Origin of the sequence: Flavobacterium muglaense, from assembly GCF_014305155.1 — a bacterium.
Lineage (GTDB): Bacteria > Bacteroidota > Bacteroidia > Flavobacteriales > Flavobacteriaceae > Flavobacterium > Flavobacterium muglaense.
Genome location: NZ_JACRUK010000014.1, coordinates 1 through 57,671 on the forward strand (window position 1 = coordinate 1; position 57,671 = coordinate 57,671).

The 57,671-nt window shown below is 33.0% G+C and carries 38 protein-coding genes, 3 tRNA genes and 2 pseudogenes (1 of these 43 running past the window's edge); 20 read left to right on the plus strand and 23 right to left on the minus strand.

The window, feature by feature from the left end; translation table 11 throughout:
- Positions 1–95: 95 nt before the first annotated feature.
- Positions 96–857, minus strand: coding sequence for a C40 family peptidase (locus tag H8R24_RS07730; protein ID WP_187018117.1), 762 nt, complete (start codon positions 855–857; stop codon positions 96–98).
- Between the two features lie 75 nt (positions 858–932).
- The gene (locus H8R24_RS07735; RefSeq protein ID WP_187018116.1) at positions 933–2,111 is read right to left on the minus strand and encodes an acetyl-CoA C-acyltransferase; all 1,179 of its coding nucleotides are present in this window, start codon (positions 2,109–2,111) and stop codon (positions 933–935) included.
- 242 nt (positions 2,112–2,353) lie between these two features.
- Here H8R24_RS07735 and H8R24_RS07740 point away from each other — a divergent pair.
- The 11 genes from H8R24_RS07740 (at position 2,354) to H8R24_RS07790 (ending at position 9,981) form a co-directional block, all read left to right on the plus strand.
- Positions 2,354–2,437, plus strand: a tRNA-Ser gene (locus tag H8R24_RS07740).
- A gap of 50 nt (positions 2,438–2,487) precedes the next feature.
- A tRNA-Pro gene (locus H8R24_RS07745) sits at positions 2,488–2,562 on the plus strand.
- Positions 2,563–2,599: 37 nt separating this feature from the next.
- Positions 2,600–2,673 (plus strand) — tRNA-Arg (locus H8R24_RS07750).
- A gap of 139 nt (positions 2,674–2,812) precedes the next feature.
- Positions 2,813–3,961: a hypothetical protein gene (locus H8R24_RS07755; protein ID WP_187018115.1), complete on the plus strand. Its 1,149-nt coding sequence runs from the start codon at positions 2,813–2,815 to the stop codon at positions 3,959–3,961.
- A 116-nt stretch (positions 3,962–4,077) separates the two neighbouring features.
- Positions 4,078–4,362 (plus strand): helix-turn-helix domain-containing protein, encoded by a 285-nt coding sequence (locus tag H8R24_RS07760; RefSeq protein WP_187018114.1) that lies wholly within the window; start codon positions 4,078–4,080, stop codon positions 4,360–4,362.
- A 97-nt stretch (positions 4,363–4,459) separates the two neighbouring features.
- The gene (locus H8R24_RS07765) at positions 4,460–6,328 is read left to right on the plus strand and encodes a hypothetical protein (protein WP_187018113.1); all 1,869 of its coding nucleotides are present in this window, start codon (positions 4,460–4,462) and stop codon (positions 6,326–6,328) included.
- Between the two features lie 297 nt (positions 6,329–6,625).
- Positions 6,626–7,489, plus strand: a complete 864-nt coding sequence (locus H8R24_RS07770; protein WP_187018112.1) for a toprim domain-containing protein — start codon at positions 6,626–6,628, stop codon at positions 7,487–7,489.
- A 199-nt stretch (positions 7,490–7,688) separates the two neighbouring features.
- A complete protein-coding gene (locus H8R24_RS07775) occupies positions 7,689–8,207 on the plus strand; it encodes a BfmA/BtgA family mobilization protein (RefSeq protein WP_187018111.1) in 519 nt (172 codons plus the stop codon).
- A complete protein-coding gene (locus H8R24_RS07780; protein WP_187018110.1) occupies positions 8,207–9,112 on the plus strand; it encodes a DUF5712 family protein in 906 nt (301 codons plus the stop codon). Before H8R24_RS07775 ends, H8R24_RS07780 begins: the two co-directional genes overlap by 1 nt.
- Before the next feature lie 3 nt (positions 9,113–9,115).
- Positions 9,116–9,706, plus strand: a complete 591-nt coding sequence (locus tag H8R24_RS07785; RefSeq protein ID WP_187018109.1) for a ParA family protein — start codon at positions 9,116–9,118, stop codon at positions 9,704–9,706.
- Positions 9,707–9,756: 50 nt separating this feature from the next.
- Positions 9,757–9,981: a hypothetical protein gene (locus H8R24_RS07790; RefSeq protein ID WP_187018108.1), complete on the plus strand. Its 225-nt coding sequence runs from the start codon at positions 9,757–9,759 to the stop codon at positions 9,979–9,981.
- 156 nt (positions 9,982–10,137) lie between these two features.
- Here H8R24_RS07790 and H8R24_RS07795 read toward each other — a convergent pair whose 3' ends face one another.
- Positions 10,138–10,650: a hypothetical protein gene (locus H8R24_RS07795; RefSeq protein WP_187018107.1), complete on the minus strand. Its 513-nt coding sequence runs from the start codon at positions 10,648–10,650 to the stop codon at positions 10,138–10,140.
- Between the two features lie 531 nt (positions 10,651–11,181).
- On the opposite strand from H8R24_RS07795, the pseudogene hsdR reads away from it, so the two are divergent.
- From hsdR to H8R24_RS07830, 7 genes and pseudogenes are all read left to right on the plus strand, one after another.
- Positions 11,182–13,633 (plus strand): annotated as a pseudogene (gene hsdR, locus H8R24_RS18425) (EcoAI/FtnUII family type I restriction enzme subunit R).
- Position 13,634: 1 nt separating this feature from the next.
- Positions 13,635–14,048 carry a hypothetical protein gene (locus tag H8R24_RS07805; RefSeq protein WP_187018106.1) on the plus strand — a complete coding sequence of 138 codons (414 nt, stop codon included), beginning with the start codon at positions 13,635–13,637 and terminating at the stop codon, positions 14,046–14,048.
- A 70-nt stretch (positions 14,049–14,118) separates the two neighbouring features.
- Positions 14,119–15,903 (plus strand): DUF262 domain-containing protein, encoded by a 1,785-nt coding sequence (locus H8R24_RS07810; protein ID WP_187018105.1) that lies wholly within the window; start codon positions 14,119–14,121, stop codon positions 15,901–15,903.
- Positions 15,904–15,907: 4 nt separating this feature from the next.
- Positions 15,908–17,344: a class I SAM-dependent DNA methyltransferase gene (locus H8R24_RS07815; RefSeq protein WP_187018104.1), complete on the plus strand. Its 1,437-nt coding sequence runs from the start codon at positions 15,908–15,910 to the stop codon at positions 17,342–17,344.
- Positions 17,344–19,440: a restriction endonuclease subunit S gene (locus H8R24_RS07820; protein ID WP_187018103.1), complete on the plus strand. Its 2,097-nt coding sequence runs from the start codon at positions 17,344–17,346 to the stop codon at positions 19,438–19,440. The genes H8R24_RS07815 and H8R24_RS07820 overlap by 1 nt, the downstream gene beginning before the upstream one ends.
- A 26-nt stretch (positions 19,441–19,466) precedes the next feature.
- A complete protein-coding gene (locus H8R24_RS07825; RefSeq protein WP_187018102.1) occupies positions 19,467–21,173 on the plus strand; it encodes a hypothetical protein in 1,707 nt (568 codons plus the stop codon).
- A gap of 370 nt (positions 21,174–21,543) precedes the next feature.
- On the plus strand, positions 21,544–23,097 hold the full coding sequence (locus H8R24_RS07830) for a Fic family protein (RefSeq protein ID WP_187018101.1): 1,554 nt from the start codon (positions 21,544–21,546) through the stop codon (positions 23,095–23,097).
- A gap of 83 nt (positions 23,098–23,180) precedes the next feature.
- Here H8R24_RS07830 and H8R24_RS07835 read toward each other — a convergent pair whose 3' ends face one another.
- The 20 genes and pseudogenes from H8R24_RS07835 to H8R24_RS07925 form a co-directional block, all read right to left on the minus strand.
- Positions 23,181–24,425, minus strand: coding sequence for a site-specific integrase (locus H8R24_RS07835; RefSeq protein ID WP_187018100.1), 1,245 nt, complete (start codon positions 24,423–24,425; stop codon positions 23,181–23,183).
- 345 nt (positions 24,426–24,770) lie between these two features.
- On the minus strand, positions 24,771–25,754 hold the full coding sequence (locus H8R24_RS07840) for an ISAon1 family transposase (RefSeq protein WP_187018118.1): 984 nt from the start codon (positions 25,752–25,754) through the stop codon (positions 24,771–24,773).
- The gene (locus H8R24_RS07845) at positions 25,738–26,100 is read right to left on the minus strand and encodes an ISAon1 family transposase N-terminal region protein (protein ID WP_187018099.1); all 363 of its coding nucleotides are present in this window, start codon (positions 26,098–26,100) and stop codon (positions 25,738–25,740) included. Before H8R24_RS07845 ends, H8R24_RS07840 begins: the two co-directional genes overlap by 17 nt.
- Before the next feature lie 733 nt (positions 26,101–26,833).
- Positions 26,834–27,052 (minus strand): annotated as a pseudogene (locus H8R24_RS18155) (hypothetical protein); the annotation flags it as partial.
- Between the two features lie 51 nt (positions 27,053–27,103).
- A complete protein-coding gene (locus H8R24_RS07850; RefSeq protein ID WP_187018098.1) occupies positions 27,104–28,405 on the minus strand; it encodes an APC family permease in 1,302 nt (433 codons plus the stop codon).
- A 35-nt stretch (positions 28,406–28,440) separates the two neighbouring features.
- Complete coding sequence (locus tag H8R24_RS07855) at positions 28,441–31,392, minus strand: FAD-binding and (Fe-S)-binding domain-containing protein (RefSeq protein WP_187018097.1); 2,952 nt, start codon at positions 31,390–31,392, stop codon at positions 28,441–28,443.
- Between the two features lie 31 nt (positions 31,393–31,423).
- Complete coding sequence (locus tag H8R24_RS07860) at positions 31,424–33,721, minus strand: aminotransferase class III-fold pyridoxal phosphate-dependent enzyme (RefSeq protein ID WP_187018096.1); 2,298 nt, start codon at positions 33,719–33,721, stop codon at positions 31,424–31,426.
- Between the two features lie 129 nt (positions 33,722–33,850).
- Complete coding sequence (locus H8R24_RS07865; protein ID WP_187018095.1) at positions 33,851–35,986, minus strand: beta-galactosidase; 2,136 nt, start codon at positions 35,984–35,986, stop codon at positions 33,851–33,853.
- 3 nt (positions 35,987–35,989) lie between these two features.
- Positions 35,990–37,993: an MGH1-like glycoside hydrolase domain-containing protein gene (locus tag H8R24_RS07870; RefSeq protein WP_187018094.1), complete on the minus strand. Its 2,004-nt coding sequence runs from the start codon at positions 37,991–37,993 to the stop codon at positions 35,990–35,992.
- Positions 37,994–38,280: 287 nt separating this feature from the next.
- The gene (locus H8R24_RS07875) at positions 38,281–39,783 is read right to left on the minus strand and encodes a RagB/SusD family nutrient uptake outer membrane protein (protein WP_187018093.1); all 1,503 of its coding nucleotides are present in this window, start codon (positions 39,781–39,783) and stop codon (positions 38,281–38,283) included.
- 21 nt (positions 39,784–39,804) lie between these two features.
- Positions 39,805–42,942: a SusC/RagA family TonB-linked outer membrane protein gene (locus H8R24_RS07880; protein WP_187018092.1), complete on the minus strand. Its 3,138-nt coding sequence runs from the start codon at positions 42,940–42,942 to the stop codon at positions 39,805–39,807.
- A gap of 57 nt (positions 42,943–42,999) precedes the next feature.
- The gene (gene amaB / locus H8R24_RS07885; protein WP_187018091.1) at positions 43,000–44,556 is read right to left on the minus strand and encodes an L-piperidine-6-carboxylate dehydrogenase; all 1,557 of its coding nucleotides are present in this window, start codon (positions 44,554–44,556) and stop codon (positions 43,000–43,002) included.
- Between the two features lie 198 nt (positions 44,557–44,754).
- Positions 44,755–45,570 carry a DUF1338 domain-containing protein gene (locus H8R24_RS07890; RefSeq protein ID WP_187018090.1) on the minus strand — a complete coding sequence of 272 codons (816 nt, stop codon included), beginning with the start codon at positions 45,568–45,570 and terminating at the stop codon, positions 44,755–44,757.
- Between the two features lie 49 nt (positions 45,571–45,619).
- Positions 45,620–45,955: a hypothetical protein gene (locus H8R24_RS07895; RefSeq protein WP_187018089.1), complete on the minus strand. Its 336-nt coding sequence runs from the start codon at positions 45,953–45,955 to the stop codon at positions 45,620–45,622.
- A 561-nt stretch (positions 45,956–46,516) separates the two neighbouring features.
- Positions 46,517–48,211, minus strand: coding sequence for a tetratricopeptide repeat protein (locus H8R24_RS07900; protein ID WP_187018088.1), 1,695 nt, complete (start codon positions 48,209–48,211; stop codon positions 46,517–46,519).
- Positions 48,212–48,666: 455 nt separating this feature from the next.
- A complete protein-coding gene (locus H8R24_RS07905; RefSeq protein ID WP_187018087.1) occupies positions 48,667–50,355 on the minus strand; it encodes a sodium/sugar symporter in 1,689 nt (562 codons plus the stop codon).
- Between the two features lie 63 nt (positions 50,356–50,418).
- Positions 50,419–51,444 (minus strand): UDP-glucose 4-epimerase GalE, encoded by a 1,026-nt coding sequence (gene galE / locus H8R24_RS07910; RefSeq protein WP_187018086.1) that lies wholly within the window; start codon positions 51,442–51,444, stop codon positions 50,419–50,421.
- A complete protein-coding gene (locus tag H8R24_RS07915) occupies positions 51,441–52,493 on the minus strand; it encodes a UDP-glucose--hexose-1-phosphate uridylyltransferase (RefSeq protein ID WP_187018085.1) in 1,053 nt (350 codons plus the stop codon). Before H8R24_RS07915 ends, galE begins: the two co-directional genes overlap by 4 nt.
- A 1-nt stretch (position 52,494) precedes the next feature.
- On the minus strand, positions 52,495–53,664 hold the full coding sequence (gene galK, locus H8R24_RS07920; RefSeq protein WP_187018084.1) for a galactokinase: 1,170 nt from the start codon (positions 53,662–53,664) through the stop codon (positions 52,495–52,497).
- 72 nt (positions 53,665–53,736) lie between these two features.
- Positions 53,737–54,789, minus strand: a complete 1,053-nt coding sequence (locus H8R24_RS07925) for an aldose epimerase family protein (RefSeq protein WP_187018083.1) — start codon at positions 54,787–54,789, stop codon at positions 53,737–53,739.
- A gap of 100 nt (positions 54,790–54,889) precedes the next feature.
- On the opposite strand from H8R24_RS07925, the gene H8R24_RS07930 reads away from it, so the two are divergent.
- Both H8R24_RS07930 and H8R24_RS07935 read left to right on the plus strand, forming a co-directional pair.
- Entirely contained in the window at positions 54,890–55,888 is a 999-nt protein-coding gene (locus H8R24_RS07930) for a GntR family transcriptional regulator (protein ID WP_187018082.1), read from the plus strand.
- Between the two features lie 1,447 nt (positions 55,889–57,335).
- On the plus strand, positions 57,336–57,671 hold the 5' portion of the coding sequence (locus tag H8R24_RS07935) for an RteC domain-containing protein (RefSeq protein ID WP_187018081.1). The gene runs 510 nt beyond the window's last position; only the first 336 of its 846 coding nucleotides appear in the window; its start codon is at positions 57,336–57,338; the stop codon falls past the right edge of the window.

Below are 57,671 nucleotides of genomic sequence, written 5' to 3' on the forward strand. Positions count from 1 at the left end.
TCCTATTATAAGCGCTTTTTTAATCTCTAGAAAACGACGTTAATCAAAATATGCGTAGTTTTTCAGTGCCCTCCTGAGAAGATAGGTTTTTTTTGTTATATGATCTTTTTGATTACTCTTAACTTGTGTGTATGCTTGTTAATTTCGGGATTGTAAATTCCTAAATGGTCAATTCGGTCAATACGTATTTTACCACTTGCGTGAATGATATAGTTGTTTTCCATGATGATGCCTACATGGGTTATATTTCCTTCATCATTGTCAAAAAAGGCTAAATCACCAGGCTCGCTTTCTTCTATAAAACTCAAGGCTTCTCCTTGTGTAGCTTGTTGTGAAGCGTCTCTTAAAAGCTTGTAGCCATTCAATTTGTAAACCATTTGAGTAAAACCTGAACAATCAATACCAAATGGTGTTTTGCCACCCCAAAGATAAGGGGCATTCAAATAAAGATAAGCCGAATTGATTAGTTCCTTTTTTTCTTTAATTCCGGTTATTTTTGCTCCTTCAAAGTAGAAGTTGCTAGTGTTTATGTCGGTATTACTTAAAAATGAAAGTGAAGCCCCTAAGGGAATAGGGATTAATAAATTAGATTTATCTGTTATGTACTCAATCAAATCCGCATTTAAAATGATTTTGTCATTCGAAAGTTGGTTGTAGTTTGCTTCAGATATTAGTTGGTATTGTTTAGAGTCAACCCAGCCTTCATAGTTGTCAAACTGCATTTTGATGCGAGACCATTGTTTGAGCTGTTCTACTATTTCAAAATGTTCGCCAAACAGAACTTGAGAAACAATTTCGCTTCTATCGCTGGGTTCAAATCGCAAGGGGATTATGGCTAGATTACAAATTCCGAACATTTAGGTCAATTTATACGTTAAAAATTATGGGTTATTTGCTCTAGTCAGCGCTTAACCCATAAATTGTTTTATTAGTTAAGCTCTTTCAATTACAATCGCCGAAGCACCACCACCACCATTACAAATAGCAGCTGCGCCTATTTTGGCATTGTTTTGTTCTAATACGTTAATTAGGGTAACTATGATTCTAGCTCCAGAACAACCAAGAGGGTGTCCTAGTGAGACAGCGCCACCATTTACGTTTACTTTATCATTGTCTAGATCTAGTATTTTTGCATTGGCAAGACCTACAACAGCAAAAGCTTCATTAAATTCAAAAAAGTCAACATCGGTAGTTTTAATTCCAGCTTTATCTAGTGCTTTTGGTAAGGCTTTGGCTGGGCTTGTCGTGAACCATTTTGGTTCTTGAGCAGCATCAGCATAACCGTTGATGTAAGCAAGCGGTTTCAGGCCTAAAGCGATCGCTTTCTCTTCGCTCATTAAGATCATTGCTGCGGCTCCGTCATTAATTGTGGAAGCATTGGCTGCGGTTACGGTACCATCTTTGCTAAAAACGGCATTTAAGGTAGGAATACGGTCAATTTTTACATTTGTGTACTCTTCGTCTTTAGAGATGATAATCGGGTCTCCTTTTCTTTGTGGAACAGCTACAGGAACTATTTCGTTATCAAATTTACCAGCTTCCCAAGCTTTTGCAGATCGAGTGTACGATTGAATAGCGTAATTATCTTGATCTTCTCTAGAGAATTTATATTCAGAAGCGCACAAATCAGCGCAAACTCCCATTGCGTTGTTGTCGTAGGCATCAGTTAAACCGTCTTTTTGCATGCCGTCAACCATAGTTGATGGTCCAAATTTTGTTCCGGTTCTTAAATTCATATAATGTGGGATCAAGCTCATGTTTTCCATACCTCCAGCTATGACGATCTCTGCATCGCCACATTGAATAGCTTGAGCGGCTAACATTACAGACTTCATACCCGAAGCGCAAACTTTATTTATTGTTGTACAAGCGACACTATCAGGTAAGCCGGCGTATACTGCAGCTTGGCGTGCCGGAGCTTGGCCTACGCCAGCTTGAACAACGTTACCCATGTAAACTTCATCAACTAACTTTGGATCTAAATTTATTCTATCCATTGCGCCTTTTATTGCAATAGCTCCTAATTTAGGTGCTGAAACGGTAGATAATCCCCCCATAAAACTTCCGATAGGTGTCCTAACGGCAGAAACGATAACAACTCTTTTGTTCATAACTTATAAAATGTTGGTTTATGTAGCAAATTTAATGTTTTTTAAACAAATTCCGATTTTGATTTGATGATATATATGGTAAATGAAAAAAATGATTTTTTTATGGGAGTCTATATGTTTGATTGTGAACAGTTTTTGAAATAATATAAAAAAACATTAAAAAAAACCTTCAAAAAAGTTGTGAGAAACGTAAAGATGTCTTAAATTTGCAACCGCAAAACGAGACATGTTTCTCTGAGCTTGGAGGGGTGCCAGAGTGGTAATGGAGCAGTTTGCTAAACTGTCATCGGGTAACCGGTGCCAGGGTTCGAGTCCCTGTCCCTCCGCAGAATTTTAAAGTGAGAGCTTTACATTTTGTTTATTGAAAATTATGTTACGGGGTGTAGCGTAGCTCGGTTATCGCGCCTGCTTTGGGAGCAGGAGGCCGCAGGTTCGAATCCTGCCACCCCGACAAGAAACTTTTTCCATTTAAGTTTTAAAAGACAAATGGAGGCATAGCTCAGCTGGATAGAGCACCTGCCTTCTAAGCAGGCGGTCGAAGGTTCGAATCCTTCTGCCTTCACTTTGAAAATCAAGCCTTTACAGAAATGTAAGGGCTTTTTTTATGCCTTGTAACGAACATTTGACGAACATTATAAGCAAATGAAGTAAATCATACTCTGCTTATTTTTTCCTATTTTTGACAAATTAAATACTTGATCATGGGAAATCTCCAATTAGTAAATATATTTTACGTCATTACACTTATTTTCTTTTTAGTACATGTATCGATGTACACAGCTAACTTATTAGTGTTTTTTAAAGACAGATCATTTAAAGTTAAGACTGAAAGTAAAACTATAATTCTTAATTCTTGGTTTTTAGTACTTTTTACTGTTGCTTTCTTTTATACAATGTATAATTTGAAAACTTCAGATAACTTTATTCTAACAGTTATTTTTTTTCTACTTGGTTTTACTCTTATGGTTCTGTTATTTATTCTTCCAAAGAGAATTGTCAAAAACAAAATTTTTATTACTGATACTACGAAAGAGGAAATGGAACCAGAGATACATAATGATAATATTGAAATTTTGAAAACAGATCATCAGGAAAAATTAATACATCTTGCAAATAGTGGTACTGATTCGAAAGTCAAAATTAATATTGTTAGCAGTGAGCAGATTAATATGGATTATAATGATTCTGAAATTAGTTCTCAAGAAAAAGCAATGTTTCCTAATGAGGAAAATGATAGTTCTTGTAGAGGTCAATCAACTATTAATACTGATAAATCATCTAAAATCACTAAAGATCCAAATAGTGTTATTAAAGAAATTGGAATTGATTCAAGTTCTGTAATTAATGAAAATGATACAGTTGGAGAACTGGGAGATGTTTCATCAACAGATAGTGAACAGAACAATATTTTTGATGATGTTCAATTACAAGATTTGAAAAAAAAATCTACGGTACGAGTAACTAAGCAAATTTATTATAGGGGAGCTGATGTAATGCCTAACCCATTTCCTGATGAAATCATCAAACAAAAAATAGAGTCAATTAAAGAAAGTTATCTATTTCACTGCGAAGCCAATGATTTTATGAAATTACTAAAAAAAGAGGAAATGAATAAGAAAGTATTATTTAAAAAATTAGATGGTACTGCAGTAGTATTAGCGAAAGTAGACTACCTGAATTTTTTGTATTTTATATTTGGCGATTATTTACTTGAGCATTTAAGTAATACAAAAATAATTGAGTGGATCAATAAAAACTTTGACAGTAACAATTTTGTGGGTAAGAAACTCATTATCAAAGAGATTTCTGACTTAAGAAACCGTGTTAAGAATCAAAGTCGTGAAAGTTAATGGAATTTTTGGTAATCTTTTGTAACGTTATGTAATCAAACTGTCATATTTTATCTTTTTTCTTCTTTTGTGCTACGGTTTCCACAATGAGAAACTTAACGAAAATAAAAGAAAATATGAGCAATTTACAAATCGAAGAAAAACTATTCAGTATAGAGAATAGTATTCAAAAATTAAGTCTATCAGTTAAGTCTATTTTATCTCACGAAGAAGCGGCAGTATTCTTAAATATGAAACCTTCATATCTATACAAGCTTACAGCACGCAAAGAGATCAGATTCTTTTCTCCATTAGGTAAGTTAAATTACTTCCAAAAATCTGATTTAGAGGAGTTTTTATTACGTAATGAAATTCCAGCAATTAACAAGGAAAATACAATTGAGAACCCTTGGAAAAAATAAACACAATAATCATAGCTAACGACTATGAAGATTGTGCTTTATTTTATTTCTAACTCATTTGTATCTCACAAAGATACAATAAAACTTTTATTGTATAATGAAAATTGCAATCGACAAAGACGAACCTACGAGCTTTCATGCTCACTCGTCAAGTAAAAAACAAAAAGTAGAAGAGGATGAATTCTTTTATGATGATTTACCAAAAAATATAACTGCACATTTTAAAGATATTGAAAGTGATATTCGAAAGTATAAGATCTTCATGTCTGACAACAAAATCTTTATTAGGCGAAAGAAAGAAAAAGGAGATGATGAATCTCATTACTTTCAAGAAATATCAAATTTTGAGATCAAAATTTTGCAGCACATTCAGGATGAAAAATTCCCCATCAAATTATTGAGAATTAAGAATGTTTTCAATCTTGAAAAGATTTTTGATATACCATCAGATTTATTTAATACTCTGGCTGGTTTTGAAAACTGCATCGCTCGACAAGGTAACTACTTGTTTATGGGTAGTGCCTTAGATTTTAAGATGTTAAAGGCTTACTTGTTTGATAAAATGGGTCATGGTCATAAGATTGACAGCTTGGGATATCAAATTGGGTTTCAATTTTGGTTGTGGAATAATAAAGTCAACCTTTTAAATGGCGGCAGCTTGGCAATAGATGAAAACGGCATATTTACACATGGTGGTAAATCTTTTTATGTGCCGTCTGCCAATAAGATTTACCTAAACAATATGTCTGCTTATTTATCTCAAAAGAAGATGATATCTATTGAGTCTGATGTGACTATGGATGTTTATTTTCAGATGATGATGGAGGTGCATAAAGACTATGCAATCTCTGCTATTTTATTTACGATAAGCAGTATGTTTCAGGACATTATCGTCAATGAAATAGGAAACTTTCCAATTCTGTTTTTATACGGTCCAGGATCTAGTGGAAAAGACCAGTTGGCTGAGTGTTGCCAAAGCTTTTTTGGTTTGCCACAATCAGCTATAAATCTTGAGGGTGGTGCTTCTACTTTAAAGGGTCAAATCAGGAAATTTGCTCAATTTACTAATATTATCTGCCATCTTTCAGAATATAAAAGAGGTGATAGCAAGTTAGACGGAACCATCAAGGGGTTTTGGGATCGTAGAGGTTATGAGTTTGGAACTATTGAAAGCAAAGTAAGTACAGATACCGTTCCCATTTTATCTTCAACATTATTGACAGGAAATGAATACCCTGAATCTGAAGCATTAATCTCAAGGTTACTGTGGTTGGAGTTCCAATCAAAGACTTTTACGCTTGAAGAGACGAAAAAGTATGATATACTGAAAGATTACACTAAGCAGGGAGTTAGTCATTTTACAGATTCTCTATTAATTAATCGTTCACTAGTTGAGCTAAATTTTAAAAGTAAGTTCAGGCATACTAAAGAAAAGTTTATTGATCAGTTTGAAGTAAAGCATACTCGAGTGATTAGTAATCTAGCTGTTCTAGGAGCTACGTATGAAATATTCAAAGATGTAGTGTCATTCCCTTTTACCTATAGCGAAATGCTCAAGCATTTTGAAAAATGTACCGACCATCAAACAAGAAAATTAAATTCATCCAGTATAGGTACTAAATTTTGGGATTGCTTTCTGGCTTCAATGCGTGGTAACAAAGACGACCGGATTGTTGTTTTTAGAGATTTGCGCTTAGACGGTAATAGGCTTTCATTTCAATTTACATCATGCTATAACAAGATTCAGAGACAGTGGATGTTGCAATACAGAGAAACGGCTCCAAGCAAAGTTGTGCTACAAGATTTCATAAAAAAAGACACTTGCTTTCAAAAAGAAGTAAGTAGTATCAAGTATGAGAAAGGTAAAAATGCAAGAACAACCTCTGGTTATCAGGTAGATGTGTCTAAGTTGCTAATCCAAGACGAAATAATCAGTGCCATCGAATGGCAAATTTGTGAACAATAATCCCTCCTTTAATGCAGTAATCGTTTCCTACACCTCCTACACTTAGTTAATATATTGACTATTAATATTTTAATAGTTAAAAGTAGTAGGAAACATGGTAGGAAGTAGTAGGAAGGTGTAGGAAGTCAATTTTTGGTTTCCTACACCTTCCTACACAAACCTACACTTTTTTAGCCTTTTTTATTTTTAAATATCTAATAATCAGTAAAGTAGGAAGTGTAGGAAGGGTAGGAAGTGTTTTCGCTTTAATAAGAGGGTTTTTTAGATAGTAAACTTCATTAAATAAACATAAATGCAATGAATATTAAACAAGCAAAACAAATTCCAATTGAAGTTATATTAAAATCTATGGGTTTAAATATCAAAAAAGAGTCAGGAAATGATATATGGTTTAAAAGTCCATTTTCACCAACAGAAAAGAATGCATCTTTCCATCTAAACAAGCAAAAAGGCTACTGGTATTGCTTTTCCAATGCAATTGGAGGGTGCAATGGGATTGATCTAGTAGTCAAAGTGAAAAGTTGTACAGTGAGTGAAGCATTACAGTATCTGAGAACTCTCGATCCTTTTTCTTTTCAAAAGCAAATAGTAAGTGCTTACGAAAGAAAAAAGGAGGAGAATCACAATTATGTGTCAGAGGTAAAACCAATTGAGCATATCGCCTTAAAACAGTTTTTAGCAAGCAGAGGGATTATGAACTCAAATGCTTTAGTACAAATTAATGAGGTTCACTACTCAATCAATAAAAAAAAGTATTTCGCCATAGGATTTAAAAACGACAGTGACGGTTGGGAGCTTCGTTCCAAGTATGCTAAAATTTGTATTGGGAAAAAAGATGTTACCATGATTACTAATCAAAGTACAACTGTAAAGATTTTTGAGGGGTTCTTTGACTACTTGAGTTTCCTTCAGGTTAGTGATGAAAAGAGTATAAATCAAGCCGACTACTTGGTTCTAAATTCAGCAGTATTACTACTAAAAAATATAAATCTACTGGATAAATATGAAACGATTGAGCTGTATTTGGATAATGACAGCACAGGAGATAAGTATACCAAAGTGATTACGGATCGATACCATAACGCACGGGATGAACGATCTACTTACTCTAAATACAAAGACTTAAATGAATGTTTATGTGCTTGTAAATTGACTCAATAAATGCTATACGCAAAGAATCTCATTGTCTCTAAAAGAGTAGCAAGTAGGACAGGGGCGGAAAAACCCCTATCCTACTTGCTCTGCGAGGCAAAAGCCTTGAAAATAAGGCTTTAAGAAGAGATGTGTAGTTATAATGATTTATAAATATAATATAGGATAATGGCTAATTAATTGATTTTCAATTATAAAAAATATAAATATGGCAAAGAAAAGTATAATAATTGATGAAAAAGCGCATTCAGAACTTGGAAAGTTATCTGAGAGTTTACGCATGAATCTAGGCGCACTGATTCAAGAAATGATTTATTATTTTAAGAAGACAGGTATCGACCCTAAAGATGCTGTAAACAAAAATCCAGCTCTAATGGTTTCGGCATTAGATAAACGAATTGTTTCATTTTTAAAAGTCCAAGAGCGGGATATCTTAAAACCATTAAGACAAGATGTTTTTAATTACCAAAATGATCAGAAAGAAGCAACAACAAAACTAATTAGCTCAATAAATAAAATATTGAGTCAACATGCAGAACGAACTGCTGAATTAAAAAAAAATCATTTAGAGAATTTGAATATAATAAATCAGTCTGATGCAGAAAAGACTAAAATGATAGTTACTGAATTACAAAAGAACAGGCAAGCGATTATACATATTTGTCAATTATTAGATGATAAAAACAAATCGGGTACAGTGGATAAAATTAAATCTCTTTTTTCGTAATGCCTATTTCTAAACCACATAGTTCACTTGGAGCAGACAACAAAGGGAGTTGTTCCAATTTGGCCATTTACTTAGAAAAAGAAAATGAAGAATTAGATAAAATCATTAGTAGGGCTTCTTCAAGGAATGAGATCTTTGAGCTAGAAAGCAGAAAACAAAGTTTTTTCACTGCTTCAGAAGTAAATATAACTACAGTAGAAGTGATTAGCATGATCGATAATAATAAGCGCAAATTAGGTGCTAATGACGCTAAATATTTTGCGCCAACTATAAGCTTTAGTCCTAATGAATTAAGTCATATTGCTTATTTAGCAACCGGTAAAAGTGATATTATAAATGTTTGGGATTTAAACTTACTCGAATTAGAGCAATTTAATACTCTGATAAGAGAGTATGGACGTAAAGTAATGGATAATTATGCTTTGAACTTTAATCGTCAACAAAAGGGGATTAATACTGGAAGTGATTTAGTTTATTTTGCAAAAATAGAACACTTCCGAAAATTCAAAGGAACCGATCACGATGTTATTAATGGTACAGAAGTGGCGGGTCAATATAAGAAAGGATTGAATTCACATTTGCATTTCATTGTATCTAGAAAAGATAAAAGCCAACGACTTAAACTTAGCCCTACCTGTAATGAAAAAAATACCAACAGAACTATTGCAGACAATGATTATCAAGTAGGTTTTGATAGGGTGAAATGGATTAATCTAAATGAAAATACTTTTGATGCTCATTTTCAATATAAAAGAAAAGAGCTCGAAAAATTCCAAATTCAAAATATTCTAAAAAATGGCAGTCTTCAAGAAAAATTTGAACTAAATAAACGACTCGAGAGTACTCAAGCTACTATTGAATCAGCAAATAAAAATCAACGACACTCTACGAAACTAAAAATGTAAACTATGCCTAAAATAATTTTAATTACCCATCAAAAAGGAGGAGTTGGAAAAAGCACTCTTGCTTTCAACCTTGCCCAGAACATTTCCAATGGATCGAAAGTAGCTGTTTTAGACTTTGATTTACAAGGTAGTTTGAGCCAACTAAAAGAATTGGTTAGTGATTTTGAAATTATTCCATACGAAGGAGAAATAGAGAAAATTTCAGAGTTAGAATATGATTTTATTTTTATTGATACTCCTCCCTATTTATCAAACCAATTGCCCAAATTGATTTCAATAGCAGATTTAATCATTGTACCTACCAAGGCTGGAATTCTTGATTTACTTGCAATAAAAAATACGCTAGAAATGATTGAATTAACAAAAAGAACAACCGATACATTGATCGTTTTTAACATGATCAAAGCCAATACTACATTAACCCTAGATATTTTAATTGGTTTAGAGGAGTATAATGTAAAAATTGCCAATACACACATTAGTGATTTAGTATCTTATACCAGATCTGTTTTATTAAAAGGGGTGACTAAAGATCAAAATGCACAAAGACAAATAGACCAACTCACAAAAGAAATTTTACTGAAATTAATATAATTCTATAAAAATACAAATCTATAAATCTATAAAAATACAAATCTATAATTATGGAAAATCAAAACATCAATGAGCTCATTAATAAGGCTAAATCGAGTAATCAAAAAAAAGTAATTCAAAAGATTGTGCCCATTCTAAACAAAGAAGTCGATGAAGTACAATTCTCTTTTTATATAGAAAAAGAGTTGCTTAAAAAATTAAAAATGAAGGCTTTGCAAAATGAAACAAGTATGAAGTTCCTTGTCAACGATGCAATAAAGCAATTTCTCGCATAGTTGCAAAATAAAAATTCTATAAAATAATTTCAATTGATTTTAAAGTTAGTGAAGACCTTGTTGAATACTATTTTAAAGTAAAGTAAAAATAAACTAAGATTTAAACCATAAATAGCCACCAAATAATTGGCTTTTTATGGTTTCTTATAACAGGTTTTAAAAATTAAGAAGGTCATTTAAATCCCTTTTCATAGAGTGAAATTTTATAGTTTGCTCATAATCACTTCTTGATACCTCGCCATTTACAATAGTAAGTTTGGAAACTCTTTCTATATAAAAATATAATGACAAACTAAGTATGTCATCTACTTCTCCATTGGCAACAAATTTAGCTAGCATAGAATTTATGGTATCTGAAAAATCATTTTGTTTTATCGATTTTGAGTTTGTAACTAGTGTATTAATTAATAAAACTCCGGTTACTAGATCATCATTTTCATAAAATACTTTAACTAAATTAACTCGTTCTTCATTGTTACAGTTGTTTAAAAAAACTTCTATGCAATTTAAATAATATAAGTTGTAATCGTCGCTGTTATTGAAACTTGCTGAGTCTAAAAATTCCTGACATACCGTAATTAAAGTTTTATTATTATTTATTTTCTTTCCACCAGTTAAAATTAAATTTAGTAATGATTTAATTGGACTGTAAAATTCTTTGTTTCCCATAATGCCTTATTTGAAGTTTAAAAAAAAGGCGCGAGTCTAATATCAAACTGTTACAGAGGAACTCGGAATCCCAAAACCCAGAAAGACCTAGCCCACGCCCATATAAGGCACGGGCGTAAGTCTGACGAAGTTTGGGTTTTTTAGAAGATTCCGAGTTTTCTGTAACCAATTTCGACAGCTTACGCTTGTTTGTTTGGCAAATCTACAAAATGTAACTGGTTGAGCGATCTTCTTTAACTCTTTTAATTCTCAATTAATTTTACAATTAAAATCATCCCTTAAAAGTTATTTCCAAAAAATTCTTTTGAGCTTTTAAAAAGAGCTCGAGAATTTTATGGAATAACTTTTCTGAAGACATTGATTATTTCAAAGCAAATCCAACAACATCCTAAAACACGAGTAAAATACAATAAAAGAAATCAACAGAAAATATAAGTATGATTTTTTTTATTGTTTTACGGTTTTACGTACTACTTAACTTTCCTTTTTTATTTATCTTAGCAAAAATAACAATCAGTTTTTTTTAATATGATTAATAAAAAATCCTTCTCCGAAAGAGACATTTGTTCTAAATTTATATCCCCTGCTTTAAAAAATGCAGGTTGGGATTTGAATAAGCAAGTACTTGAAGAAGTTGCTTTTACAGACGGTAAAATATATGTAAGAGGTAAACTTACCGCTAGAGGCGATCGCAAAAGAGCAGATTACATTCTTTATTATCAAGACAATCCCGTGGCAGTTATTGAAGCCAAAGACAACAAACATTCCATTCGCTCAGGAATTCAACAAGCCTTGGGATATGCTCAAATATTAGATATACCGTGCGTGTTTAGCAGCAATGGTGATGGATTTTTATTCCATGATCGAACAGCCACTGATGCATCGATTGAAATAGAACTTCAACTTGACGAATTTCCTTCACCCGAAGCTTTATGGAAGAAATATAAAAAGTATAAAAATATTGCCACGCCTACTGGCGAAAAAATAGCTTTACAAAAATACTTTTCTGATGGTACAGGACGAAAACCAAGATATTATCAACAAATTGCAGTAAACAGGACGGTTGAAGCTATTGCTAACGGGCAAAACCGAATCATTCTAGTTATGGCTACCGGTACAGGTAAAACCTATACGGCCTTCCAAATTATTTATCGTTTATGGAAATCGAGAACTAAAAAGAGAATTCTATTTTTGGCGGATCGTACGGCTCTTGTTGACCAAACGCGAAAAGGCGATTTTAAGCATTTCAAAGATAAAATGACCATTATAAAAAAGAAGGTCATCACAAATGGACAAGGAAAAGACGAACTCGTTAGTAATAAAAAAAGAGGTATTGATACTGCTGATAAAGCGTATGAAGTGTTTTTAGGGTTATACCAGGGCCTTACCAACAATGAACCAGGGATTGAAGATGCCTACAAAGATTTTTCTCCAGACTTTTTTGACTTAATAATCATAGACGAGTGCCATCGTGGAAGTGCGAATGAGGATAGTGCTTGGAGAGAAATATTAACGTATTTTCAATCAAGCAACTCATATTGGTTTGACCGCTACTCCTAGAGAAACCAAAGAAACCAGTAATACCGAATATTTTGGAGAACCCGTTTACACCTACTCTTTAAAACAGGGTATTGACGACGGATTTTTGGCACCCTACAAAGTTATTCGTGTGGCTCTAAATGTAGATACAGAAGGCTACAGACCACAACTAGGCAAAACTGATAAAGAAGGTAATGAAATTGAAGATCGCATCTATAACCGTAAGGATTTCGATAGAAAACTAGTTATTGACGAACGCACAGATATAATTGCCCAAAAAGTAACCGAATACCTCAAAGGATTAGATCGTTTTGCTAAAACAATCATTTTCTGTGTAGACATTGATCATGCCGAACGTATGCGAAATGCGATTGCAAAACACAATGCGGATTTGGTTGCTGAAAATTACAAATACGTGATGCAAATTACTGGGGATAACGAAGAAGGCAAACGAGAACTAGACAACTTTATCAATCCCGAAGAAAAATATCCTGTTATTGCAACTACTTCTGAACTGATGACAACAGGTGTTGATGCGCAAACTTGCAAAGTAATTGTTTTGGATGCCAATATCAATTCGATGACGAAGTTCAAACAAATTGTGGGACGAGGAACGAGAATTAACGAAGAATTTGACAAACTTTATTTTACCATTTTAGATTTTAGAAATGCTACTGATAATTTTGCCGACCCCGCTTTTGATGGTGATCCTTTGCGCGTAAAACCCATTACTGAAGAAACAGATTTAACAACTATAATTGATGAAGAGTTTGAAGATGAAACTCCAATAATAGATGATGAAACTGGAGAAGAAATTGTAATTGCAAAACCTGAAATTAGAGTTCCTTTAAACGAACCAAATCCTGAATACAAAGCCAGACCAAAACAATATATTAATGGTGTAGATGTTTCAGTTTTAGTGAGTAGGGAATTGTTTTTTGATTCTAATGGAAAGCCAATCACAATTAGTCTACAAGACCACACTAAAGGAATTATAAATGGTAAATATGCTTCGCTAGATGATTTCTTAATCACTTGGAATAAAGCCGATAAAAAAGAAGCTATTATCAAAGAACTACAAGAACAAGGCGTTATGGTCGAAGCACTTTATGCAGCCGTAGACAAGCCTGTAGATTTGTTTGATTTGATTTGTCACGTTGCTTATGATCAACCGCCTTTATCACGAAAAGACAGAGCCGAAAATGTAAAGAAGCGTAATTACTTTACCAAATATGGCGATCAAGCCAGAAAAGTTTTGGAAACCTTATTGGATAAATATGCCGATGAAGGTATAGAAAATATTGAAAGCATGGACGTATTGAGAGTTAAACCTTTTGATACTTTTGGTTCTATTTCTGAAATTATAAACGGTATCTTCGGTGATAAAACGAAATACCTAGAAGCTATAAAAGAATTAGAAAACGAACTGTATAAACAAGCTTAGTATGTGTCTCATTTCAGATAAAATACAATTTTGTTCTTGTGCTGCCACTTCTGTAAATCAATTGAAGCACTATTGGGTTTGGTATCGTTTTAATAAAGAAAAAAACCTAATGGTTATGGGAGAAGTAATGTTGCCAAACTTTATTTTAAATCCTGATTTTGCTAAAAACAAGGAGATACTTAAAATCCGTCTGAACCAAAAAGATGCTTTTGATACCGTACTCGACTTCAAGTCCAAAGACCTCTTGAAAATTGTAATCGATCATGCGATCCCGCACACAGATAAAACAACTTACCTTTTTGAATATAAAAAAGACAATTGGCATAGTAAAAAATACGATACTTTTTATATTGCTAGTCATTACGACGAAAAAGAATTTGGAAAAATAAAGAATACTTTACGCAAGGAAAAATAAATCCTAATAGAAAAACATATTTTAATTAGTATAAAAAATACTAGTAACTAAATTACATAGAAAAATAAAAATGATTTCACCATTAAAACAAATTGAAAGCGGAAAAATGTTCATCCAGAATGTTTTTGGCAATTACAACAATCACGAAATGTGGTACAAAATTCCTGAATATCAAAGACCTTATGTTTGGGAAGATGATCAAGTTATTGCATTACTTGAAGATATTGCTAGTGCGCAACAATTTACTCAAGATTCAGAGTATTTCCTTGGATCAATAGTGTTTCACAGCAAATTATCCGAAAATAAACAATATCGAGATAATGAATTATTAGATGGTCAACAAAGACTTACCACTCTTTATATGTTAATGGCTATAATTAGAGATTTATCCGAGGATGAAGATTTGAAAAAAACATGTAGAGACGCCATATTTCAAAAAGAAAATAAATTTAAAGGTATTCCTGAACGAATGCGTTTAACTTTTGACATCCGTGATGAAGTAAAAGATTTTGCAGAAGAATACATCAAGATTGATGGTAGCACATTGAGAAAAGAGCAACTATTATCTTTAATTGCAAATGGACTTGACATCAATATAAAAAATATGGCTAAGGCCATAATAACCATGCGAGAATGGTTTCTAAAAAATCAAGCCGTAAATGTTGAGGATTTCTTTATTCATTTAATGAATAATGTATTGTTGATTTTTGTCTCAAGTCAAGAATTAGACGATGCATTCAGGTTATTTACTGTACTTAATGACAGAGGTGTTAAACTAAGAAATAGTGATATATTAAAAGCGGAAAATCTTAAATTTGTAGATGATGACGCTAAAAGAAAAAATTACGCCGTTTTTTGGGAAGAATTAGAAGGTGAATTACAAGAAGATTTTGATCAATTTTTATCTTACATAAGAACTATATTAGTCAAAGACAAGGCTCGATTAAGTTTATTAAAAGAGTTTGAGCAAAACATTTATTTCCCTAAAGAATACATTCGAGAAACAAAACAGTCAATTCCAAAAAAGCCTCTTTTAACAAAGGGAGTAGACACATTTGAATATATAAAAAAATACAAGAGGCACTACGATTTTCTGTTCAATAACGCTAATTCTTCAATTGGTTCTACTTTTGAATTTGAAAACTTGATTGCGCTACTTCAGGATAATAGCATTGCCGATATATGGATACCACCAGTATTATGCTTTAGAGAAAGTTTCGGTGATAGTGAAATATTTAAATTTCTAAAAAAACTTGATAATAAATTCTCTGCGGATCTTATAGCTGGTGAATCTCCTACGTATAGAATTGAATCAATGAACAATATTATAAAGGAAATTGAAGCTGTTAAAAACAACTCTAACATCTTACCTGAGGATAAGATAAGTGCTTTGTTAAGTTCTGATATTTTTAATTTTAATCAAATAGCTTTTTTAAATGAAATTCAGACTGGACAAATTTACAAAAGAAAATTTGCAAGATATATTCTTCTTAAATTAGACTATTTAAATAGTGGAAATACACAGAAGTGGAATACTCCGTCAAAGATCAGTATAGAACACGTTTTACCTCAAAATCCAGCACTAAATAGCCAATGGAATAAGGACTTTACTGTTGACCAGAAAAATGAATGGTTAAATCGTCTTGGGAACTTAGTTTTGATAAGCCGAGTTAAAAACTCTTCTTTAAGCAATTTAGATTATGAAGCTAAGAAGAAAAAATATTTTGATACAAAAATGGATGTATTCCCTAATTCATTGAAAATGATTCAAAGTAAAGAATGGACTTTAGAAACTTTAAAAACGAATCATAAAAGGGTTATAGATCAATTAAAATTACACTACGATATAAAATAAAACAATGTCAAACATTTCATCAATACTCAAAAGCATACAAAACATCATGCGACAAGACAATGGTCTAAACGGTGATGCACAACGAATAGAACAACTCGGTTGGATGCTTTTCCTTAAAATTTTCTCAGATAAAGACAAAGAACTCGAGTTACTCGATGACAATTATGTTTCTCCTATTCCTGATTTGTTTCATTGGGTAAACGAAAAAGACAATTGGGCGGGTGATGATGAAGGAATGACGGGCGATGAATTACTAGAATTTGTAGACCGACAATTGTTTCCTGCCTTGCGTAACATTGATGTGAGCACAGGCAACCGTCGCGCGCTTATCGTACGTGAGGTTTTTGAAGGAAACAATAACTATATGAAAAGCGGTATCAACATTCGTAAGGTGTTGAACAAGCTGAACGAAATGGACTTTAACGTAGCCAAAGACCGTCAGGCTTTTGGTGAATTGTACGAAAGCATCCTGAAAGGCTTGCAAAGTGCAGGAAACAGTGGAGAGTTCTATACCCCTCGTGCCATTACATCGTTTATTACCGAAATGATCAACCCACAACTGGGCGAAAAAATATTAGATCCTTCTTGTGGAACGGGTGGTTATTTGACTACTGCCATCGAACATTTAAAACAACAAGCCAACAGCATTGAAGAACGCCAAAGCATTGCCAAAAACATCATTGGTTGGGAATACAAACCTTTGCCTTATTTATTGGCTACTACCAATTTGATTCTACATGACATTGAAGTGCCTAATATTACCTATCGCGATTCATTAGACCAACCCTTAAGCAGTTATACCGAAAAAGATCGTGTACATGCTATTTTGGCCAACCCTCCTTTTGGCGGTATTGTTGCCAATGGTAATGAAACTAATTTCCCTCAAAACTTTAGAACCAAAGAAAGTGCCGACTTGTTCCTTATTTTAATGATCCACTTATTAAAAGATAAAGGGCGTGCCGGTATTGTATTGCCTGATGGTTCACTCACGGGCGATGGTGTAAAACAACGCGTGCGCCAAAAACTCTTAGAAGATTGCAACCTACACACCATTATACGCTTGCCTAATTCCGTGTTCCAACCGTATGCAACCGTAGCGACCAATTTGTTGTTTTTTACCAAAGGCACGCCTACTAAGGAGGTTTGGTATTACGAACACAAACTACCCGAAGGACAAAAAGCCTACAACAAAACCAGACCCATACAAGCCAAAGAATTTGACCCAATAAAAACCTGGTGGACAAACCGCAAGGAGTCTGACATTGCTTGGAAAGTAGATATAAAAACCATCATAGACCGCAATTTCGACCTTGACATAAAAAACCCAACCAAAGCTGAAGAAGCCCATGAATACAACAGCAGTGAACTGATGGAAATGCTACATACTTCTTTTGAAAAGAGTAATTTATTATTAGAACAACTTAAAGAAGCAGTGAAGTAATGAGTGTCGAAATAAAATACATGCCATTATCATTTATAAACACTGATAAAGAAATTTTAAAACAGATCAAAAACACTGTGTTATTTTCTTATCTATTTCAAGAATTTGAAGAAACTTCTTTGATTCATTATTTAGAGAGCACTCAATATGGTTATACAGCATCAGCTTCTGAGATTGGTACGCATCAACTAGTTAGAATTACTGATATTAATAGTGGTAAAGTTGATTGGAAAACTGTTCCCTTTTGTGATTGTGATGCGGAAGCTAAATATCTATTGAAAGATAATGATATTTTAATCGCACGAACAGGAGGAACAACAGGAAAAAGTTTTATTGTTAATTCCGCTCCTGATAATGCCATTTTTGCAAGCTACTTAATTCGTTTACGACTTAAAAAAGACGTGAATTTAGAATTCATCAATTTATATTTAAACTCTTATGCGTTTTGGAGTCAAATAGTTGAAATGAAATCTGGTTCAGCAATGCCAAATGTAAATGCTGAAAAACTTAAAACACTTAAAATACCAAAAATAAGTTTTGAAGAACAAAACACATTTGTTAGCTCATTTAAAAATATTGAAAAATCTAAAAACTTAAATTCTTTATTCGAAAAGATTAATGAGGTAGAAAGTTTATTTATTAACTCTAAAAAAACAGTAACCGAGCTAACCCACCAACTCGACCTAATCAAACAATTGCGTCAGGCTTTTTTGCGTGAAGCGATGCAAGGAAAATTAGTTACGGCTGTCAGGTCAAGCGGAGTCGAAACGCAACAAACAGGACAACAACTACTAGCTAAAATAAAAGCCGAGAAAGCACAACTCATTGCCGAGAAAAAACTTAAAAAAGAAAAACCTTTACCAGTTATTTCAGCAGAAGAAATTCCTTTTGAAATTCCTGAACATTGGGTTTGGTGTAGGTTGGGGGAAATTTGTAATTATGGAAGCAGTCCTAAATCTGAGCCAAAAGATTTAAATGAAAATACTTGGGTTTTAGATTTAGAAGATATTGAAAAAGAAACTTCTACTTTGTTAAATAAAATAAGGTTTAATGAAAGAAATTCTCTGAGTACAAAAAGTATTTTTAAAAAAGGTCAAGTTCTATACTCAAAACTTCGTCCATATTTGGATAAAGTAATTGTAGCAGATGAAGATGGAGTATGTACAACAGAGATATTGCCGTTAAAATTATATGGAAATCTAAATCCATACTTTACAAAATTTGCTCTAAAACGAAGTGATTTCCTGATTTATGTTAATAGTGTTACCAAAGGAATGAAAATGCCCAGATTAGGAACAAATGATGGACAGATGGCTTTATTCCCACTCCCACCACTCCACGAGCAAGAACAAATCGTAACCAAGTTAGAAGAGTTAATGGCGTTTTGTGATGGTTTAGAGCAAAGCATCAAGGAAAGTCAAGGGTATAACGAAATGTTGTTGCAACAGGTTTTGAGAGAGGCGTTGCAGCCAAAAGAGGAAACTAAGATTATTACAATAGCTACAAGAAAACTACCAAATCCTCTAAAAACAATCTTAGCAGCTCATATTGTAAACATTTGTAACACTCGAGATTTTGGTCGTGTAAAATTCCAAAAATTATTATTCTTAGTAGAATATTTTTGTAAAATTGATTTTGAATCTAAGTATGTTAAAAAAGCAGCAGGACCTTATGATTATCAATTAATAAAGCAAATAGAACAAGATTTTAATAGAATGAATTTCTTTAAAGTAGAACAAGATAAATCAGACAATCATCGAGTTACCTATACTCCTCGTTCAGCTTCATCTGAAATTAACGGATTCTTTTTAGAAAACTTCTCAGATGAATCACTTAAAATTAATGCTTTTTTAATGAAGATGAGACCTTTGAGCTGGAGTGAATGTGAAATTGTAGCAACAATATTTGCCGTTTGGAATAATCGATTAATCAAAAAAGAATTGGTGACAGATGAGTTGCTTTTCAATGACTTTATGGCTTGGAGTTCTCGCAAAAGCGATTTAGCCAAAGATTTCTATAAGAAATTATTTTGGATGAAAGAAGAAAAAATTATTCCTGAAGGATGGGGTAATTATGTTGAGGAGCCAAGTTTGTAGTATAAATCAATTAAATAAAAATTAATATGTCAATACTCTACCCTATACAAGAATTTTACAAACAGTTAAGAGATAATGACGTATTAGATAAAGATATTATTACTGATTATGAAGTTATTCTAGATCAATCCGTTATAAATTGGCAACATCGAATAATAAAAAAAATAATATTTAAAGAAAAGGTTGTCGTTAGAGATGTTGAAATAAATTCCGGTTTCGTATTCGAAAACTGTAAATTTGAAAAAGGTATTGTCTTTCATAATGTAAAATCTATCAATTATAATAGCTCATATAATAAAGATAGTCAGAGCTTATCATTTATTAATTGTGAAGCAGAATTTATCGCATTTGAAAATAAATGTGTGTTTGCTAGAAGTGTTGTAATAAAAGACAATTCTATTATTAATAAAATTAATATTCGTAAAACTATAATTACGAATGGAGGATTTAACATTCGTAATTCTACAATTAATTACTTAGATGTTACTAAATCAAGCATTGATTTACATTTAAATCATTCTATATTTAATCAGCTTTCTAAGGTTGAATCATTGGATGGTGATATTTCTTTAGTATCAAATGTATTTCATAATTCAATATTATTTTGGAACATAGAATGTAAATTCAGTATTGTATTTAATTATAATACATTTAAAGATACATGTAAGTTTGAGGCGTGTAGAATTAAAAAATTAGCAATTATAGGTGATACTTTTGAAAAGAAAGCGGAGTTAGAAAATAGAGATTTATCAGGGAACAGTTTAGAAACCTATTTGAATAAATTATATATTTCTGAAGCAAAATTCATAGGAGGCTTTGATTTTAATGGATTAGGGGGAAAACTAGAAAATTTAGATATTATAATTAATCCCGAATTAAATGGTGTTTTAAAATTTGAAGGCTGGGAAATAGATAATACATATATAACGGGAGTCAATCAAAATTTAAAACTATTATTTAAAAGAATGTCATTTCGATTTATTGTAATAAATGCTTTTACAAATTATTCTGACATTAGCTTTGATAAATGTAAAGGGTACGGTGATTCTACCTTAAACTTACACGATTGTGATTTAGGAGCTACAAAATTCAATGAGTTTTCTTTTGATACTTTTATTAAGTTACGATTTGACAATGTTACTTTAGATAAAATTAAGCTCACTACTAATAAATGGTTTGAAGATAAATCTCTTGAAATTGAAATTGCTGAACAAACTGAGGAAGAGAGATTTAGGAGAAAAAGAGAAATCTATAGACAATTAAAACAAGCTTTAAAAAACAGTGGAAATCAAATTGATAGTCTTTTTTTTCAAGCAAGAGAAATGGAATGTTATAGAAATGAATTAAAGCAATCTAAAAACTATAGAGTTGGTGATAAAACAATTATGTCATTTAGTAGCTTTAATGATTTTGGTCTTAACTGGGTTAAGCCTGTATTAATAGTGTTTTTTAGTACACTGTTTATTTACATACTAATTTTAGCAGGAATATCAGATGAAATTTTATTTTCATTTTCATGTAATCAAAGTGATATATCTAACACATTTAATGTCATTAACTCTAAATGGGCAACTTTTTGGAATTTGTTTAATCCTGCAAGAAGAACAGATTTAACTTATGGTGAAATTATTCAAACAGATTGGATATATGCCATCGATTTATTTCACCGTATATTTCTTGCGATTATGATTTTTCAAATTATAAAAGCATTTAGGAAGCATGTTTCTAATTAGAAATTAATCACAAAAAAATGTTTTGACCCCTATAAAACAAGAGGGTTCACGAAATTATAAATAAAGTATTGGTGAAAATATTTCGAATTTAAATTCTATAATTATTTCTATCAAAATTAAACTTTAAAAAATGCGGTGAATAAACAATTTAATCACCGCATTTTTTGCGGAGAATAATTAGCTTTTTTTATTTATACTTTTTAGAATATTATTTATACATAAGCAGCTTTAATTTTTTTACAACCAAAAACAGCGTTCGTTTTTGGTTGTAAAATTGTTTTTGCGTGTATTTTTATTCTCTTGCGTGTGTTTTTATTTAAATTAATTGTACTTTTAAAACTTCAAACCCGTTCAATTTTATTACAATTAAATGAATAGCGTCAATATTTCGATAACATCGTCTGTTTTTCAAGAAAAAACAATGCCAATAACAGGTAAAATTGTAGGATATACAGCTCTTATATCTTATTATGAATTAGATATGCCTTATCCTGACATTTTTGTACTTGTTTCAAACAATAATAAAAAAAAGAATAGTGAAGGTTGGAAAGTTTTTCCCGCAATCTATCAGCCAGAAGAAACTCCCTATAAACAAATACTATTTGCGTTAAAACATGAAGGAGTCAGTTTACTGTTCTTTAAAAGATTATTTCAAAAAATAGAACAAAAAACAATAATTGACTGGATAATAAATGAACCTACAAGTATCTATGTTAGGAAAATTTGGTTCTTGTATGAGTTTTTAATGCAATCAAACTTACCATTAAATGATGCTAACACTAAAATAAAATACACTCCATTACTAGACGAAAAAATACAGTTTGGAATTACTACGTCTATAAAATCAGGTCGCCATCGAATCATAAACAATCTTCCTGGAACAGTTGATTTTTGTCCGTTAATTTTCAAAACAGAAAAATTAGAAGCAAAAATTAAGGCTACTATTTCAGCTAAAACTAAGGGATATTTAAGTAATATTCATAAGGATGTATTACAAAGAGCTTCCTCTTTTTTGTTATTAAAAGATTCTAAAGCTTCGTTTACCATAGAAAATGAGAATCCTGGAAATACAAGAGCTATGCGTTGGGGAAAAGCCATAGGACAAGCGGGAGGAAAACAATTGAGTATTGAGGAATTAATACGATTACAACAAATAGTAATAGAAAACAGTAGATTCATGGAAATGGGACTGCGAAAAGAAGGAGGTTTTATTGGAGAACACGATAGAATTACTGGAGAACCTATTCCTGATCATATTTCAGCTAATGCCAAAGATTTGGAAAAGCTTGTTTCTGGATTACTTGCAGGGAATATACTTATGCAAGATCCTGCATACGATGCTGTTTTAGCAGCAGCTACTATAGCATTCGGATTTGTATTTATTCATCCATTTGTAGATGGGAATGGTCGTTTACACCGCTACATTATCCATCATATTTTAGCAACAAAAGAATTTACAAAACAAGGTGTAATATTCCCTATATCGGCTTCAATCTTAGACCATATTGAAGATTATAGAAAAACATTGGAGTTGTATTCACATCCCCTACTAAATCATATACAGTGGAAGGAAACGCAAGATCATAATGTACAAGTACTCAATGATACGATCGATTTTTACCGCTATTTTGATGCTACTAAGCAAGCAGAATTCTTATATGATTGCGTTGAAGACACAATAGAACGTATCATTCCGCAAGAAGTCATTTATCTGCAAAAATATGATGTATTTAAAAAGCACCTTGATAATATCTACGAGATGCCTGATAATATAGTAGCTCTATTGGTTCGTTTTTTAGAACAAAATGAAGGAAAGTTATCAAAACGTGCCTTAAAAAAGGAATTCTCAGTATTAACAGCAACTGAAATTAAAGATATCGAAGACAACTATAATGAAATCTTTAATTCAAATACTGTTGAGTAAAAGAACAGATTTATCTTAAAAACACAGACTTTAAGATAATGTTTGAGCAAATAATTTTCGTACTAAAGACATGAATGTTTTTATTAGAAATATTTTGAATTTTCGAATACATCATCAATGATTTGGTCTAGTTTTTTATTTGGTAGCTTGTTTAAATAAGCTTGAGTGGTTCTAATATCAGTATGTCCTAACATTTCGCTAATCACATCGATAGGAATGTTTTCAAATTTTAAAAACGTAGCAAATGTATGTCGAGCAGTATAAAATGTGATATGCTTACTAATTTTTAAAACTTCCATCATTTCTTTTAGAGCAGGATTAATTTGTCCAAGTAATTTATGACTACGGTATTTAATCTGTTTTATGGTCATATTTTTACTTAATAAAATAGGAAATAGATAAGAATTCATGGATTTTTGGTTGTACACTTTTAATATCTCGAGCGAGTGATCACGCAGCTTAAAATCCAGATGTACTCCCGTTTTAGTTCTTATATAGGATAGTCTTTCATTGTATAAATTTGAATTGGCTAATTTCAATAAGTCAATAAAATTCATTCCTCTACAGTAAAAACTGAATAGGTACATGTCTTTTGCAAATTGATGATTTTTATTGGCGCTAAAATCTTCAGTAATCAGTTTTTGTAACTCTTCATCAGTCAAATATTCTCGTTTAGCTTCTTTCTTTAAAGCTGATATTTTATAGTGCGTGAAAGGGTAGGTTTTGGGAGAGATTATTTCTCTTTTTTTAGCATTATTAAATACTGCTCTAATCGTTCGCATTTTGATGCTTATTCCGCTATCAGTACCATTGTTATTTCTTAAAAAAGAATCATATTTCTCTAAGAACTCAAAATTTAAATCTTGAAATTTCAATTCCGGCTTTATATAGAATTTTTTGAGGGAACTCAGAGTTTCTTTATAGATTTTTGCAGTTCCAATTTTATTAGAATTCAGAAACTCATCTGTAATTTCTTGATGAAATTTATAATAATCTAATGCCGGTGCTTTGGTAACATCATCTGCTTTTATTTCATTCGCGATGTCTTTAATTGTAAAATCATCATTCAAACGGCGTTTCTCTCTTATAAAGTCTTCAATTTTCAGATTTGTCTTATTTATGAAATTATTTATTTCAACAATCCTTTTCAGCTCTTGACCTTTTTTATTGGTCTTAAGCGTATTGGTATCAAAACTCCATGCTTCGTACTCACATGAATAACTAGTTGCCATAGAGGTATTTTGCCTGTTTTTAATTAAAACTAAAACGATAGAATGTTTACCATCTTTGTTAGGGGTTTTCTTTATTGTAAATTTTACTGAAATCATATTTTAAATATTTTGACGAACATTTGACGAACATTTGAATCACAAAAGTATAAAATAATCAACAAAAAGAAATTTTATTCACACATAATTAGTTAAAAATCAGCAAAGTAAATAAAAGGAAAACAAAAGAATAAAAAAGACACCTGCCTTCTAAGCAGGCGGTCGAAGGTTCGAATCCTTCTGCCTTCACTTAAAAACCGATACTAATTTAGTATCGGTTTTTTTTATGGAAAATAATTAGGTTTTATTTTTTTGTGATGAGAAAGGTATAATATGAACTGTTTTTTTTTTTTAATAGTGTTAGCTTTTTAAGGATCAATCCCAAAACCTGTGGAGCGACAAGAATTAGGCATAAATATTAGTTAGCCTAAAAAGGAAAAACTCAATGTTTCTAACACCTCTAAACTGAGATCTAAAAGCTTTTATTTTGGCGTTAAAGGATTCTGCTGATGCATTAGTACTTCTATTATCAAAATAGTTCAATATGTTGTGATAATGATTGATTATGGTTCGAGATATTGTATTGAAAGACTTAAATCCTGATTGATTTACTTTTTCATGCCATTTAGCTAGTCTGGCAAAACCAATGATTTTGTCAGTTGTGTTTTCAAAAATGTTCTGTAATCCTTGAGATAGATTGTAAGCTTCTTTTATGTCGGGATATAATTCAAACAACAATAATGCTCGTTGTAATTGATTCGCCGTCCATTTTGATTTATTCTTGTATAAGAAATACCTACTTCTAGCAAGTAACTGCTTAATAGTATCTGCATTAGTCAATACTTCAGGCTCAAACCTTTTCTTGTTTTTCTTCGCTTTTTCTATTGCCTGATTTTCTTGGTCTATAGCTTGCCAACGGTATTTAATTCTTATTTCCTGTAAAGCTTCTGTAGCCAATTTTTGAACGTGAAACCGGTCGATGACGCGAGTTGCATTAGGAAAGGATTTCTTGGCAATGAGCCCCATATTTCCCGCCATATCAAGGGTTATCTCGGTGACTAGATTTCGTTGTTTAAGAGGGATTTTTTCAATGATAGCGATTACCGTTTCAGCTTTAGTTCCAGCAACCATTGCAACGATGGTTCCTTTTCTACCTTTTGCTGCTTTGTTCGTCAAAACAGTATAGAGTTCGTCATTAGATAAGGAGGTTTCGTCTATTGATAATCGTTTTCCAATGTTTTTAGGAAAAATAAGCCATTCTTTTGCGTGTGGTTTTTGATTCCAGATTTTAAAATCACTTAAGAAATCTTTGTATTGATGTTGTAGATTTTTACCGCTAACACCATAGAAAGAGGCTATAGCTTTGCAATCATTAGGCTTGGAATCTATTGATTTCTTTTAAAAAAGACGCGAACTCCTGTGTTACCCGAGTTTCGTCAGTTACTAAATTCCAATCCCTAAATACAACTTGTCCACTATCTTCGTTAAGCCATCTTCTGCGGGTGATATATAGATAAACTTGATGTCCACGAATAGGAAAATCTTGAATAGTTATCTCATCAAAGAATCCCTTGGAGCTTAATTTATATTGACGATATTCTTTTGGAATTGAATTAATCTCTTTTAAATAAAGATGAAGAATATCTTCTCCTTTTTTATAAGAAGTAAGTTCAAAGTATTCAACTATAATTTCTGGTAACAATAACTTGAGAAGTTCAACAAAAGAATCTTGCATTTGTATTAAATTTTAAAATGCAAATATCTAAATTTAATATTTCCCCACAACATTTAGACTTGATCCCTTTTTAGACTAACAAATTTTTATGCCTAATTCTTGTCGCTCCACAGGTTTTGGGATTGATCCGAATTGATCCTGTTTTTGTGTTTTGCAATTTCAGGACGTGGTAAAATTAGTATAAAAAAAAAGCTGCAATTAATTGCAGCTTTATATTGTGGGGAGAGTAGGATTCGAACCTATTCGGCTGAAACCTTATCTGTGCTGCATTTCTCTAAATTTATAACCTAATGTGCCACGATGTTGCCATGAGAACTGAATGAATTTGTTTTATAGCTAAATTATCATGTTATCAGCTAATTGACTTGATTATAATGAACGTAATAATTCATGTTTAGTAAAGTCAAATATAGCTAAATTTAGAATGGAATTGTATCAATTTTAAAAAATTATTATAGAATTATTGTTGCTTTTTTGATTTTTGGCAAGAATACTACTCAATGATGTGAGGGTATAATTGAACGTTTTAGTAGAGATAATTTTCAAATTTTCAAAATTTTAGGCATGCTTGGAAATCTAATGTGGCGATATAATTAAGGAAATATTATTCAAAAAATAAGATTTGATTGTAAATCATCCCATCGACTGGAGTGATTGGGGCTTCAATCGAACACCTTATTCCAATTTTAACTTTTTTAGGCAACTGTTTTTAAAGCTATTATTCATTATATATTGTAAGACTACTAGCGACTCTACCATCTGACGAATTTAATAGCAACGTTCTTAAAGCAGTTCTTAAAGTTATTCCTGCTCGACCAAATTCAGAACCATTTTTACGTTTTCTTTGAAACGTAAGATCGTTTTTAATTATATTGGCATCAATTCCATCTTTTTCACGTGCTAAATGCCCGTCTTTAGTTTTGTAAAAAGTAATATTGTTTATACGCTTGATGAAGCAGGGCGTAGAAAGGAAAAATAATTTGAATGATATAGTTGGCTAATTTTATTTAAGTGTTTTTTTGAATTTCTTTCTAAGGAAATATAATAAGCTCAACACTGTAATAAATATTGCAATAGCAATTACTTCAAATTGATTTAGATTAGTAAGTAGCCAAACTATAATTAGCGAAGATAAAATGGGGACTGTATAACCTCCTGGTATCCTGAAGCCGTCTTCTTTTAGAATGTTTTTTTTTCTTAATTTAATTACTGAAAGAGAAACGCCTAAATAAACTAATAGTATTGTTGCACTAGAAAAAACGGCTAATTGTTTAAACCCGCCCAAAGAAGAAAACAAGAATCCCAAGCTAGCATACACTATCACAGAAACATAAGGGGTAGCATACTTTTTATGTACTTTAGAAAGAGGTTTAAAAGGTAGAACTTTGTCTTTTGAAGCACGAAATAATACTCTTGGCATTCCTAGCAGTTCACTACTTAAGGTACCAAACATTGAAATTGCAGCACCAACTGTTAATATAGTAAAACCAATTGGTCCAAATACTTGATTAGCTACAATACTAAGCGGGTTCTCTTTGTAAGATGCCAAAGAATCTCCAAGTACACCTTGCGCTACTGTTTGGATAAGTATATATAGTGTCAAAACTCCGGCAATACTAAAAAAGATAGCTCTGGGTATATTTTTCTGTGGGTTATCAACTTCACCACTTACTGATAGTCCGGATTCAGCACCTTGAAAGGCAAAGAATAAAATAAGTGAAATAGTTCCAATATCATTTATACTCGGAATCGAATCAAAAGCTATATTGGCCATCGAAAATTCTCCCCAAGAAAAAAAGATAAGCAAAAAGAGAGGTATTAATTTACTAATGGTTAATATTTTTACTAATCTCATTCCTTCTCGTACACCAATTACATTGATATATCCTAAGCCAGAAAATATGACTAAAAAGAATATTACCCTGATTATTTCTGATTTAAAGAAAGGAAATATAGATCCGATTATATCTGCTACAGCATTGGCTACTGCCGCATCGGCAGATATAGTTGATAAGCCAAAAAGGACAACGGTAAGAAAACCAAAATAAGGGCCAAACGAAGATTGAATATAGGTGTATGCTCCTCCAGAAGTTGTTATTTTGCTCCCAACTTCAGCAAAACAAAGCATAACAAATGCAATTAATAGCCCGCAAAATAAATAAGCAAAAATACTTGCAGAGCCAAGACCAGCTGCAACTATTGCTGGTAGAGCAAAGATTCCGGCTCCCACCATTGTGTTTATCAAGTTAGCACTAAGGCCTAAAACGCCTATTTCTCTTTTTAAATGCTCTGTGGTTTCTGCCATTTTTATGGATTAATTAATTACATTATGTTTTTACACTATTTTAAAGCATTAAATAATATCTTAACAGGATGTTCTGCTTTTCGTCCCGTCCCGTCTGCAATTTGATGTCTACAACTGGTTCCAGAGGCAGAGATTAAAGTTGCTTCAGCTTCTGATCGAATTGTTGGAAATAATACCAATTCTCCTATTTTCATTGAAATGTCATAATGTTCTTTTTCGTACCCAAATGAACCTGCCATTCCACAACATCCACTTGGGATATTTAAAACTGTATAATTTTTAGGCATACTCAAAATTTTCTTCAAAGGCACCAATGATGATAAAGCTTTCTGGAAGCAATGTCCATGCATGCGTACACGCTCTTCTGAATCAGTAAAACTATCTGGTGAAATGCGTCCTTCTTCTAATTCTGTAGCAAGGAATTCCTCGATTAAAAAAGATTTTTTGGCAAACGCTTGGGCTTTTGTTTTAAAATCACCGCGGCACAAATCAGGATATTCGTCACGGAACGATAAAATAGCCGATGGTTCGATTCCTATTAAAACTGCATTTTCAGGAATAGATTTGGCGAAATCCTGAGTGTTTTTCTCCGCAATTTCACGTGCTTCTTTAAGCATTCCTTTAGAGAGATAGGTTCTTCCGCTGATCCCAATTTCAGGAATTTCGACTTGATACCCTAAACGATTCAAGAGTTTGACGGCAGTCTGACCAATTTCGACATCATAATAATTTAGAAATTCATCGTTGTACAGATATACTTTTCCGTTTTTAAAATTTCCTTTTTGCTCGTATTTTTTCATCCATTTTGCAAAAGTAATCTTGTGCATTAATGGTAAGTTTCTCTCGGTTGCAAACCCAGTAGATTTCTTGATGATGTTTCCTAATAGTCCTTTGGTTGATAAATTGTATGCCCAAGGTATAGAAGCAAAAAGCTTGTTTATCAATGGTGTATTTCCAATCAGTTTTGAACGGAATTTCACGCCATTTTTATCATGATATTGTTGTAATGTTTCCGCTTTCAGCTTGGCCATATCTACATTTGAAGGACATTCTGATTTACATCCTTTACAACTTAAACAAAGATCTAAAACCTCAAGTAGTGCTTCATCATCAAACTTATTCTCTTTTGGGGAATTGGTAATGGTTTCGCGCAGGATATTCGCTCTGGCTCGAGTAGTATGTTTCTCGTCACGGGTTGCCATATAACTGGGACACATAGTACCTCCACTTTTTTCTGTTTTTCGACAGTCTCCAGATCCGTTGCACATCTCAGCGGCGCGTAAAATTCCGTTTTGTTCAGAGAAATCAAAATAAGTATCCGGCATAGGAGTGTCCTGACCTGGTGTGTATCTCAGGCTGGTATCCATTGGTGGAGTATTTACAATTTTACCCGGATTGAAGACATTCCAAGGATCCCATGTTTGTTTTACCTGGATGAATAATTGGTTAATTTCTTCACCTAACATCAATGAAATAAACTCGCCGCGTAATCTCCCGTCTCCGTGTTCGCCACTAAGGGAACCTTTATATTTTTTTACTAAATGTGCAATATCTGTAGCGATGGTTCTAAAAAGGGCTGTTCCTTCTTGTGTTTTCAAATCAAGAATAGGGCGTAGGTGTAATTCTCCTGTCGCGGCATGCGCATAATGCACACAGTTTAAGTTTCTTTCTTTTAGAATCGCATTAAAATTTTCGATGAAATCCGGCAAGTCGTTTACATCAACGGCTGTGTCTTCAATAACAGCAACGGCCTTAGCATCTCCGGGGATATTAGATAATAATCCAAGTCCTGCTTTTCTTAGGGTCCAAACTTTGTTGGTATCCTCACCGTAAACAATAGGGAAGTGGTATCCTAAATTTTTAGAACGCATTACCGCTTCCATTTCTTTAGCGATTAGGTCGATTTCTTCTTTAGAATCTCTCAAAAATTCTACTGCCAAAATTGCCTGAGGATCGCCCTGTACAAAGAAACGGTTTTTGCTTTGTTCAATATTTTCTTTGGTACATTCCAAGATATAGTGGTCAATTAACTCCACACTATCAGGATTGAATTTTAGTGCTTCTAAATTGGCTTTCAAAGATTCATTGATACTGTTAAAATGAACGCAAACCAAAGCTGCAAAAGGTTTTAACGCATCTACAAGATTTAGTTTTATTTCCGTAGAAAAGAATAATGTTCCTTCAGATCCTGCAATTAATTTACAGAAATTAAATTTTTCATTAGAATTACCAAAGGGCATACTATCCGCCAATAAATCTAAAGCATAACCTGTATTTCTCCTTGGGATTGACTTTTTAGGGTAATTATCGTCGAATAAAGTTCTGTTCTCCGCCGAAGATAAAATTTCTTTCGCCTGAACATAGATCGCTTGTTCCAAAGGACTCACTACATTAATTCCGTTGCATTTGTCTTCAAATTCAGCATTCGTCAATGCACCAAAGCTTGCTTCGTTGCCATCAGCTAAGAATCCCTTGATTTCAAGAACATGCTCACGTGTTGATCCGTAAATTACAGATCGCGCTCCGCAGGCATTGTTTCCTAGCATTCCACCAATCATACAACGATTAGAGGTAGATGTTTCAGGACCGAAAAACAGATTATGCGGTTTCAAGTGAATGTTCAATTCATCACGAATAACTCCGGGTTCAACCCAAGCCGTTTTGTTAGCTTGATCTACCGAAAGTATTTTGGTGAATTCTTGCGAAATATCAACCACAATTCCGTTTCCTACGACTTGACCAGCAAGCGAAGTTCCAGCTGCTCTAGGAATTACACTACTATTATTTTCTCTTGCAAAAGCAATAATTTTTCGAATATCTTCCTTAGTTTTAGGGATGGCCACCGCCAAAGGCATTTCTCTATACGCACTAGCGTCTGTAGCATAAAGCGTACGCATAGTTTGGTCATAAAATAGTTTGCCTTCTAACTGTTTTTGTAAACTAGTAAGACTACCATTGCTGTCAGAAGCGGTATTGTTATTTTTCATTTAAAACAAAATCATTTTTTAATATAAAACGCTACAATTCACTTAAAGCAATATCTAAATACTGTATCATTTCATCAGCATTTTGCTTATTGAAAGGCATAGGCGGTTTTATTTTTAAAACATTGTGCAAAGGTCCATCTGTACTCAATAGATATCCTTTCTCTTTCATTTTTTCTACTACGATGTCAATTTCAGGAACAGCGGGTTCCATTGTTTGTCGGTCTTTTACCATCTCAGCACCAATGAACAATCCATGTCCTCTTACGTCGCTAATAATTGGGTATTTAGCCATTAAACTTCTTAATCCATCCATCAAGTGATTTCCCACTTCTAATGCATGTTGCTGCATTTCTTCTTCTTGAATCACATCTAAGACAGCTAACCCAGCGGTCATAGAAACAGGATTTCCTCCATAGGTGTTGAAATATTCCATTCCGTTATTGAAAGCATCGGCAATTTTATTAGTGACAATTACAGCGGCTAGTGGATGGCCATTTCCTATTGGTTTTCCTAATACAACAATATCTGGAACTACATTTTGCAATTCGAATCCCCAAAAATGATCGCCTATTCTACCAAAACCAACCTGAACTTCATCAGCAATACACACACCGCCTGCGGCTCGTACATATTCGTATGTTGTTTTTAAGTAATTCTCAGGAAGCGGAATTTGTCCACCAACACCCAATAGGGTTTCGCAGATAAAAACAGCTGGTGCTTTTCCTTCTTTTTTCAATACTTCAATGATGCGTTGTACATCGGCAGCATATTTTTCGCCTGCATTTGCGTCTCCATATTTATAAGGGCCTCGGTATAAATCTGGATTAATGGCTTTGTGAATCCACGGCATTTTACCAAAACCGCCTTTGCTATCAAATTTATACGGACTCATTTCCATAGCAACTGTTGAGGTGCCGTGATAAGCATGATCGAGTACGATTAGGTCTTTCTGTTTAGTGTAATGGCGGCTCATTCGAACCGCTAAATCATTGGCCTCACTTCCCGAATTTACGAAGTAGCAAACACTTAAAGCATCTGGTAATGTTGCCGTAAGTTTCTCTGCATATTCTATTATAGTGTCATTTAAATACCTAGTATTAGTATTTAAAGTGGCAATTTGTTTTTGCATTCTTCGAACCACAATAGGATGACAATGGCCTACATGCGAAGGATTATTTACACAATCAACAAAGGTTCTTCCTTTATCATCATAAATATATTGCAAGGCTCCTTTGACAATTTTTAATTTGTCTTTGTAACCAATACTCAAATTACGGCCTACGTTTTTTTGTCGACTTTCCAACAATTCAGTATAATCTTCATTATTGATTGTTCCTTCAAAACCACAGGCATTACGGAATGCATCTTGTGCTTTGATAGGGTTAATTTTAATAAGTTGGAACAATAAATCCCAGGCAGGTTTTTCAGTAATAAAGTGATGCTCATTGTTACTGTCTAATGAGGCATTATAAGCCGATTGTGTTACGCTGATACATAGTCTTCCTGCAATCAAATAATATAAAAGGTCTAATTCTTTTTCGGTAAGCGCGTATGATTTATGGTATCCCTCGACAATGCTAGCAGCAACTGCTAATGGGTCTTTTTCCCCAAGCATTGCGTAAGTACAAGTTATCGCTAAGTTGTTTATTAGCGCTGTGTAAACCATGTCACCAAAATCAATCAAACCACTCACTTGATTGTCTTGTACTAATACGTTGTAATCATTGGCATCATTATGAATGTAAGCGTGTCGTAAGTGATGTATTTGTGGCAGTACTTCGGTGTCAAACTGTAGCAGAAAATAACCGGCAATGCGTCTTTTTTCGTGATTAAGTATATGTTTTAAATTGTCATTGGCATCACTAGCTCTATTGATGTCCCAAGTATAATTGCGATGCATTGCTGGATGGGAAAAATCCTGAAGAACATGATCCATATTTCCCATAAAACAGCCTAAATTGTAATATAATTCATTTGATTTTGTTTCTTTTTCAACCCAAAAAGTACCATCCAAGAAGTTAAGAATCCTTAGATAATAGGTTTTTGAATCAACTACTATTTTGGTTAATTCTTCGCCTTGTTTATTGATGGAAAAGTGTTGGAAACGATCTGAAATCGTGCTGTTTGTTAGATGCTGAATGATTTTAACCTGTGCCTCTAAAAAAGGAAAAGGATGACTCTCATTTGATATTTTTAGAATATATTTTTCGTTTTTCTCATTCGATAAAAGAAAATTTAATTCATCATACCCATTTAATGTTTTCACAGTTACGTTTAAGCCGTAATGTTCTTTAACTAAGTGTTGAATAGTTGCTTCTGAAAAAGTCATTGGTATTGTATTAAATTGTTTTTGTCTGTTTTCTTGTAATCCTATAAGGTCTTTTTTTGACCTTGTAGGTATCTATAATTAAATCTACAAGGTTTCGAAAACCTTGTAGGATGAAATCCGAGGCTTTTTTTATTTCCAAATGACAGCTTGTGCAGGCAGTAAAGGGTTTTGACCAATTAGGATTTTGCTTCCCTTTGGAATAGATAAATTTATTGGTTCGTTAGAGTAATTCACGCCCACATAAAAACCATCTCTCCATTCTATAAAAACACCTTTTGGTAAGTCTTCAATTGCTAAATTGGCTCGTGAGTAAACACTACGTACAATTTGTCTTTCTAAGTTTCCATCATTACTTTCCACCCCGATATAGGTAATGGTTCCTTTGCCCAATTTTCGTGTTACAGCTGCCGCTTTTCCTCTGTAAAACTGGTCTTCATAGGTCGCTAATACCTCCGTTCCTTTTTTGGGTGTTAATACATCTGCCCAAGAATTCCATTGGTAACTAGTTTCTCCGGCTTTCACAATTCCATTTACATCAGTAACTAACATATCAAAAAAATCAACATCAGCGCCAATTAAAGGAACAATAGGCGCACTCCAATTGGCTTCAAAAAAGTGTCCGTTTTTATCTTTTTGTCCTGTACGACAAGTTAAGATTAAGTTCCCTCCATTTTCTACATATTTTTGCCATTTAGCCACTATTTTTTGATCGATAAGTTGGTAAGCGGGTGCCACAATAAACGGATAGTCCGCAAAATTATCTTCTTCGGTGATAAAATCCATTGGTGCCCCAGCAGATTTGATGGCGGCAGTATAGGTATTTCTGTGTTTCCAAGTATTCCAAAATTTAGTTTGTTTTTGGTTTTCCAAATCCCAAAGATTTTCATGACTCCATAAAAAGCCCGTTTTTATTTTGGCAATATTTTGAGGAAGAACCGCTTTAGGATCGTATTCTTTGCGAAGCATTTTCATATCTTGAATCGACTCTACAAATTCTTTTCCACCTGTTGTAAGGGTAACTCCATCAGTTCCCACAATTCCGTCATGATACATCTCACTACTTCCTAGGGGATGTCTGTATCTATAGGTACAAGTAAAAGAACAACCACCTCCAAAAGCTTGTGAAATCCACATATGAACTGTTCCGGGTAACAATTGCGGATTGATACCTGCCCAGTTTACCTGTCCTGGCTGTAATTCCATCACTCCAGTAACGCCATTTATAGACCTATAATAATCGTTGGCTTCATAGATTTTATTTGGAGAACCCATTCTAAAACTATCGCCTCCTAATGGATTCTGACCACTTACAGGATACATCGTATAAGTGATAAAATCCAATTTGTTGGCACTTCGTGGGTCAGCATCATAAATTACATTAGTAAAATTGGTGGTTATCCATTGTTTTGGATCGATGTATTTTCGAAGTATTTCCGCCTGTCTGTTTAGATAATCTGCTTGGGCATCAGAAGTGAATCTTTTGAAATCTAAAACAGCATGCGGACTTAGTTTATCTTCAAAATAAATTTCAGTATTGGGCAGAATTATTTGATCAAAGTTATTGTAACGAGTACTCCAAAAATTCCCAACCCATTCTGTATTTAACTTTTCTATAGTTCCGTATTTGGCTTTAAGCCAAATTTGAAATGCTTTGTGTGAAGAAGGACTGAAATCAGGAGTAGCCAAAGGCTCGTTGTCGATTTGCCAACCCATGATATTTTTGTTTTTCCCGTATCGTTTCCCTAATTCAGATACGATCTGATCGGTAAATTCGCGGTATTTCTCATTGGTTACAGATACATTAGCTCTATTGCCGTGTTCTCTGCGACGACCATTAGCATCGACCAAATAGATTTCGGGATATTTATCACCCATCCATGCTGGAGGAGTAGGTGTAGGAGTACAAAGAATCACTTTTAAACCTTCTTTTTCGGCTATTGCTAAGGCATCATCTAACCATTTAAAGTCATACTTCCCTTCCACGGGCTCCATATAAGTCCACGCAAATTCAGCAAAATGTGTGAACTCAAAACCTAACTTTTTTATATTTTTTAAATCACGATCCCATTGTTCTCTTGGCCATTGCTCAGGATAATAGTAAACCCCTATTTGCATTAAATCAGGTTTAGAGAAAAAGGATTTTGGATCTTTTTTGGTTATTGTAGCTTTCTTTTTTTCTTGTGCAAATAGTGAAGCCGAATTCAAACCTGCTATAAATAGGAGGGAGAGTATAAATTTGGCTAATACCGTATTTTGATTATTCATTTTCTAGTTTTTTAAAAGTAACATTAAGTAATGGGCTGCTGACCAACTAAAATTTTCGGCTTCTAATCCTTTTCCAGTAGTAGGATGGTAGTTTTCCCGAATGGATTTTCCTTTTTCCAAAGCTCCTTCGGCATTGTGAATGAGTTTGTGAGCCAGTTGATTTGCTTCGTTTTGATACCCGTATTTTTCCAGTCCATTGATCCCAAAATAACTTTGGTCCAACCAAATTGGTCCTCTCCAATAACCGTTAGCAGGATTGAATTTTGCTTGGTTAGCTGCCAAGGTTGGCAAAGGAACATAAGTATTAAAGGTATCTGGATTCAGTAAATTGTCTTTTATGGATTTTGCCTGTTCTACAGAAGCAACTTCAGCCCAAAGAGGTAAAAAACCTTCACAACCCATATCGGTTATGATGTTTTTCCCATCGATCGAAGTGTCATAAAACCAGCCTGTTTTGGTATCCCAAAATTGGATTTGAATCTGTTTTTTTAACTTCGTACCTTCTTCATTCCAGTTTTTTTCTTCGCTTACTAATTTCAAGACCTTAGCCATCTTGGCTAAATAGTTTTTTTCGGCATATAAAAAGGAATTTAAATCAACACTTTCTTGGTCTATTGAATAGGCGTGTTCTCCATTTTTCAATATTTTACTGTTGTCGAATCGTACAGCATTATCCATTCCGCTTTCCCATTTTCCAGCAATTAAAGTACCATCGGTGGAACCAAATTCGCACAGTCCATCTTGATCGTGGTCCCTTTCTTTGTACCACCAAGCATGGTATTTTTTTAGTTTTGGATAAAATTCTTTTATGAAACTAATGTCTTTGTTTTGTTTGTAGATTTCCCAAACAGCCCAAGCCGCTAGTGGTGATTTTGTGTTTCTGTAATTATTAGGTTCAATTAAAGTGTCTCTATAAATGCAATCTGGAATAAAACCATTTGGCTCTTGATAATCAAACAAAGCACGCATTTGATTTTTAGCCAGTTCTGGATTGAAATTTGCTACTGCTGCGGCGTGTTTCCAACTGTCCCAAGCCCAGAAACCATGAAACCATTCATAATGATAACTAGGGAAAAGGCCTTCGTGCTTCAATCCTTCGGCAGCAATTCTAGTGTTGTTTTGTAACGTAAGAATTAATTTTGCTAAGAAAACGGAGTATTCAGCTCCTTTATATATTGATTTCTTTTTGGCTATTAATTGCGCTAGCTGATTTTCTTTTTCTTTTTTTGTATTCTTTAAAAGAGTGTCGAATTTTATTTTTGCCAAATTTTCCTTTTCTTTTTTCCAATCGTATTGAGGGAAAATATAAGTTTGAGAAACCACTATTTCTTTGGTCTCATTTGGTTTTAATACTAGCTCGTTGGCATTTGCTGTAAAGCCCTCTTTTCCAATTTCAATTTGAATCTTTTCACTTAAAAACTGAATATAACCAACCGCATTACTTTTTGAGGAAACTAATTTTAGAATTTGCCCTTCAGTAGACAGATGCATATTATCCAAGTATATTTTTGAATCAAAAGCGGGGTTTATTGCTATTGTTTTTGAAGTTCGATTTGTAATACTCGTTTTTTGAATTGCTGAATGACCCGATGAAAAAACAAGTTCTTGTTTTACATCTATCTTTTCATTTTTAAATTCTTGCTCTAAATGACTATTATAACTACTTTGATTTACTAAACTTGATTTCCAATTGATCAGTTCTTGTTGATTGTTATCTAGTAGATGTAATGAAATAAGGGAAGAACTTAACCAAACTCCATTTTGTTCCGTCATTAAATAAGGCCCTGAGAATCCGCCCTGCATTTCGGATTGCTCCAGTAAACCAAATGCAAACCATGCTCCTTTATCAGAAAAAGCCAATGATTTTCGGTCGGTTGCATTCTTTCGGCTCCCTTTGTAATCTAAGCTATTTTTACTTAATTCTAAGTTTGAAAATAGGGATTGGGCATTACAAATTTGGATTATGAAAAAGAATAAAACAAGATATAATGTTTCTTTTTTGTACATAATTATTAGATTATTTGATATTTTTTTAGAAAAAATTCTATTTTAAACTTGAAGTCTTAGTGATTTAAACAGGATAGTTGCTATATATTTTGCATCCTCTTAAAAGCTAGTAAATCTATGAAATTCTTCTAATAGAAGTCTTATGATTATTTCAATATTACCAATTTTTAAGGCGATTTTTTTTAATAAATTTAATAGTTTTTAGATGAACGTTACAAAATTTAAATAAGAACAGCCCAAATATTTCATGGGCCATTCCTTATGCATTTTAAACTATTTTAAACAGTTTAATTATTCTGTATTTCAGTTAATGGAACTGGATAAAAGTTGTTTTTTGCTGGATTAAATCCAGTACGTCCAACGGCATCTAACGCTGCTTTTGTTTTTCCCCAACGACGTAAATCATAGAAACGGAAATTCTCTAACGGGAACTCAATTATTCTTTCATGCTCGATTTGTGCTTTTACCGCGTCATAACTTACCCCAATCATACTTGGCATATCTGCACGATCTCTTACCGTATTGATAAATGGAATGGCTTCGGCAGTACGTGTTAATTCGTTTAAAACTTCAGCCTTCATTAAAAGAACATTAGAAAACCTCATTAGAGGCACATTCATACCCAAGAATTCTGTGTTCATTTTTTCTTGAGTAGGAGGCAAGTACTTGCGAAAAGCGGGTTTATCAATACCGCCAAATTTTTTATCGTAGGTATCTCCAAAAATTCTTGGATTAGCAGGATCATTAAAATAAGGATCTTTAAAGAAAATGGTAGCATAAAGACGCGAATCATAATTTCCAGTAGTTGCTATTTTGCCTTCTTTTTTGAATTCATTTATCAACATATTTGTTGGCAAAATTTCATCCCAACCACCTAGTTCACTTGCTGCCATCCAAAAATGAAGGGCAGTACGATAGAAAGCACCATTTGAGGTGTTTCCAGTAAATTGAAGTTCAAAAATTGATTCTATTGAGTTCTTGTTAGTACCGTCAAACATACTTACATAGTCTTTTACAAGTTGGTATCCTTGCACTTTGTTAAGAGCGGTTAGTGCATCATTTAAATAAGCTTGTTTTTTTGCAGTTTCTTCATAAGCTCTTGTCAAATAAACAAATCCTAAGTAACTATTAGCTGCTCCACTAGTGGCACGTCCTGTTTTATCAGCAGGTTGTTTTGCAGGAAGTACTTCAGCAGCGGCTTTCAATTCACTTGTAATGAAATCCCATGCTTCGGTACGGCTAGCAAGAGGAGCACTTATTTCGTTCTGATCTGTGATGTATTTATTTCGTATTTTAATTTGTTCCCAATTCAGAATTAATTTTAGATGATAGTATGCACGTAAAAAACGTGCCTCCGCTACAATCTGATTTTTATCAGAGTCGCTTATTGCTGAGGAAGACATTTCACCCACCTTAGTAATCACTTGATTTGCATTACTAATACCGCGGTAATTTAATTTCCAATAGCTTGTAAGTTGACTGTTTCCATTAGTATAAGTAAAATCAGCAAGTTCAACCCAGTTTTGATAATTAAGAGCATCGCTACCTAATTTACAAATATCTTCTCGATACGCTTCTACTGGCCATTTTACTTCGGAGAAAGCGTATTCCTCAACGGAAGCTTCAAGGAGAGCGTAGGTAGCTGAAAGACCAGCTTCTGCATCCGATTTTGTTCTCCAAAAAGTAGAAGAACTAAGTTGATCTGGAGACTGTTGTTCTAGGAAATCACTACTGCATCCTACCAATGTTGCTAGGCTAATAAGTACGAATATATTTAATATTTTTTTCATGATTGTTTCTTTATAAATTTCTTAAAATATGTACTGTACACCTACAACAAATGATTTGGTAAAAGGATATACAAAACGATCGACACCTGTATCTAATAATGAAGTTCGAGAAAACTCTGGGTCAATCCCTGAATATTTAGTGATGGTTAATAAATTTTCAGCACTTAGATAAAATCGTAACTTGTCTATATTAGCTGTTTCTAATATTCTTTTAGGTAAAGAATAGCCAATTTGTAATTGGCGTAAGCGAACAAAGTTTCCGTTTTCTAGGAATCGATCAGACTCTCTACTATTTCCATTAGGGTCCCCAAGGACTGCACGAGGAATGTTACTGTGGTTGTCTGGTGTCCAAGAATTAAGAGTTGAGGCTAACATATTTGTTCCTGAGTTCATAGATTCATAAAAATATCTATTTCCATTGTATAGTTTATTTCCCCAACCACTTCCAATTAGAGCGCTAAAATCAAGTCCTTTATAATTTGCGCCTAAACTTAAGTTTGCTTCCACTTTAGGTAATCCAGTACCAGCATACTCTTTGTCATTCTGATCAATCACACCATCATTATTTAAATCTTTAAATTTAATATCCCCAGGTTTAGCATTAGGTTGAATTAAATTTCCATTGCTAGTATAACTGTTTACCTCATCAATAGATTGAAAAATTCCATCGGTACGGTACAGATAAAAGGAGCTTATTGGTTTGCCTACACGCGCTTGAGTTGGAAAATGCTCGGTATCATATTTAAGACCTTGTCCATTAATGGCTTGGTCAGTATTTGCCAAAGATTCGACATTGTTACGAAGTGTAGTTAAATTAAAACCAACATTGTATTTAAACTCATTGCTTTGCTCACGATAATTAATTTCTAATTCAAATCCACTGTTGCTTATTTTACCAACATTAAGAGTTGGGTCATCTATTCCTGCTGATGGTGCCAATTTTTTAGTAATTAATAAGTCTTGTGTAATATTGCGGTAGTAATTTAAAGAACCACTAACTTTGCCATTTCTTAGGGTATAATCGATACCAATATTTTTAGAATCGGTTGTTTCCCATTTTAGTTTTCTATTTTCTAAAGCTGTAGCTATACTACCTGGCCACGGGTTACTACCTGTACCTTGAACATAACCTGAATTCAAGTAATTTCCAGAGCTAATTAGTGAACTTGAGGTATAATAACCTAAAGCAGCCTCATTTCCTAGTTGTCCCCAACTAGCACGTAATTTTAAATTTGTGAAAATGAAATCTTCAGGGAAAAAATCTTCTTGGTCAATTTTCCAACCTAAAGCTACAGATGGGAATACTCCCCAACGCGTATCTTTTCCAAATTTTGACGATCCATCATATCGTAATGTTGCTTGAGCTAAATAGCGATCCTTTAAAGCGTAGTTAAGACGACTATAATAAGAAAGTCTATTGTATTGATATTTTGAACCATCTGCTGAATAGGTTCCTCCTTTTCCAGCTCCAATAGTTTCAAAACCTGGATCTAGAAAACCTGCTGTAGATTCATTTGTTACTAGTTGACCATTTACTACTGTTTGAGAGGTTGTTTTACCTTCTGCTGTGATATCATTCCAGTTTGAAGAGGATGGGTTGATGGTGTTACCTAATAAGAAATTGAAAGAATGATCTCCAAATTTTTTATCAGCTGTTAAAATATTTTCTAAAATTTGCTCATCCCAATACGTTCTTACCTCTCTATAAACCGTGTATTTTTCAGGTGCTTGAATATTGGCAATAAATGGAGGGTTGTGTGCTGTTCTTTGCGAGTTTTTTACATGATAGGAATAGGCAGTTTTGAATTTTAACCAAGATGCAATATTTGCCGTTATCGATAAATTTGCAGTAAGATCTTGTCCTTTTTCGATTCCGCTTCTAAAATGCTCGTCTGCAACTGGGTTTGTGTTAAATGGTAATCCATCTTTATTTGTTAACCCATAACCATAAGTTTCATTTGGATCCAATACAGGAACCAATGGAGAAATCATATAAACCTCTTTTAGTTGAAAATTTGGCTGCTCGCTTTGTGTTGAAACATACGCCATTTTAGTATCGATATCAAAAATTGATTTTTTGAAACTTACTCTTGCGCTTGCATTTTGTTGTCCAAAATTATTATCGATAACAATACCTTTTTCTTTGGCATAGTTTCCATAAAGTGCAAATTTAATTCCACCTTGTCTGCCTTGAATTCCTAAACCATAATTTTGGGCTAATCCAGAACGAAAAACTTGGTCTTGCCAATTGGTATTGTATTGTGAAGGCGCTGTAATGTAGGCAGGTAAAGTCACTGGGGAATTACTGTATTTATTGTATTCATCATACATTCTTTTATGAACAGTACGGTAACCATCGGCATCTAATAATTCCAGTCTTTTTGCTGTAGAAGTACTATTTATGAAAGAGCTAAAATCAACTTTAATTCCTTCTTTTTGACCCGCTTTTGTAGTAACGATTATTACACCATTTGCTGCTACAGATCCATAAATTGCTGCAGCTGCTCCATCTTTTAAGACTTCAATTGATTCAATATTAGTTGGGTTCACTGAACTCATTGATCCTTGAAAACCATCAATAATATATAAAGGCTCTGTATTACCAAAAGTATTAATTCCTCTAATTTTTACTTTTACAGCTGCTCCTGCAGTTCCTCCACTTTTTTGAACATTTACACCAGCTACAAGACCTTGAAGTGCTTCAGCAGCATTAGTTGTTGCACGGTTTTCTATACTTTCTTTTTTAACTGAAGAAATAGCTCCGGTAACATTACCTTTTTTAATTGAACCATATCCTATGACAACTACTTCATCTAGTTTGTTGTTTTTTTCCTGAAGCGTAATGTTTAACTCTTTATTGTTGTTTACATTTAAGGTTACTTCGTTAAATCCGATATAGGTAAAAGTTAAGCTTGGGTTTTTTATATTAGCAGGGATTCTTAATGTGTATTTTCCATTTTCATCACTATTTGTACTTACTGTAGTTGATGCTAATGTAATATTTACACCAGGAAGTGTATTTCCATTAGCGTCTGTTATTTTTCCTGAAATGCTTTTTTGCGGTTGATTCTCTTGTGCAAAACTAAAGTGTGGTTGGCAGAGAAACATCATAAAGAGAATGAAATTTATCCTCTTAAATAATAGAATTCGTTTTTTCATTGGTAATAAATTTGGTTAATTAAAGTTTTATATTTGTCTAGTTTTTAGTCACTTGTTTTATTGCAAGTCAAATTTTATCCCTTGTGCTAGTGGTAAGCTGGTGGTATAATTAATGGTGTTGGTTTGACGCCTCATATATATTTTCCAAGCATCAGATCCAGATTCTCTTCCGCCGCCAGTGTCTTTTTCGCCACCAAAAGCGCCTCCTATTTCTGCTCCAGAAGTCCCAATGTTTACATTGGCTATTCCACAGTCAGAACCTACAGCGGATAAAAATCTTTCAGCTTCACGTAAATTATTAGTCATGATAGCCGATGATAATCCTTGCCCAACTCCGTTTTGATATTCAAGTGCATTATCAACATCCCCACTGTATTTTATTAAATATAAAACAGGGGCAAAAGTCTCGTGTTGCACGATCTCAAATGAATTTTCAGCTAAAGCAATTGCTGGCTTTACATAACATCCGCTTTCATAACCTTCTCCAGAAAGAACTCCTCCTTCAACTAAAATAGTTCCGCCTTCTGCAACTACCTTATCTAACGCAGCAGAATACATTTTGACTGCGTCTTTATCGATTAGTGGACCTACATGGTTGTTTTCGTCTAATGGATTTCCTATTTTAAGTTGTTTGTAAGCGGAGACAATAGCGTCTTTTACTTTTTCGAATATACTTTCATGAATAATCAAGCGGCGCGTTGAGGTACAACGTTGTCCGGCGGTACCTACAGCTCCAAAAACTGCCCCAATAACAGTCATTTTTATATCGGCATCAGGAGTTACGATTATCGCATTGTTTCCTCCAAGTTCTAAAAGAGATTTACCTAAACGAGCAGCAACAGCTTGCGCCACTATTTTCCCCATTCTAGTTGATCCTGTAGCTGAAATTAATGGAATACGAGTATCTGAAGTCATCAATCCCCCCAATTTATAATCACCATTAATTAAGCATGAAATTCCTTCGGGCAAATTATTTTCTTTAATGACCTGAGCTATAATGTTTTGACATGCTATTCCGCAAAGAGGTGTCTTTTCTGAAGGTTTCCAAATGCAAACATCTCCACAAATCCATGCTAGGGCGGTGTTCCAAGCCCAAACAGCAACTGGAAAGTTAAATGCCGAAACGATACCAACAACTCCCATAGGATGGTATTGTTCATACATACGGTGCCCAGGTCGTTCAGAATGCATGGTTAGCCCGTGCAATTGACGTGATAAGCCTACGGCAAAATCACATATATCGATCATTTCTTGTACTTCTCCGTATCCTTCTTGCAGTGATTTCCCCATTTCGTAAGAAACTAATTTTCCTAAAGCTTCCTTATTTTGGCGTAATTTCTCTCCAAATTGACGAACAATTTCGCCGCGTTGTGGAGCAGGCATTAAACGAAAGGTTTTGAAAGCCTCAGTAGCTGACAGTATTACTTTTTCGTAGTCTTGTGCTGTAGACATTTTTACAGAACCAATCAATTTTCCATCGACTGGAGAAAAACTTTCAAGGATTTCGCCATTTGCGAAATGATTTAATCCTGTTGAGGTTCCCTCATTAATATCCTTTACTCCTAGTTGGGTTAAAGCTTCTTTTATTCCAAATTGTGATGTTGTTGTAGACATGTGTTTTTTAGCTTTTGAGCATACTTTTAGCAATTAAAAACAAGAATTTATTTAATTTATAATTGCTGAAAAGGCTATACTTCAAGGGTTAAACTCTATTTTGTAGTCGTGTTAGAATTATTATTTGCTAATTAGATTACTAGTTTAATATTATTAGGCGATATTTCTTTTTGACAGTTTTTTTCGAGTTAGACTTATTTATAAATTGTTTTGCAATTTTACATCTGTGCTTTCAAAAATTTTATCTGCTGATGAAGCGATAAAACCTTGATATAATTCTCCATTTGGCATAGGGTAGCGAAGTGCAAATTCGTAATAGCAAGATGGAATTTGCATTGCACCTTCATCAAAATTGACGCTATGTAGATCAGCAAGTGTGCTTGACTGTTCTAATAATTGTTCAGGAGTACCTTTTATTTTTCCTCCTGATGAGTTTAGTTTCCATTCGCTATTTTCGAGAAAAGCATTCAAAGATTCTAAGCTATTAAAATTTTTTAATGCATTTACGTTGATCGTGAAGTGGTTTGCACGAAACCCATATACATACATCCAAGCAGCGTATTCTGATTCTTCTAAAAGTAAATTGTAAACAGCAATTGATTTGGTTTTCCATACAGCTCCACTTAAAACTAATTCTGGATTATTGAATGTTGCTGCATCACAATTATCCAAAATCTCTTTTACGGTTGCTTGTAATTTTATAGAACATTTTTCTAATTCTAATTCTGAGATAAAAATTCTTGGAGCATTCTTATCAGTTGAGTGTTCATAATGCTTTGCAAATAACTTTTTTGATTCAAAAATATATTCTCCTTTCTCTTCATAGCCAACGTCTAGAAAAAGTCTTTCTAACACATCTATATTAATTCGCTTATCATTAAATGTGCGAATAGCAATATGGTCATTTTTTATTTCTTCTCCTTTTTCCTTTAATAAATCCTGAATTTTTTTAGCGGAAGGCGTGATTTCAGTGTACTGTTCCCACAATTTTGTAAGTAATTCGGTTTTGTTCATTTTTAAAATAATTAGTATGATGTTAAATGTAACTTTAGTGACAACTGTGTCACAATGGCGTTATTTTAGTATTATAAATCCCCCATTTTAAGGTTGCTTTTATGTGAATTTTAAATTTTATATAATTGATAAACAAATGGTTGAATAACAATATATCATTGCGATAAAACGAATTATCTAGATAAATAGATCGTAAAAATTCATGATACAAATGGTAGAATTTCTTAAATACTAATCCAATATTGCAGACTTGACTATTTTCACCAAAACCTCCTTTTATAATAATGTAATTTGGATATGACATTTTTACAAATCCAAAATGCATTATTATAGAAAGTAATAAATTAGACGTTTTTAAGAACGTTTTTGATTTTTTGATTACCATCGTAATTTATTTGTTAGCAGAATTAGAATTCAATTTTAATTTAAGTTTTGGATTCACAAATATTAAATTATTTCAAGATAAAACATCAAAAAGGAGCTTTACTTGACCTTTACATTTTTTTACTAAAGCATTAAATACAGTGGCTTAGCAAAGAAATAGGAGTGTTGCTAGTACATTTTTAGTATGATGGGGATTTTTTTAAAGGCAGTTTTTATTATTGTCAAAATAAAATTCAATTACAGAAAGAATAGAGGGTGTCTTAAAGTAAGAATATATTGTTGATTAGTTTGATATGGCACTACCAATTATGAAGTTCTCAGTGAGAAAAGCAATCAAAATTTACAGTAAAAACACACCAGACTATTCAAATTATATATTAACACCTAATGAAGTGCATTAACAGATTCAAATAAAAAGGAATACTTATAATGCAAAAAACAGTTGCGAAATTAATTTCGCAACTGTTTAATAATTTGACAATTTTTGTCTTATAAATTTTGTTAATCATTGAGGACGACGACAGAGCATAATATTTGAAGATGTCCAAGAAAGATTAATAGCCTATATGTTTTCCAGATAAACAACCAAGTTGTCTTTATTTTCTAATCCTAATTTTTTTCTTAACCTATGCCTTCCAATTTCTACTGAATTAGCAGAGATATTATTAATATTTGCTATCTCTTTAGAGCTAAGTTTAAGCTTAACCTGTACGGCCAACTTTATATCTTTATCAGTTAAATTAGGATGTTTTTCTTTAATTCTAAATAAAAAATCACTTTGTAGGGTTTCTACGTTGGCGTGAAATTGCTGAATATCTTCATTTAAATCAAATTTAAAAGTGTACTCTTTTATAAGCGTATTGATGTCTTGCTTAAGTAAGCTTAAATCAGTAAATTTTAAATTTTTTAAAGATTTTGCTAGGTCCTTATAAATGTTAGTTCTTTGAGAAATGAATAAAGCTAGATTTGTAAGTTCCTTCGTTCGAAAATCCAGTTTGCGTTCTAAATTCTCCTGTAATAGAAATTGTGATTTTAGTTTTTCCTTCGAAAGTTTATGATTTTGTAGATAAATAGCTTTTTTCTTTTTTATATTATTCCACAACGAAGCTATTACTAGAATTGCTATGATTGCCAATAATATAGAGCCAATCAACAAGGATTTTCTTTTCTGTGATTCCAATTGACGTTGTTGCTCTAATAACTTGATTTCAGATTCTCGTCGTTCAGCCTCATATAGAATTCGCATTTCAGCCAACTTTTCACTTTTATTGCTTGAGAAAACTTCAGAGTTTCCATTAGTATATTTCATATAAAAATTGAAAGCCTCCTTATAGTTATTTAATGCTAAATAATAATCGGACATAATTTTATCATTCTCTAAAACGAGTTCCTTTTTATTACCCAATACTTTAATAATAGTCTTAGCTTCTTCTAACAATGAGTAGCATTCTTTATAATTTTTAAGCTTTAAATACACTACTGCAAGTTCATGAAGAATATAAACCTTTTTGTAGTCATATTTAATTTCACTCTCAAGATCCAGAGCAGACTCTAAGAATTTTTTGGCCAAATTGAGTTCATTAATTTTGCGATAGCAAATACCCATATTTTTCATGGTTTCTGCGATTCTGTCCTTATTTTTAGAATCTTTTATGAGTTTTAAAGATTTTTTAAAAAAAAATAATGCCAAATTATAATCGCCTTTGCCATTATGAATTATTCCGATACTGTTATAACTGTATGCAATTCGTTGCTTGTCACCTATTTTTTCATGTATGACTAAAGCTTGGGTATGATAATCTAATGCTTTTTCATAATACCCAATGTCATAGTACAACCAGCCAAGTGTGCGTAATGTAAAGGCGAGATCATAATCATTTCCGATGTCTTTTCGTATTTCTAATGATTGTAATCCGTATTTTAAAGCTTTGTCGTAGATATTATTAAACAAATAACCCTGACACAAATTTATTAGTGCTAAACCTTCTTGGTCTTTATTTTTAAACTCAATTGATAAACGTAAAGCTTCCGAGCCATATTTCATAGTTTTATTAGGATCAATGACCCAATATATCTCGGCAATTCTATTTAATAATGACAGTTTTTTTTCTCCTATAGATTTCGGCAAGATTGTTAACAAACTGTCTAGTTCAACTTGTGAATCACTAGGATTTTCATCCCATATATTTTTCTGAGATTGGGCGGTAAAACAGATGAATATAAAACTAATAAGTAGGAGATGAGGGAGTTTTTTCATTGCAAGAAAGTTTTAAAAATAGAATTATACTCTTTATTATATTGCTTTTAAAGCTTCAAATATCATCATTATTTATGTGTTTAAGTTCAATTGTGTAGACTTAAGATAAGTTAAAAAACCAATGTGTACTATTATGTTTATTGATATTATTGTATTTATATTTTATAAGCAGTTCATTTCCTGATGTTTTGTCTAGTAATAATTCTGATAAATTTTATAGAATTTGGTAAAGCGAACTATTGCCCTTAAATCTTTTGCGATTATAAAAACTAAACAGTAGGATATATGCTAAATACCAATGAAAAGCACGAACAAAATCAAATTAAAATGAGAACTTATAAAATAAAAAGCAGTAGTAATAGTGAGTTCACTACCGCTTAAAAATTATACTTTTATTTTTTATTAATCCCGTATTACTTTTTCATGACTAGACAGATAATTAAAATTTAATTTTACTACCAGAAAACAGAATAAAGTGCGACTAATATCCCTGCAATTAATAAACTTCCTGCCAAAAAAGCATTGTTTACTTTAAACATTGAAGAATCGATTTCTAGTCCTTTGGTTTTTATACCACGATTATGATCAATCAAACTAATAACAACCATACAGGCTACTGATATCGCAAATACAAATCCCATACGATCTAAAAATGGTATTTCATATACACTTGGACCACCTTCTTGAGGCACTAAAGTGGAAAAACCCATGCCGCTTAAAAATTCTAAATTCACAAACTTAGGCAAGAACTTCAATACTACAGACAATATAAATCCACCTATGGTAGCAAACATAGCTGCATTTGAGCTTGTTTTTTTCCAAAAGAAACCTAAAATAAACATGGCAAAAATACCCGGACTTACAAATCCACTGTATTCTTGAATAAACTCAAAACCTCCTTTTTTATCAATTCCTAGATGTGGCGCAATGATTACAGCAATAAGCATTGATGTGACCACAGTGATTTTACCTACTTGTACCATTCTCTTTTCACTTGCATTGACATTAATTTTTTTCTTAAAAATATCCAAAGTAAAAATAGTTGCAATACTATTTACTTTCCCAGCGAGGGACGCCACAACTGCTGCAGTCAAAGCTGCAAATGACAACCCTTTCAATCCAACAGGTAATAAGTTCAATAATACTGGGTAAGATCGATCTGGATTTAAAATTCCATCAGGCCCTAGCATTTCAGTTTGTAATCCTCCTTTGGTGTAAATCACATAAGCCGCAATACCCGGTAAAACAACAATAACCGGCATTAATAATTTTAAGAAAGCAGCAAATAATATTCCACTCCTAGCTGTTTTTAAGTCGGCTCCCAATGCACGTTGTGTAATGTATTGGTTACAACCCCAATAATTTAGATTTACAATCCACATTCCACCAAGTAAGACTGTAAGACCCGGTAAGCTAGGATAGTTTGGACTGTCTTGTTTAAAAATCATGTGAAAATGGTCCTGTGACTGACTGTACATATAGTTAAAGCCTTCTATAGCACCAGCCTGACCATTTAGTTCTGCTACTTTATTTAACGCTAAGTACGTTGTTACTAATCCTCCGAAGATTAAGAATACAACTTGAATAACATCAGTATAACCAATTACTTTCATTCCTCCTAAAGCAATAATAATGGCAAAGAATGCTAGTCCATACATACATAAATCCAAGTTTATCCCTGAAATTCCGTTTACAGCTAATGCCCCGAGATAAAGTATAGAAGTCAAGTTAACAACAACATAAAGCAACAACCAAAAAACAGCCATGATCATGGCTACATTGCCGTCATAGCGCTCATTTAAAAATTGAGGCATGGTGAAAATTTTATTTTTCAAATAAACCGGAATAAAAAATACTGCTACAACTATAAGAGTAATCGCGGCCATCCATTCATAAGTTGCAATTGCTAGACCCATTTTGAATCCGTTTCCAGACATAGCAATGAATTGCTCCGAAGAGATATTAGAGGCAATTAAAGAGGTCCCAATAGCCCACCAAGTCAAAGAACCCTCAGCTAAGAAGTAATCGTGTGAAGCCGAGTGGGTAGCTGTTTGTTTTCTTTTGTAGATCCAAAAACCGTAGCCCGAAACGATAAGAAAGTAAACTAGAAAGACTAAATAGTCCGTAAGTTGTAATGTGTTCATATTGAAAAATATTAGTTGGTTAATTATAGTTGACATTTGCAGGCTACTGCAGATCAATCTGTTTTATAGAGTTGGTTTAATGCTACTTTTTTGTTCCCATTTCCAGGCACTTTCCATAGCTTCGTCTAAGGAAGATTCTGTTTTCCATCCCAAAATTTGATTCGCTTTTTCAGTACTGGCAAAAGCTGTTGTGACATCCCCAGCTCGTCGGTCTACAATTGAATAGGAGAAGGCTTTGTTGCTCACTTTTTCAAAACTGGCAATCACCTCTAGCACTGAGGATCCAACTCCTGTACCGAGGTTGAAAATCTCTACTTTGTCAATGTTTTTCTTGTCAATTAAGCGTTGTAAAGCAACAACATGTGCTTTGGCCAAATCGACCACATGTATATAGTCACGCACGCAAGTCCCATCTGGTGTAGGATAATCATTGCCATACACTTTCAATTCATTACGTAGCCCTATTGCGGACTGTGTAATAAATGGCACCAAGTTTTGTGGAACACCAATAGGCAGTTCTCCAATTTCAACTGATGGATGAGCTCCAATAGGGTTGAAATAGCGCAGTAAAATAGCATTAATACCACTTGTTTTGGCAACATCTGTGATGATTTCTTCACCTATTTGCTTCGTGTTACCATACGGAGACAATGCCGGTTTTACAGGAGCGTTCTCATTGATTGGCATTACATCTGCCTGTCCGTAAACGGTACATGAAGAACTGAAAATAAAATGTGCTTCTTCTTTTTGCTGTAATTCTTGTAGTAGGTAAACTAGAGAGTTGATGTTGTTTTCATAATATAATAATGGATTGCTGACACTTTCTCCCACTGCTTTTGAAGCAGCAAAATGGATTACTCCATTAACATCGGCATGTTTTTTAAAGAAATGCTGTACAGCTGATTTTTCTCTTAGATCTAATTCTTCAAAAAGAGGTTTTTTTCCTGTAATTGCAGTAATCCCTTGTAGAACTTCTACAGACGAATTAGATAGATTATCAATAATAACAACCTCAAAACCTTTATTTTGTAATTCAACAACAGTATGTGAACCGATAAATCCTAAACCTCCAGTTACTAGTATTTTCATATTTTACTTTTATAATGTACTATTGATTGTTCTTTTAACACTTGAGCACTTTTCTCTGGTGTAATATCTCGTTGTGATTCTCCCATCATTTCGTAGCCTACCATGAATTTTTTTACGGTGGCCGATCGCAATAATGGTGGGTAAAAATGCATGTGAAACTGCCATTCTAGATGCTCTTCCCCGTCTGTTGGTGCTTGATGAATCCCTGATGAATACGGAAATGACGTCTCAAAAAGATTATCATACTTGATCGTTAATTGCTTCAAAATAGATGCGAAAGCAGGGACTTCCTCGTTAGTAAACTCGGTGATTTTAGTCAAATGACGCTTACTGATAATCATTGTCTCATAAGGCCAAATAGCCCAGAAAGGTACCAAGGCAACAAAATGGTCGTTTTCGATCACTATACGTTCATTGAGTTTCAACTCTTCGGCCAAATAGTCCTGCAATAGATTACCTTTGTTTTTGTCAAAGTACGCCTTTAGGTTATTTTGCGTTTTTTCAACCTCGGTAGGGAGGGAGGATTGCGCCCAAATTTGCCCGTGTGGATGTGGATTACTGCACCCCATTACGCTTCCTTTATTTTCAAAAATTTGGATATGATTGATATAATCAACCTTGCCTAAATCTGTATATTCTTTTTGCCAAGTATGAATGATATTTTCAATAGCTTCAACGGGCATTTCTGGCAATGTCAAATTGTGTTTTGGCGAAAAACAAACCACTTTAGAAATTCCTCTTTCTGGTCTTGACTTAAAAAAAGTATCGTTTTGACTTTCTTCAAATGCGAGTTCCTCTTGCTTTAAGGCAGCAAAATCATTTTCGAAAACAAAGGCATTTTCATAGTCTGGATTTACTTCCCCATTTGCACGAACATTCCCTGGACATAAATAACAGCTTGGGTCATAAACAGCTAACTCATCAGATGAAACGGCTTCGTTTTGCCCTTGCCACGGACGTTTAGAACGGTGTGGAGAAACCAAAACCCATTCATTGATTAATGGATTATAACGTCTGTGCGGATCTTCGTTGATATCAAAATTTTTCATCCTAATTGTTTTTATAAAGTGATGTACCGTTTCCGATTTTAACATCATAAATTTTTAATTCTATTCCAAAAGCGTCATAATAAAGTGCCGACAGTTTCTTTTTGATACGATCTTCATGCCCTTTTTTTATTAAATTAATGGTGCACCCTCCAAAACCACCACCCATTAATCTGGAGCCTACTACTGCTTCTTCGGTTTTAAGGGTGTCCACAATCATATCCAGTTCCGTACAGCTCACTTCATATTCAACAGATAATCCTTCGTGGGTTTCAAACATTAATTTCCCCAGCGTTTCTATATTTCCATTGTCTAATGCTTCACATGCTAGGATAACCCTATTGATTTCTTTTACTACAAAAAGGCTCCTTTTAAAAACGTCAGCCCTCATAATATTTTGCAATCCTATAATATGCTGCTCTGTGCAATCTCTAAAACTAGTTATCCCAGGAAAATTGCTTTTTACAATAGCAATCCCTTCTTCACACTGCTCTCTTCTTTCATTATAGGCTGATGTCATTAAGGAATGTTTCACATTCGAATCGAATAAAATCAAAGAATAATCATTAAAATCAGCATTGTGATATTCATATTCCAATGTTCTGCAATCAATTTTTATGACTTTATTTTCTAAACCCATCACACTAGAAAACTGATCCATAATACCGCAATTAATCCCAACCCAATGCTCTGCACTTTGTCCCATTAGAGCAATGTCAATTGGTTTTATATTCAAATTAAATAACTCATTTAATCCAAATAGAAAACCACATTCTAGTGCTGCAGAGGATGATAAGCCAGAGCCAACAGGAATATTACTGCTAAACACACAGTTAAATTCTTCAAACTTAAATCCGCTGGTTTGTAGCTGTTTTATAATTCCTCGCACATAGTTTGTCCAAGTATTATCAGTTAATTCGATTGGATCGTTTAAGTCAATTTCAAATTCATCATTTAGATCTATGGCAATTATTTTAGATTTATTTGAGTTGTTTTTGTCGAAAGCAAAACAAATAATTTTATCGATTGCAGCGGGTAAAACATAACCATCGTTATAGTCAATATGCTCGCCAATAATATTAATCCGTCCCGGAGAAAGTACGATTGTTGCAGCTTTTTCTCCAAATTTTTCTTGAAAAAAACGAGTTGTTTTCTGTATTAAAATATCATTCATTGTTAGAATATTATGTTAGTTCCTTTTTTGAAATCACGAAACTTACTGTGGTTTTTATATGTTTTATTTCTATTAGAAAGATTGAAATTTATAGATTGATTTATGTTGATAGGTCTCGTTCTTTCGTAATATCGCAGAGGGAAAGTGTGGATGATTTGGTGCGTCTGGAAAGTTTTGTGTTTCAAAGCATATTCCGCTTAGTGAATGATAATCACAATTTGCTTTGCCCTTAATTTGATTCAAACAATTACCACCAACATAAATATGAACAGCAGGTTGATTAGTGTAAACTGTCATTTTTAGTTTATTGTTTTTGCTAAAAAGTGAGGCTGCATATTCATTCGTCTTTTCTATTACAAAGGTGTTGTCTATAAGAGCTGGGCATTGCTTCGGATTAGTAAAATCGAAGACACTACCAGCTGTATTTAAAATGGTACCAGTGGGAATACTTTCAATTGTTGTTTCAAGCATTTTTTCGGAATTGATAATCAATTCTTGTCCTGTCAACGATGCCTGATGTCCATCCAAATTAAAATAACTGTGATGTGTTAAGTTTACAATAGTATCTGCAGTAGTTGTGGCTTTGTATGCTATGATCAGTTCATTTTTCTCACTAAGGGTGTAGGTTAAAGATACTGATAGTTCACCAGGGTAATGCTCATCGCCATCAGGGCTCACATAATTAAGGGTAATAGATGAATTTTCGCCTTCGGTTATCTTAACTACTTCCCAGACCTTTTGACTGAAGTTATGATTTCCTCCATGAAGGGAATGATTGTTATTGTTTTTATATAATGAAACTGCAGTCCCATTGAGGTTAAAAACGCCATTACTGATTCGTCCCGCATAGCGCCCCACTGTTGCTCCAAAATAAGGAGCTCCATCTAGTTGAAAAGATTTCATATATGACTCTAAAGTATCAAACCCCAAAACAACGTCAACTGTTTGATTATTTTTTAACGGTATATTTAACGAAGTTACCGTTGCTCCAAAATTGGTCAATTGCAATCGCATTCCGTTTTTATTTGTTAATTCGTACAAATGCACAACTTCGTTATTTGATGTATTTCCAAATAATTTCTTTGTGGTTTTAAGATCTAAATGTGATATCTGTTTTATTTTCATTGTTTTTTTATGAAAAATGAATTTCAAAAGTATTTTATTTTAGAGACATATCATACCAGCACCTACCGGTTTTATTGTATATTGCAAAAAAAAAGGTTAGATGAAGGCAATCTCAATTCAAAATAATGTTGGAATACCCAAATACAAGCAAATTATAGCATCAATTGAAAAGACGATTGAGAATGGGATGTTAAAAAAAGATGGAAAGTTACCTTCTGTAAACAAAGTATGTTTAGAATTTTCTCTTTCGAGAGATACTGTTTTTCAGGCTTATGATGAGCTAAAAAAACGGGGTGTTATCTACGCTATACCAGGTAAGGGCTACTATGTTAAAAGCACTTCAATCACTATTAAACAAAGGATATTTTTACTATTTGACGAACTAAATATTTTTAAAGAAGATATTTATAATTCGTTTTTGGAAAGTATTGGAAGTAATGTGCAAGTGGATATCTTTTTCCATCATTTTAATGTTCAGGTTTTTAAAAAATTGATTAACGATAGTAATGGGAATTATACCAAATACATTATCATGCCAACTAATTTAAAGGAAGCTGCTGCTATTATAAAAACCCTACCAGTTAATGAAGTTTATATTTTAGATCAAACCAATGCCGCATTGAAATCCTATCCTGCCATTTATCAAAATCACTTTAAAGACATCTACAATGGCTTGCTGAAAGGGAAATCTAAATTGAACAAATACCAAAAGTTAATTTTGATATTTCCTGGATTTAGAGAACCGATAGGTATGAAAACAGGATTTGAAAAATTCTGCGAAGATTTCTTATTTAGTTTTGAGATCATATCGGAGTTTAAAAATAGAGAAATTAAAAAAGGGGAAGTATATATAATTCCAAGTGATCGAGATCTTGTCCGAGTTATTGAAACTTCTAAATTTAAAAATTTAAAATTAGGCTTAGATTTTGGGATAATATCATATAATGAAACTCCGCTTAAGAAAATAGTAGAAAACGGTATAACGACTATTTCAACTAATTTTGATGCTATGGGTAAAACTTTAGCGCAAATGATTCTCGAAGGTAAAAAAGAACAAATTGAGAATAAAAGTGCTTTGATTATTCGTAATTCTTTGTAGTAATTTAAATAGTTACTGTTCAATTCTCTATCGTATTCAAAACTAAATGCTTTTTTTTTCAATGGCTTGTACATATAAGATACTTATTAGTTTAGATTTTTGTATTTCTTGCCAATTGGTATAAATGTAGTTGTTTGTATTACTATGTAAGATGGTTCGTGTATTTAATAATAGATAATTTTGATTTGTTTAGAGCAATCACTACAGTAGTATTAAAATTTACTTTGTAATAATTTCACTACGATAAAGTAGTTTTTAATGTTGAGTTATACTTTCTAGAATAATAATAGGTTATTTTATTATTTTGGATTTCGAAGTAAATAAAAAAACATTCGAACAAACAATTATGGGGTTTGATATTCAAATAATTCTAAAACTTTCTCTAAATAGTATTTGTTGATAAATTTCTTTTTATAGATTTGCTGAATGTTTTGCCCCCTATAAAACAAGAGAGTTATTGTAAAGTCCAATTCTATCATTTTGACAAATATAGGAAGTATGTTTTAAAGTAAGTGGCAATTGACTCGTTTATAAAATCATAAGAGTTAATCAAAAAATTATGAATGTAGGTACACTGGAGTAAATTCACATATTGTAGACTATCATATAATTATAAAAAAAGAAGTTTTCCAAAGTGCTTATTATATAACTTTTTAAGAAATTAAGTTAGTGCTAAAAAGTTATGTTATTTTCGATACAATACTTGACTACGTGTACTTTTAGGATGCATCACCCCAATTCCTTTGCGGCTTATTGTGCCAGTAAGGGTTGGTCTATTTTTTATATTACTCCATGGATTGTTCATCAAAGCATCATTTTTTGATTATATAATAGTATTTTGGTTATGCATTAATAGCTAAGTTTCCTTTAATAAGATGTTCTCCTTCTTCAATTTTTTTAAATGTCGATATAAAGGTTATATTTCCAGCAAATGGACTTATAGCAAAAAGCGGCTCTTTTTAATGGTTTCATTTGGATGTATGTAGTAATATATAACAGCAATTTGATCCAAAGAAACTTCTTAGTGTAAGTTTGAAATGACGGCAGACAATCGCTTAAATTTATTGCCATTATAAATGGAAAAGAGCGCAAAAACTCGTATGGATTTTACTCCAAAACTTAATTTTGATAATTCAACTCAGGCTGTGTCTGAGAATAATCGAATCAATAGAAGAATGTATATTCTTAAATTGTAATGTTATTTTTAGGAATTTACTCGTTGTTGAAGGAATTCTGGATTATCAAAAGGGAAGCTTGCAGTTATTTTAGAATTCGATCATCAATTAACGTTTACGTAATGATTTGGAGGGGGCGCTATTTTGTTATTATAATATTGTCTTTATGTTAAGTTTTGTGTTTTATCGTAATTGTAGTCTTTTTAGTTGTTAAATTCATATTTAATTAAATACCTTATTATCAGTGTTTTATGTTATTAAATTAACTAAATATGAAAAAAAAATTAAGTAATGTCCTTGAAGAAGTAGATAAATATGAGCGGGAGTTAAGTACAAAAGGTAATAATGTGATAGAGGAATCTTGTAAGTTAACTACTTATTTACGAGAGTTGTTAGTTGAGTTGAAAGATAATATAGTAAGAGAAGGTTTTGAAGATGAAGCTGAAGAAATCAATTTTTTTAAAAATATCAAACCGCAGATACTAGGGAAATTAATCTTTTATAATAAAGTATTTAGAATTGAGACGTCGTGTCCAGTTTACAATGGAAAAATGTACGAAGCCTATTTTACTAATGAACTAGAGGAGTTGAAGCAGGAATTTAGTGAA

Excerpts from the sequence above, each read along its gene's own strand:
- H8R24_RS07730 (WP_187018117.1), bottom strand. The coding sequence starts at position 857 with ATGTTCGGAATTTGTAATCTAGCCATAATCCCCTTGCGATTTGAACCC.
- H8R24_RS07735 (WP_187018116.1), bottom strand. The coding sequence starts at position 2,111 with ATGAACAAAAGAGTTGTTATCGTTTCTGCCGTTAGGACACCTATCGGA.
- H8R24_RS07755 (WP_187018115.1), top strand. The coding sequence starts at position 2,813 with ATGGGAAATCTCCAATTAGTAAATATATTTTACGTCATTACACTTATT.
- H8R24_RS07760 (WP_187018114.1), top strand. The coding sequence starts at position 4,078 with ATGAGCAATTTACAAATCGAAGAAAAACTATTCAGTATAGAGAATAGT.
- H8R24_RS07765 (WP_187018113.1), top strand. The coding sequence starts at position 4,460 with ATGAAAATTGCAATCGACAAAGACGAACCTACGAGCTTTCATGCTCAC.
- H8R24_RS07770 (WP_187018112.1), top strand. The coding sequence starts at position 6,626 with ATGAATATTAAACAAGCAAAACAAATTCCAATTGAAGTTATATTAAAA.
- H8R24_RS07775 (WP_187018111.1), top strand. The coding sequence starts at position 7,689 with ATGGCAAAGAAAAGTATAATAATTGATGAAAAAGCGCATTCAGAACTT.
- H8R24_RS07780 (WP_187018110.1), top strand. The coding sequence starts at position 8,207 with ATGCCTATTTCTAAACCACATAGTTCACTTGGAGCAGACAACAAAGGG.
- H8R24_RS07785 (WP_187018109.1), top strand. The coding sequence starts at position 9,116 with ATGCCTAAAATAATTTTAATTACCCATCAAAAAGGAGGAGTTGGAAAA.
- H8R24_RS07790 (WP_187018108.1), top strand. The coding sequence starts at position 9,757 with ATGGAAAATCAAAACATCAATGAGCTCATTAATAAGGCTAAATCGAGT.
- H8R24_RS07795 (WP_187018107.1), bottom strand. The coding sequence starts at position 10,650 with ATGGGAAACAAAGAATTTTACAGTCCAATTAAATCATTACTAAATTTA.
- H8R24_RS07805 (WP_187018106.1), top strand. The coding sequence starts at position 13,635 with ATGTGTCTCATTTCAGATAAAATACAATTTTGTTCTTGTGCTGCCACT.
- H8R24_RS07810 (WP_187018105.1), top strand. The coding sequence starts at position 14,119 with ATGATTTCACCATTAAAACAAATTGAAAGCGGAAAAATGTTCATCCAG.
- H8R24_RS07815 (WP_187018104.1), top strand. The coding sequence starts at position 15,908 with ATGTCAAACATTTCATCAATACTCAAAAGCATACAAAACATCATGCGA.
- H8R24_RS07820 (WP_187018103.1), top strand. The coding sequence starts at position 17,344 with ATGAGTGTCGAAATAAAATACATGCCATTATCATTTATAAACACTGAT.
- H8R24_RS07825 (WP_187018102.1), top strand. The coding sequence starts at position 19,467 with ATGTCAATACTCTACCCTATACAAGAATTTTACAAACAGTTAAGAGAT.
- H8R24_RS07830 (WP_187018101.1), top strand. The coding sequence starts at position 21,544 with ATGAATAGCGTCAATATTTCGATAACATCGTCTGTTTTTCAAGAAAAA.
- H8R24_RS07835 (WP_187018100.1), bottom strand. The coding sequence starts at position 24,425 with ATGATTTCAGTAAAATTTACAATAAAGAAAACCCCTAACAAAGATGGT.
- H8R24_RS07845 (WP_187018099.1), bottom strand. The coding sequence starts at position 26,100 with ATGCAAGATTCTTTTGTTGAACTTCTCAAGTTATTGTTACCAGAAATT.
- H8R24_RS07850 (WP_187018098.1), bottom strand. The coding sequence starts at position 28,405 with ATGGCAGAAACCACAGAGCATTTAAAAAGAGAAATAGGCGTTTTAGGC.
- H8R24_RS07855 (WP_187018097.1), bottom strand. The coding sequence starts at position 31,392 with ATGAAAAATAACAATACCGCTTCTGACAGCAATGGTAGTCTTACTAGT.
- H8R24_RS07860 (WP_187018096.1), bottom strand. The coding sequence starts at position 33,721 with ATGACTTTTTCAGAAGCAACTATTCAACACTTAGTTAAAGAACATTAC.
- H8R24_RS07865 (WP_187018095.1), bottom strand. The coding sequence starts at position 35,986 with ATGAATAATCAAAATACGGTATTAGCCAAATTTATACTCTCCCTCCTA.
- H8R24_RS07870 (WP_187018094.1), bottom strand. The coding sequence starts at position 37,993 with ATGTACAAAAAAGAAACATTATATCTTGTTTTATTCTTTTTCATAATC.
- H8R24_RS07875 (WP_187018093.1), bottom strand. The coding sequence starts at position 39,783 with ATGAAAAAAATATTAAATATATTCGTACTTATTAGCCTAGCAACATTG.
- H8R24_RS07880 (WP_187018092.1), bottom strand. The coding sequence starts at position 42,942 with ATGAAAAAACGAATTCTATTATTTAAGAGGATAAATTTCATTCTCTTT.
- amaB (WP_187018091.1), bottom strand. The coding sequence starts at position 44,556 with ATGTCTACAACAACATCACAATTTGGAATAAAAGAAGCTTTAACCCAA.
- H8R24_RS07890 (WP_187018090.1), bottom strand. The coding sequence starts at position 45,570 with ATGAACAAAACCGAATTACTTACAAAATTGTGGGAACAGTACACTGAA.
- H8R24_RS07895 (WP_187018089.1), bottom strand. The coding sequence starts at position 45,955 with ATGGTAATCAAAAAATCAAAAACGTTCTTAAAAACGTCTAATTTATTA.
- H8R24_RS07900 (WP_187018088.1), bottom strand. The coding sequence starts at position 48,211 with ATGAAAAAACTCCCTCATCTCCTACTTATTAGTTTTATATTCATCTGT.
- H8R24_RS07905 (WP_187018087.1), bottom strand. The coding sequence starts at position 50,355 with ATGAACACATTACAACTTACGGACTATTTAGTCTTTCTAGTTTACTTT.
- galE (WP_187018086.1), bottom strand. The coding sequence starts at position 51,444 with ATGAAAATACTAGTAACTGGAGGTTTAGGATTTATCGGTTCACATACT.
- H8R24_RS07915 (WP_187018085.1), bottom strand. The coding sequence starts at position 52,493 with ATGAAAAATTTTGATATCAACGAAGATCCGCACAGACGTTATAATCCA.
- galK (WP_187018084.1), bottom strand. The coding sequence starts at position 53,664 with ATGAATGATATTTTAATACAGAAAACAACTCGTTTTTTTCAAGAAAAA.
- H8R24_RS07925 (WP_187018083.1), bottom strand. The coding sequence starts at position 54,789 with ATGAAAATAAAACAGATATCACATTTAGATCTTAAAACCACAAAGAAA.
- H8R24_RS07930 (WP_187018082.1), top strand. The coding sequence starts at position 54,890 with ATGAAGGCAATCTCAATTCAAAATAATGTTGGAATACCCAAATACAAG.